We start from the raw sequence: 55877 nt of genomic DNA, 5'->3' as shown, positions 1-55877 counted from the left end.
GGCACGGCGGCCGCGCGGAACCTGGCCACCACGACCAAGTCCGTGCCGCAGATGCAGGAGATCAGCTCGCGCTGGCTGCTGCGCATGCTGCCCTGGGTCGATGTGCAGGGCGGTACGTACCGGGTCAACCGGCGACTGACGTACGCCGTGGGTGATGGCCGGATGACGTTCGTGAAGACCGGCGACCGCGTCGAGATCGTCCCCGCGGAGCTGGGCGAGCTTCCGGCGCTGCGGTCCTACGAGGACGAGGAGGTGCTGGCCGAGCTGGCCGTCCGCTGCCGGCAGCGGGAGATCGGGGCCGGTCAGGTCATCGCCTCCTTCGGCAGCCCGGCCGACGAGGTGTACCTGCTGGCGCACGGCAGGGTGGAGCGGGTCGGCACCGGCCCCTACGGCGAGGACGAGTCCCTCGGAGTCCTCGCCGACGGCGCCTACTTCGGCGAACAGGCGCTGCTGGGCGAGGACGCCATCTGGGAGTACACCGCCCGCACCCTCACCGCCTGCACCGTGCTCGTGCTGCCGCGCGAAGCCGTGGAGCAGGTCGCCGAGCGGTCGGACACCCTGCGCGAACACCTCCGTCGGCGGCTCACGGACCCGGGCCGGCGCACCAACAAATACGGGGAGAAGGAGATCGACCTCGCGGCCGGTCACAGCGGGGAGCCGGACATCCCGCACACCTTCGTCGACTACGAGGCTAGGCCGCGCGAGTACGAACTCAGCGTCGCCCAGACCGTGCTGCGCATCCACACCCGCGTGGCCGACCTCTACAACCAGCCCATGAACCAGACGGAGCAGCAGCTCCGGCTGACCGTCGAGGCGCTGAAGGAGCGCCAGGAGCACGAACTGGTCAACAACCGGGACTTCGGCCTGCTCCACAACTGCGAGTACGACCAGCGGATCCAGCCGCACAACGGCGTGCCGGGCCCCGACGACATGGACGAACTGCTCAGCCGGCGGCGCGGGACCAGGCTGCTGCTCGCCCACCCGCGCGCGATCGCCGCGTTCGGCCGTGAGCTCAACAAACGGGGACTCGTCCCCGAGACCATCGACATGGGCGGCAACCGCATCCCCACCTGGCGGGGGGTACCGATCTTCCCGTGCAACAAGATCCCGGTGACCGAGGCCCGGACGACCTCCATCATCGCCCTGCGCACCGGCGAGGAGGACCAGGGCGTCATCGGGCTGCGGGCCGCCGGCATCCCCGACGAGATCGAGCCGAGTCTGTCCGTGCGGTTCATGGGCATCAACGAACAGGCCATCATCAAGTACCTGGTCACGGCCTACTACTCGGCCGCGGTGCTGGTGCCGGACGCGCTCGGCGTCCTGGAGAACGTCGAGATCGGCCGTTGGCGATGACCTGCCGCCGGCTCCCGCCCCGCACGCCGTGTCCCCGCCCGTCCGGGCGGGTACACCTCGGAGGTACGCGCCCGACGGGTGCGGAAGCGCCATCCTTCCGCTCCTCCACCGAGCCGGTCCCAGGGGGAAGCCGATGACGGAGTCCATCACGGAACCGAAGACGGGACTCACGGCGGAGAGCACGACCGAGATGCCGGCCGTCCCGGAGCAGCGGCCCGGTGAAGGGCACGAGGCGACGATCCTGCTGGAGCGGGCACGGGCCGTGGTCGACCCGGTGCTGCGGGCCGCCATCGGCTCGCTGCCCGGCCCGATGCGCCGCGTCGCGCTCTACCACTTCGGCTGGGAGCAGGCGGACGGCACCCCGGCCGGGGGCGGCTCGGGCAAGGCGATCCGCCCCGCCCTGGTGCTCGCCGCGGCCTCCGCCCTGGGCGGGCCCGTGGCCCGGGCGGCCGCCGTACGGGCGGCGGCCGCCGTGGAACTGGTCCACAACTTCACGCTGCTGCACGACGACGTGATGGACCGGGACGCCACCCGCCGCCACCGGCCCACCGCCTGGACGGTGTTCGGGGACGCCGACGCGATCCTCGCCGGGGACGCCCTCCAGGCACTCGCCCTGCGGCTGCTCGCCGAGGACCCCCACCGGGCGGCCTCGGCGGCGGCGGCCCGGCTCGCGGACTGCGTGGTCGAGCTGTGCGCGGGGCAGCACGCGGACACGGCCATGGAGCAGCGGGGCCCCGACGAGGTCACCCTCGCCGAGACGCTCGCCATGGCCGAGGCCAAGACCGGTGCGCTGCTCGGCTGCGCCTGCGCGATCGGGGCGCTGTACGCGGACGCCGGGGACGCGGACGTGGCCGCACTGGACGCGTTCGGCCGGGAGGCCGGACTGGCCTTCCAGCTCATCGACGACGTGATCGGCATATGGGGTGACCCGCGCCGCACCGGCAAGCCGGCCGGCGCGGATCTGGCCGCCCGCAAGAAGTCCCTGCCGGTGGTCGCCGCGCTCACCTCCGGCACCCCGGAGGCCGTGGAACTCGCCGCCGTGTACGCGGCCCCGCATCACGAGAAGGACGACCTGGAGGAGATCGCCCTGGCCGTGGAACGGGCGGGCGGCCGGGACTGGGCGCAGGCCCAGGCGGCCGACCGGATGGCCCGGGCGATGCAGGAAGTGGCCCGCGCGGTGCCCGACCCGGAGGCGGCGGGCGGGCTGCTGGCCCTGGCCGAGTTCGTGACACGGCGCACCACCTGACGGCCGGCCGTCTCCCCGGCCCCGGAGCCACCGGGTGCCGTGCGGCTCCTGACCCCGCACGGCACCGGGGCTCCGGCCCGGCGGGTCCCGCACTTCCCCACGATGTGCGGGGCCCGCCCACCTCGACCCAGCGCTCCCATTAGGCTCAACTTCCGTACGCACGAAGCCGGTTGGGATGAAGGGGCGGACATGGGCGTGGCGATCCGGACGGCTGGGGACGGGGACCGGGAACTGATCGTCCGGCTTCTGGACGAGGCGTTCCAGGACGACCCGGTCAGTGGCTGGGTCTTCCCCGGCGACGAGTACCGCCGTGCGACGCACCACAGGCTCATGGCCGCCTTCACCGACGCCGTGCTCGCCGAGGGGCGTGTCGACCTCACCGAGGACGGCTCGGCGTGCGCCCTCTGGATGTCCGTACCGGCGGACGGCCCCGGGCACGGCGAGGAGCGACCGGACGACGACGGTTTCGCACAGATGCGCCGGGCCGTCGACCCGGACAACGAGCGCGTGGAGCTGATCGGCCGGCTCACCGCGGACATCCACCCCTCGGGGCGGGCCCACGAGTACCTGTGGATGATCGGCGTGGCACCCGGCCGCCAGGGCGAGGGGCTCGGCACCGCGCTGATCGGCTCCGTCCTCGACCGCTGCGACCGGGAGGGGCTGGCGGCGTACCTGGAGGCGAGCAGCGAGCGCAGCGCCCGGCTGTACCGGCGCCTCGGCTTCGAGGTGTCCGGTGAGCCCCTGGCCCTTCCGGCCGGACCGCACATGTGGCCCATGTGGCGCGAGCCCCGCACGACCGGCTGACGGACCGGCCGGGAGCGATGGGCCGCACGGCCGGCCGGCGGGCCCGGGCCCCGAAAGGGACGTTCGGCCCTGGCCGCCGCCGTGCGCGCGGACTTCACTGGCTCGCGGACAGCGCCCGCCGGCCGTCCCGAGGGATCCGGCGGGTGTCGGACGACGAGGCCGGCGGGGACGGGATGAGGACAACGGCGGGCGACGAGGGCACGACGGGCGGGAACATCGCGGTGGTGGGGCACGCCGACCTGACCCCGCAGACGCTCCTGCTGGTGGAGACCGCGCTGCGGACCCGGCTGGCGCGGCGGCCCGCCCCGGCCGTGGCCATGGTGCGCACCGGCGCGGGAACACCACTGGCGTCCGGCCGGGCCGCGCGGGCGTCGGGATGCCCGCTGGCCGTGGTGATCCCCACGCGTATCGGGGTGCCCGCCATGCCGCCCCGGCGGGACCGGATGGCGGCCGGTGAGCTGCTGACCCTCGCCGACGAGGTGCGCCTGCTGACCTACGACCCGGTGGACCGCGACTCCTGCATCGGCGCGGACGAACGGCTCGTCGCCTCCAGCGGCCTCCTCCTGGCCGTCTGGGACGGTTCCCCGTCCAACGGCCGCGACGCCACCGCCCACCTGGTGACCTACGCCCGCGCCCGAGGCGTCCCCGTGGAGGTCGTGTGGCCCGAGGGGGCCACCCGGGAAGCGCTGCCGGCTCTCCGCGCGGAGCGCTGACGGCCGAACAGGGACCATCGGCCCCTGCCCAAAGGCCCTGGCAGGGACCCTTCGACCCATGTGGAGCCCCCTCCCCGCCGCCGATCATGGGCGCGCGAAACAGCTTGGGGAGGAAGACGTCCGGTGGACGAGATGCACATGGAGAAGGTCAGAGCGGTGGAGGACGCGCGGCCCCGTCCGGTACCGCCGTCCGGAGGGACCGTCGCAGCGGCGCCCGCGGCGCGCCGGGCCGCGTGGGTGGACTGGCTGACCACCACCGACCACAAGAAGATCGGCACGCTGTACCTGGTCAGCGCGTTCGTGTTCTTCGTCGTCGGCGGCGTGATGGCGCTGATGATGCGCGCGGAGCTCGCCCGGCCGGGCCTGCAGATCATGTCGAACGAGCAGTTCAACCAGGCGTTCACGATGCACGGCTCGATCATGCTGCTGATGTTCGCGATGCCGCTGTTCACGGGCTTCGCGAACTGGATCATGCCGCTGCAGATCGGCGCGCCCGACGTGGCGTTCCCGCGGCTGAACATGCTGGCCTTCTGGCTGTTCCTGTTCGGCTCCTCGATCGCCGCCGCCGGTTTCCTCACCCCGGGAGGAGCCGCCGACTTCGGCTGGTTCCTGTACGCCCCGCTGTCGAACGAGGTCTACTCGCCCGGCATCGGCGCCGACCTGTGGATCATGGGCGTGGCCCTGTCCGGGTTCGGCTCGATCCTGGGCGCGGTCAACTTCATCACCACGATCGTCTGCATGCGCGCGCCCGGCATGACGATGTTCCGCATGCCGATCTTCACCTGGAACGTGCTGCTGACGGCGCTGCTCGTGCTGATCGTGTTCCCGGTGCTGGCGGCGGCGCTGTTCGCGCTGGAGTGCGACCGCAAGTTCGGCAGCCACATCTTCGACTCGGCCAACGGCGGGGCGTTGTTGTGGCAGCACCTGTTCTGGTTCTTCGGCCATCCCGAGGTGTACATCCTGGCGCTGCCGTTCTTCGGCATCGTCTCCGAGGTCGTCCCGGTCTTCTCCCGCAAGCCGATGTTCGGCTACATGGGCCTGATCGGCGCGACCATCGCGATCGCCGGCCTCTCGGTGACGGTGTGGGCGCACCACATGTACGTCACCGGCGGTGTGCTGCTGCCGTTCTTCTCCTTCATGACCTTCCTGATCGCGGTCCCGACGGGCGTGAAGTTCTTCAACTGGATCGGCACCATGTGGAAGGGGTCCCTGAGTTTCGAGACCCCGATGCTGTGGACGACCGGCTTCCTGATCACCTTCGTCTTCGGTGGTCTGACCGGTGTCATCCTGGCCTCGCCGCCGCTGGACTTCCACGTCTCCGACAGCTACTTCGTGGTGGCGCACTTCCACTACACCGTCTTCGGCACGGTCGTGTACGCGATGTTCGCCGGCTTCCACTTCTGGTGGCCGAAGTTCACCGGCAAGATGCTCGACGAACGCCTCGGCAAGATCACCTTCTGGACCCTCACGGCCGGTTTCCACCTGACCTTCCTGGTCCAGCACTGGCTGGGCGTCGAGGGCATGCCCCGCCGCTACGCCGACTACCTCGCCGCCGACGGCTTCACCGCCCTGAACACCCTGTCCTCCATCGGGTCGTTCCTGCTGGGCCTGGCGGTCCTGCCGTTCTTCTACAACGTCTGGAAGACGGCCAAGTACGGCGAGCCGGTCGGCGTCGACGACCCGTGGGGCTACGGCCGCTCCCTGGAGTGGGCGACCGCCTGCCCGCCCCCGCGGCACAACTTCCTCACCCTGCCGAGGATCCGCAGCGAGTCCCCGGCGTTCGACCTGCACCACCCCGAGATCGCCGCGACCGAGACGGCGGGGTGAGCCGTGCCGCAGCCCGTTCTGTCCCTGGGGTGCGCGGCGGTGACGGCCGCCGGCTGCGTCTGGTACCTGCCGGCCCTCGCCGACCTGCGGGCCGGAGCCGACCGGCCGCTGTCCCGCCGTACGGCGGCGATCGCCTGTCTGACCGGCTGGGGCACCCTCGGGGCGGTCGCCCTGGTGCTGCTCGTGGCCACGGAGTGGTGGATACCGGTGGCCGTGGGCGGTCCGGCCGCCGCCGCCCTGCGCGTCCGTGCCGCCGTGCGGCGCGCCGGTGAGCAGCGGGAAGCGGCCCGGCAGTGGGCGCAGCTGCCGCACGTCCCGCCGTCCGCCGACGCCCACCACTCCCGCGGAGCGGTCGCCGCCGTGACCCTCGCCGGGCCGGTCGTGGGAGCGGCGGCCGTGGCCGCACTGGCGTCGGCTCCGGTGCCCGGAGCGGCCGTCGTCGTCCCCGCCGCGATCGTCATGGTCCCCGCGGTGGCCGTGGGCCTGGTCCTCGCGATCGCCGTGCGGCACACCCGCCCGGGCCGCGGACGGCACCCGGGATAGCCGCGTCGAGGAGACCGGACCGGACGACGACAAGCGGAATGCCCGTCCCCACTTGTCCCCGATGGGCTTCTTTCCCTTGCACCACTACAACTGAAGTACTACAACTGGAGTTGTTCAAGCGAGGGCAGTCCACCGGAAGAGGACGCGTTGCGAAAGCTCACGTACTACATCGCCTGCTCCATCGACGGCTTCATCGGGGACCCGGAGGGCGACGCGTCGGCGATGTTCGCCTTCGTCGACGAGGAGTTCTCCGCATTCCTCGCGGCGGAGTACCCCGAGACCGTTCCGACCCACGGCCGCCGGCAGATGAACATCGACCACCTGCCGAACAAGCGGTTCGACACCATCGTCCAGGGCCGGGCCAGCTACGACCTGGCCCTGCGGGAGGGCATCACCAGTCCCTACGCCCATCTGCGCGAATACGTCGCCTCCCGCACGCTGGGGGAGTCGCCCGACCCCAACGTCGAGATCATCGCGGACGACCTGGTCGGCCGGGTGCGCGCGTTGAAGGCGGAGGACAGCGCGTACGACATCTACCTGTGCGGCGGGGCCGGGATCGCCGGTGAACTGGCCGACGAGATCGACGAGCTGGTCATCAAGACGTACCCCATCGTGCAGGGCTCCGGGATGCCGATGTTCGCCTCCGGCTTCTCGATCACGCACTTCGCGCTGGAGTCGGTGCGCTCGTTCGGCAACGGTGCGCTGGTGCGGACGTACAGCAGGAAGCGCTGAACCGGCTCCGGGCCTACCCTGGGGGCATGGACAGCGAACAGCCCGTCTGTCCCGCCTGCGGACAGCCGGTGGAGACGGTGGTCCGGCGCCACAAGACACTGGGCGCGTGGGTCCCGGTGTGGGCGCACGGGCCGTGCCGCAACCCGGAATGCCGGGAATTCCACGGGGCCGCAGAGGCAGGACGAACCGAACGACCCGGTGCCGCCGAGCCGGGACCGGCCCGGAAGGACACCGTGAGCCAGGCCCCCACCGAGCGCTAGCGCGGTGGCACGGGGCGGCGGGGCGCGGCCGCCGCCCGCCCCGTCACCACCGACCGGTCCGGCCGGTCCCGGAGGCGGGCCGACCGGCGAAGGCGTACGTCCGGCGGACGCTCACCGCCGGGGACGTTCCATGAAGCGCAGCATGTTCCCCGCCGGGTCACGGAACGCGCAGTCCCGCACCCCGTACGGCTGGTCCACCGGCTCCTGGAGCACGTCCGCACCGGCGGCGCGGACTCGCGCGAAGAGGGTGTCGCAGTCGGTGGTGGTGAAGTTGACCCCGCGCAGCATGCCCTTGGCCAACAGCTCGGCCATCGCCTGCTTGTCGGCGGGGGAGGCGTCCGGGTCCGCGGCGGGCGGCTCCAGCACGATCTCCACGTCCGGCTGCTCCGGCGAGGCGACGGTCACCCAGCGCATCCCCTCGAACTCCACGTCGTTGCGTACCTCGAGACCCAGCACGTCGCGGTAGAAGGCCAGCGCCTTGTCGTGGTCGTCGACGGCGAGGAAGCACTGGGCGAGTCTCACGTCCGATCCGGTGTTCATGCCCCCACGTTAGAAGGTTCCGCCCGGATCGACCCGCGTCCGGCCCCGGACCGGCCGGGTGTACCTCCGGGCCACGCACGGCGGAATGACCGCGCTCTCCTCGTGCGACCGGGCACGGTACGCGCTCGGTGTCTCCCCGACCAGCTCGGTGAACCGGGAGCTGAACGAACCGAGCGAGGTGCAGCCGACCGCGAGACACACCTCCGTCACCGTGAGGTCGCCCCGCCGCAGCAACGCCTTGGCGCGCTCGATGCGCCGGGTCATGAGGTAGGCGTACGGCGTCTGCCCGTACGCCGCGCGGAAGCTGCGCTGGAAGTGACCGGGCGACATCAGCGCGGTCCGCGCCAGCTCCGTGACGTCGAGCGGCTCGGCGTACTCCCGGTCCATCCGGTCCCGGGCCCGCCGCAGCCGCACCAGATCCTCCAGCTCCATCCGCCCAGCATCCCACGCCCCACGGGACCGCGGCGGCCGTCCCGAAGACGCCGAAGGGCCCCGCCGCACGGAGCGGCGGGGCCCTTCGCGACCTCCATGACCCGCGATGGTGCACCGATCGCCGTCACGGAGGAGGAGGCCGGGTCAGGCCTTCTTGGTCTCCCAGAAGATCTTGTCGATCTGGGCGATGTAGTCCAGGGCCTTCTGGCCGGTCGCCGGGTCCGTCGACGCCTTGGCGGCCGAAAGGGCCTTCAGGGTGTCGTTGACCAGCTGGTGCAGCTCCGGGTACTTCTCGAAGTGCGGGGGCTTGAAGTAGTCGCTCCACAGCACGGAGACGTGGTGCTTCGCCAGCTCGGCGCGCTGCTCCTTGATGACCGTGGCACGGGCCTGGAAGTGCGGGTCGTCGTTGCCGGCCATCTTCTCCTGGACGGCCTTCACGGACTCCGCCTCGATGCGGGCCTGGGCCGGGTCGTACACACCGCAGGGCAGGTCGCAGTGGGCGCTGACCTTGACCTTGGGGGCAAACAGGCGGGAAAGCATGAAGCGCTTCCTTCCTCGTGATCGTCTTCTCACACTGGACATTACTCCGTGGCGGACGGCTTTTCGCGGGTGCCCCCGCGGGCTTAGGACAAAAGTCCGGGGTGAGACTGGGACTGGTGGAGGAAGAACCGGGGAGGTGCCGGGTGATGCCGGAGCCGTCGCAGGACGCCGAACGGGCGAGGGCGCCGCTGCCCTTCGGGGTGGCCGAGGTGACCGGGCCGTCCATGGTGCCCACGCTGCACCACGGGGACCGGCTCCTGGTGCACTACGGCGCCCGGGTCAAACGCGGGGACGTGATCGTGCTCCGGCATCCGTTCCAGCAGGACCTGCTGGTCGTCAAGCGGGCCGCCGAGCGGCGCGACGGCGGCTGGTGGGTGCTCGGGGACAACGCCTACGCCGGCGGGGACAGCACCGACTACGGCGTCGTCCCCGACGAGCTGGTGCTCGGCCGGGTCCGTTTCCGTTACCGGCCGCGCGGCTCCGGGCGGCGTTCGCCGCTGGCCGTGGTGGGCTGGGCGCTGTCGTCGGCCCGGCCCGTGCTCTCCGGCCGGTCGGCCTCCAGGCGTTTGCGGGCGCGGTAGGCGGCCACGTTGGCGCGGGTGGCGCAGCGGTCGGAGCAGTAGCGCCGGGAACGGTTGGTCGAGGTGTCCAGGTAGGCGTTGCGGCAGGGCGACGCCTCGCACAGGCCGAGGCGGTCCACGCCGTACTCGGTGAGGTGGAAGGCCAGGCCCATCGCGGCGATGGCGGCGTAGCCGGCGGTGGCGTTGGACGGGTGGTCGGCCAGGTGCATGTGCCACAGCGGGCGGCCGTCGTCGTCGCGGAAGTCGTGGCCGGAGATCTGCGGGCTGACCGGGAACTCCAGCAGCAGTGAGTTCAGCAGGTCGACGGCGAGGGTCTCGTCGCCGCCGTCCGCCGCCTCGAAGACCGAGCGGAGCCTGGCCCGGACCGAGCGGAACCGCGTCACATCGGCGTCGGTGGTGCGCCGGGCGGCCGACTGGTTGGCGCCGAACAGATCGCGGACGGCCTCGACCGAGGTCAGCGTGTCCTTCCCCCGGGCCGGCTCCTCGGTGTTGACGAGGCGCACGGCGTAATCCGAGTAATAGGCCAGTTCCACTTGTAGTCCTTACGCAGGGGATCTATCGTCATGAGCGCGGTCTTGTAACAGACGATTCCGCATCCAGGGTATTACGGGACGTACGTGAGGGAGGCGCTCGATGACGGACGCGGACACCACCACGGCCGCCGCCGACTGGCGGGCCTGGCAGGAGAGCTGGGACCGGCAGCAGGAGTGGTACATGCCGGACCGGGAGGAACGCTTCCGGGTCATGCTCGACATGGTGGAGGCCCTCGTCGGCACCTCGCCGCGCGTGCTCGACCTCGCCTGCGGCACGGGCAGCATCACCGCCCGGCTGTTCGACCGGTTCCCGGACGCCACCAGCACCGGCGTCGACCTGGACCCGGCGCTGCTCGCCATCGCGGAGGGCACGTTCGAGGGGGACGAGCGGGTCTCCTTCGTGACGGCCGACCTCAAGGACCCGGCGTGGCCGGCGAAGCTGCCGCACGACTCCTACGACGCGGTGCTGACCGCGACGGCCCTCCACTGGCTGCACCGGGGACCCCTCGCGGACCTCTACGGGCACATCGCGGGGCTCGTCCGCGACGGCGGTGTCTTCATGAACGCGGACCACATGATCGACGACACGACTCCCCGGATCAACGCGGCCGAGCGCGCCCTGCGCCACGCCCGTATGGATCAGGCCAAGCGGGACGGCGCCCTCGACTGGGCCCAGTGGTGGCGGCTCGCCGCCGAGGACCCGGTCCTCGCCGGACCGACGGCCCGCCGGTTCGAGATCTACGGCGAGCACGCCGACGGCGACATGCCGTCGGCCGCCTGGCACGCACGCGTGCTGCGCGAGAAGGGGTTCGGGGAGGCGCGGCCGGTGTGGTGCTCGCCCTCGGACACCCTGCTGCTGGCGCTGAAGTAGCCGGAGGGGAACGCGAAGGGGCGGTACGGACCGGCCGTACCGCCCCTTCGCGTGTTCGCTCAGAGCACCTTGGACAGGAACGCCTTCGTGCGCTCGTGCTGCGGGTCGGTCAGGACGTCGCGCGGGTTGCCCGACTCGACCACCACGCCGCCGTCCATGAAGACCAGGCTGTCGCCCACCTCGCGGGCGAAGCCCATCTCGTGGGTGACGACGACCATCGTCATACCGGACTCGGCGAGGTCGCGCATGACGTCGAGGACGTCACCGACCAGCTCCGGGTCGAGCGCCGAGGTCGGCTCGTCGAAGAGCATCAGCTTGGGATCCATGGCGAGCGCGCGGGCGATCGCCACGCGCTGCTGCTGGCCGCCGGAGAGCTGCGAGGGGTAGTTCCCCGCCTTGTCGCCGAGGCCCACGCGCTCCAGGAGCTGCATCGCGCGCTCCCTGGCCTGCCCCTTGCCCACGCCCTTGACCTGGACCGGCGCCTCCATGACGTTCTCGACGGCCGTCATGTGCGGGAACAGGTTGAAGCGCTGGAAGACCATGCCGATGTCCCGGCGCTTCAGGGCCACCTCGCTGTCCTTGAGCTCGTACAGCTTGTCGCCCTTCTGGCGGTAGCCGACCAGCTCGCCGTCGACGTACAGACGTCCGGCGTTGATCTTCTCGAGGTGGTTGATACACCTGAGGAAGGTGGACTTGCCGGAGCCGGAGGGTCCGATGAGGCAGAACACCTCGCCGGACCTGACCTCCAGGTCGATGCCCTTGAGGACCTCGACGGGGCCGAAGGACTTGTGCACGCCCTCGGCCTTGACCATCGCGTTCGTCATGCCGTGACCCCCTTGCGGCTGGAGAAGGACGTCAGGTGGGCACGGACCTTCTGCCACGGGGTGGGCGGCAGCTGGCGGCTCGATCCGCGGGCGTAGTACCGCTCGACGTAGTACTGGCCCACGCTGAGCACGGAGGTGAGGATCAGGTACCAGGCCGCGGCGAGGAACAGCATCTCGACCGTGGCGCCCGAGGTGGTGCCGATGTCCTGGGCGTAGCGCAGGAGCTCGTAGTACTGGACGGCCGCGACGAGCGACGTGGTCTTCAGCATGTTGATGACCTCGTTGCCCGTGGGCGGCACGATCACGCGCATGGCCTGCGGGACGACGATCCGGCGCAGCGTCTTGGAGTGGCTCATGCCGAGCGCGTGGGCGGCCTCGGTCTGGCCCTCGTCGACGGCCAGCAGACCGGCGCGGCAGATCTCCGCCATGTACGCGGCCTCGTTCAGGCCGAGGCCCAGCAGCGCCGTCAGGAACGGCGTCATGAACTGGGACCACTCGTCCTTGTAGATCGGCCCGAGGTTGACGTACTCGAAGACGAAGCCCAGGTTGAACCAGACGAACAGCTGGACCAGGACCGGGGTGCCGCGGAAGAACCAGATGTAGAACCAGGCGATCGACGAGGTCACCGGGTTCTTGGACAGCCGCATCACGGCCAGCAGCAGGCCGCCGACGATGCCGATGAGCATCGAGAGGAAGGTCAGCCACAGCGTCTCGCGGACGCCGGTGAGGATGCGGTCGTTGAAGAAGTAGTCGGGGATCGCGCCCCAGTTGATGTCACCGTTCGCGAAGGCCCAGATGAGCGCGAAGAAGATCGCGAGGGCGAGAACGGCCGAGACGTAACGGCCGTAGTGCCGGACCGGAACGGCCTTGACGGCCTCCGGGCCGGCCGGCGGGGTGCCCGCCGGCCCGTCCGTCTTGTTGATGTCAGCAGTCACGGGTGTTGCCTTTCAGCGCCGCCGGTGCGGTCACTTGCCGCCGTTGATGGTGGCTTCCTCGACGGCGCCCTCCGTGACGCCCCACTTCTCCAGGACCTTCTGGTACTCGCCGTTCTCGATGATCGCGGCGAGTGCGGCCTTCAGGGCGTCCCGCAGCTCGGTGTCGCCCTTGGCGACCGCGATGCCGTACGGGGCGGCGTCGACCTGCTCGCCGACCAGCTGGAAGTCCTTGCCGCCACCGGAGGTCTTCACGGCGTACGCGGCGACCGGGAAGTCGGAGGAACCGGCGTCGGCGCCGCCCGCGCGCAGGCGGGTCTGGGCCTGCTGGTCGTTGTCGAAGGCCTCGATGGTGATGGTCTTGCCCGCCGGGCACTTCTCCGCCTCGGCCTTGGCCAGGTCGTGCGAGACCGTGCCGCGCTGGACGACCAGCTTCTTGCCGCACAGGTCGGCCCAGGTCCGGATGCCCTGGTCGTCGCCCTTCTTGGTGTAGATCGAGACACCGGCGGTGAAGTAGTCGACGAAGTCGACGCCCTCGCCGACCTTCTTGCCGGTGTCGGAGTCGATGCCCTCCTGACGGGCCTTGGTGTCGGTCATGGCGGACATGGCGATGTCGTACCGGTCCGAGCGCAGGCCGCCGAGCAGCGTGTCGAAGGTGCCGTTCTCGAACTCGAACTTCACGCCGAGCTGCTTGCCCATGGCGTCCGCGAGGTCCGGGTCGATGCCGACCGTCTTGCCGGAACCGTCCTTGAACTCGACCGGGGCGTACGCGATGTCCGAGCCCACCTTGACGACGCCCGCCTTGCGGATGTCGGCCGGGAGCTTGTCGGCGAGGGGCGCGGTGGACGTTTCGGAGGTGCTGCTGTCGTTGCCCTCGTCCGTCTGGTCACCGCAGCCGGTGAGAAGCAGTGCGCCTGCGACCGCGATCGCGCCGACCGCTGCTGTCCGGGACTTCGCGGCGGTGGTACGACGGGTGGTGCTTGCGGTCATGGTGGGTTCCTCCGGCGGATGGGTGGAGATGCCGATGGGTGGGCCACTGCCGACGGGTATCGACAGCGCCGCAGGTCGACGAGAACACACGTCTTCGAGTGTCGCGACCTCGTGCGATTACGGCATCTTGCCATTCGGTCTGAGCCATTCAGGGGACTCGCGATGTCAAAATCGGATAACGGGCGGCACCCGAACCACACCACTCCGGGACATCCGGCCGGACAGTCTGCGGGAATCAGCCATTCCGGCCGGAAGATCTTCGGTCCATCCCAGGATATGGACGCGCCGACCGTGGTTTTTGTCACGATAGTGCGTTTGACGGCTGTTCGTACCGACCTTGTCCTTGTATCAGGTGACAATTCAGGTCGCCGGCATGTGACCTTCGCGTTATGGACTCGTCGCCGACGGCGTCCGTCCGGTAAGAAGGTTCTTTACACCCCTCATCCGGGGCTCAGGGCGCGTGTGCGGCGCGCCCGTCGTGTTCGGCCCGTACGCATCAACCCTCCGGGCCTTGCGCGGTCCCGCCCACCCCTCACCAGGAGTGGCAACCCTCAAACCATGAACACTTAAGGGGTAAAACCAAGTGGCAGCGGAGATTGTCAATCCTCGCAGCGACAGCGAAAGCCGGAACGGCCATACGGGGCAGGACGACGGGGCCGAGCCCCTCGATTCCTTCGACCCGGCGTTCGCGCTGCACCGCGGCGGCAAGATGGCCGTGCAGGCCACCGTGCCGATCCGCGACAAGGACGACCTGTCCCTGGCGTACACGCCCGGCGTCGCGAAGGTGTGCAGCGCGATCGCCGAGCAGCCGGAGCTCGTCCACGACTACACGTGGAAGTCGCAGGTCGTCGCCGTCGTGACGGACGGCACGGCCGTGCTGGGGCTCGGCGACATCGGGCCCGAGGCCTCCCTCCCGGTGATGGAGGGCAAGGCCATCCTCTTCAAGCAGTTCGGCGGCGTGGACGCGGTCCCGATCGCCCTGGACTGCACCGACGTGGACGAGATCGTCGAGACCGTGGTCCGGCTCGCCCCGTCCTTCGGCGGGGTGAACCTGGAGGACATCTCCGCACCCCGCTGCTTCGAGATCGAGAAGCGGCTGCAGGAGCGGCTGGACATCCCGGTCTTCCACGACGACCAGCACGGCACGGCGGTCGTGACGCTGGCGGCGCTGCGGAACGCCGCGCGGCTGAGCGGACGGGCCCTCGGTGATCTGCGCGCCGTGATCTCGGGCGCGGGCGCCGCGGGTGTCGCGATCGCCAGGATGCTGATCGAGGCCGGCATCGGCGATGTCGCCGTGGCCGACCGCAAGGGCGTCGTGTCGCGGGACCGCGGGGACCTCACCCCGGTCAAGGCGGAGCTGGCGTCGTTCACCAACAAGGCCGGCCTCTCCGGGTCGCTGGAGTCGGCGCTGGCCGGGGCCGACGTCTTCATCGGCGTCTCCGGCGGCACGGTGCCGGAGACGGCGGTGGCGTCGATGGCCGAGGGCGCGTTCGTCTTCGCCATGGCCAACCCCGACCCGGAGGTGCACCCGGAGGTCGCGCACAAGTACGCGGCGGTCGTGGCCACCGGACGGTCGGACTTCCCGAACCAGATCAACAACGTGCTGGCGTTCCCCGGGATCTTCGCGGGGGCGCTGCAGGTGCGGGCCTCCCGGATCACCGAGGGGATGAAGCTGGCGGCGGCCGAGGCGCTGGCCTCGGTGGTCGGTGACGACCTCGCCGCCGACTACGTCATCCCGTCCCCGTTCGACGAGCGGGTCGCCCCCGCGGTGACGGCGGCGGTGGCCGCGGCCGCCCGGGCGGAGGGTGTCGCCCGCCGCTGACGCGCGGATCGCCGATCGGCCCCGTCCCCCGGTGGGCGGGGCCGATTTCTCTCGCCGGGAGCCCGGGCCGCGCGGGTGGCGGGTTCCGCCGGGTGGCAAGAGGGTGTGTCTCACAGCGGGGCCCGGTTCCTTCGGCGGGGCGGGGAACCTATCGTCGAGGTCATGTTCGCCGTCTACGCCGCCCGAATCGACCGCGACCAGCCGCTCGCGGGTCTGGAGCTGGGAGAGCGTCCCGCTCCCGAGCCCCGGCCAGGCTGGAGCACCGTCACGGTCAAGGCCGCCTCCCTCAACCACCACGACCTCTGGTCCCTGCGGGGCGTGGGCCTCGCGGAGGACAAGCTGCCGATGATCCTCGGCTGCGACGCCGCCGGCGTCGACGAGGACGGCAACGAGGTCGTCCTGCACTCCGTGATCGGCCAGAGCGGGCACGGGGTCGGCCCCGACGAGCCCCGGTCCATCCTGACCGAGCGCTACCAGGGCACGTTCGCCGAGCGGGTCGCCGTGCCCACGTGGAACGTCCTGCCCAAGCCGAAGGAGCTCTCCTTCGAGGAGGCCGCCTGTCTGCCGACCGCCTGGCTGACCGCGTACCGGATGCTGTTCACCAACGCCGGGGTGCGGCCCGGGGACTCCGTACTGGTGCAGGGGGCCGGGGGTGGTGTCGCCACCGCCGCGATCGTGCTCGGCAGGGCCGCGGGGCTGCGGGTCTTCGCCACCAGCCGGGACGAGGCCAAGCGGAAGCGGGCGCTGGAGCTCGGGGCCGTGGAGGCCGTGGAACCGGGGGCGCGGCTGCCGCAGCGGGTCGACGCGGTGATCGAGACCGTGGGGGCGGCCACCTGGTCCCACTCGGTGAAGTCGCTGCGCCCCGGCGGCACGCTGGTGATCTCCGGCGCCACCAGTGGTGACCGGCCCTCGCACGCCGAGCTGACCCGGATCTTCTTCCTGGAACTCAAGGTCGTCGGGTCGACCATGGGCACCAAGGACGAGCTGGAGGATCTGCTCTCCTTCTGCGCCGCCACCGGCGTACGGCCCGTCATCGACGAGGCGCTGCCCATGGACCGGGCGCGGGAGGGCTTCGAACGGATGGAGTCCGGCGGGCAGTTCGGCAAGATCGTGCTCACGAATCCCTGAAGGGCGAAGCCCGCCCCCGACGGCCGGTCCGGGTCTCCGGGCCGGCCGTCGGCATGTCAACCAGGGTTGACGCCGAAGGGGTGTCAATGTAAGTTGACATCATGACTGAGGCAACCGACCTCGCCGAGCGTGCGGGCGACCGTGACCCACGGGTCGGCCTGCGGGCCGTCGCCGCCCTGCGCCGGCTGCTGGAGCAACTGGAGACCGTGCAGGTGCGCAACGCGCGCCATCAGGGCTGGTCGTGGCAGGAGATCGCCACCGAACTCGGGGTCAGCAGGCAGGCCGTGCACAAGAAGTACGGGAGGCATTGATGTTCGAGCGGTTCACGAAGGACGCCCGCGACGTGGTGAAGGGGGCGGTCGGGCACGCGGGGGAGACGGGGGCCGAGCGGGTCGGTGCCGAGCATCTGCTGCTGGCCCTGCTCGACCGGGAAGGGAGCCGGGCCTCGTTCGCGCTGGCCGCCCTCGGTGCCGGTGGGCGACGGGAGTCGGTGCGGGCGGCGCTGGGGGAGGCCCGGCGGCGGGCCGGGCTGACCCAGGCCGAGACCGACGCCCTCGCCGGGCTCGGCATCGACGTGTCGGAGATCGTGGCGCGGGTGGAGGAGGTGCACGGGGCCGGGGCGATGTCCGGCGACCGGAAGGCCGGGGGCCGGCGGTCGGGACACCTGCCCTTCGACCGCGCGGCCAAGGACGTCCTCACGGGCGCCCTGCGCGCCGCCACCGCCCTGCGCGACCGCCGTATCGGCGACGAGCACCTCCTGCTCGCCCTGACCGCCCGCCCCGGCGTCCCCGCCGAGGTCCTCGCCGACCACGGCGTGACGTACGCATCCGTGACCCGGGTCCTCCACGGGGCCGGCGAAGCCAAGGCGGGCTGAGGTCGGCGCAGGGCCGCCCGGGCTGGGCTGCCCTGCGCCGGCCCGGCCGGGCCGGGATCGCCGGGTCCGGTGGGCTCAGGGGGCTCCGGTTCGGTTCGGGTGGGCCGGGTCGGTCTTGTGAGGACGGTGTGGCCGTGTCGGGCCTGTGCGTCCCGCCGGGCCGGGTTTCGCCGGGGCGGGCGGGCTCAGGGAGTTCCGGTTCGGTTCGGGTGGGCCGGGTCGGTCTCGTGAGGACGGTGTGGCCGTGTCGGGCCTGTGCGTCCCGCCGGGCCGGGATTGCGTCGGGCCGGGTGACCCGGAGGCCTTCGGCCCGGTTCGGGTGGGCCCGGCCAGGAGGTCTACCGCTTCGGTGTGCGCAGTATCGCCCCGATGTGGGCCGCCGCCGTGGACAGATGGCGGCGGGCGTCGCGGAGCTGGTCCGCGGTGACCCCGTGGTCGCGGGCCGCGTCACGGATGTCGTCCCGGAAGCGGTCCAGCAGGCGGTCCAGGTCACGGGCCGGGTCGCCGGTGGAGTCCGAGGCGTCCTCGTGCGCCCAGGCAGGGGTGTAGTCGGCGGGGAAGTCCTCGGGAGTCCGGGAGTACGACGGCTCGGAGGCCTTCCCCGAGGCCCCCGCGCCGGCGCGGCCGAAGGCGAAGTCCTTGCCGAACTCGCCCATCTCCTTGGCCAGTTCGCTGAGGCCCTCACGCAGCCCCGTCGGCCAGTCGCCCCGGGCGAAGTGGTCCTGCACCTGTTCCTGGACCTGACGTGCGATGCGCTGCACCTCCTCCTGCGCCCTGTCCTGGGCCTCCTTGGCCTGGCGGCGGGCGCGCTGAGCCTCCTCGCGGGAGCGTCGGCTCTCGTCCTTGGCGCGGCGGGCCTGTTCCTTCCACTCCTGCTTGGCGCGGCGCATCTCCTCCTTGGCGGCATGCCAGGCGTCCTTGGTGCCGAAGGCCCCGAAGTCGCCGAAAGCACCTTCCTCGTCGGGGGCCGCCCCGCCGGTACGGCTCTGGCGGGCCCTTCCCGCCGCGGCCCGCATCTCGCGGCGCAGATCGCCCGCCGCGCCGCTGACGTCGGCCCGGATCTCGGCGGCCAGTTCGGCGACCGACTCCCGGATCTCCAGTTCCAGATCGGCCAGCTCGCCACTGCGGTCGGCCAGCTCCGCGCGGCCGGCGTCCGTGATGGAGTACACCTTGCGGCCGCCCTCGGTGGTGTGGGTGACCAGGCCCTCCGCCTCCAGCTTGGCCAGGCGGGGGTAGACCGTGCCCGCCGACGGGGCGTACAGCCCCTGGAAGCGCTCCTCGAGGAGGCGGATCACCTCGTAGCCGTGACGCGGGGCCTCGTCCAGCAGCTTCAGCAGGTAGAGGCGGAGGCGTCCGTGGGCGAAGACGGGAGGCATGTCAGAGCACCTTCTTGTCGGTCGTACCCGCATTGTCCCCCGAGCCGTCCCGCGGGTCCGGCTCGTCCTCCCCGGCCGGGCGGCGCAGCAGGGCGATGGAGCCGGAGACGGTGGTGGCGCGCAGTCTGCCGCTGCCCGCGCCCAGACGGCCGGTGAGCTTGTGGGCGCCCCACTGGCCCTGCACCCGGAGGTCGTCGAAGGCGTTGGATATGGCGCCGCTCGCGGTGTTGGCCTCCACCTCGGCGTCCGCCGGATGGGGCAGCCGGATGGCGATCTCGCCCGAGACGCTGGTCAGATCGACGTCGGTGGGGCCGGCGGGGTCGAGGTCCGCGATCAGCGATCCGCTGACCGTGTCCGCCCGCACGGAGGGGCCGGAGCCCTCGACGACGGTGAGGTCGCCGGAGACGGAGGCGAAGCGGAGGTCGCCGGTGACGGACTGGGCCTCCACGCTTCCGGAGACGGTCTCCGCGCGGACCGGGCCGGACAGGGCGACCAGGGTGGTGTCGCCGGCGACACCCTTCACCGCGGCGGGGCCCCGGATGCCGGAGACCACGGCGCCGGCGCCGACCACGCCCACCTCGACCCGGGTCTGCGCCGGAACGGCCAGGGAGACCACCGCGCTGCGGCGCCGGCCCTTGCGGTCCAGCCACTTGAGGAAGCCCTTCCAGGGGAGGTCGTCGTAGGCCACCGTGAGGGTGCCGTCCTTCTGGGTGACCAGCAGGGGTGGGCCCTCGACCTCGGAGACCTGGAGGTGGGCGGGGCCCTCGTCGGTGCCCACGATGTTCACGGTGCCGTTGACGATGCGTACGCGCAGGTCGCTCACGGGGGTGTCGAAGGTGAGCTTCGTGGGTTCCGCGACGGACCATTCGGGCATGGGGGGACCTCCTGGGAACGAAGCGGTCGACGATGACGCGGCATATCGCGTCTTACGTGATTCACGATATATCGCGGCAGGGGAAAGTCAAGGCGCTCGTTCTGGTGATCGGTCTTTTGCGGAGGGGGTGAAGTGACCTGGCGCATCGGCGCTGAGCGGGGGCGGGTTCGCATGGCCCGGCGTTTGCGGGATGCTCTGCGCTGGTGTGGGCCGGAGGTGTTCACGCAGCCCGGCGCTTGCGGGGTGCCCTCGCGCCCACCCGTGCCGCCCTGGGGGTACCTCCCAGGCCTTTTGAGGCACTGGGGGAGGCACGACTGCCCGCGGATCGCGGGGGTGCGGTAGCGACTGGCGCGGCGGGCGGGTGTGTGGTGGGGGCGGGAATGCCGCCCCCCCGTGGGGTGCTACTCGTCGTCCTCGTCGTCCAGGCGGGCCAGCCAGGTGGCCAGGCGTTCCACCGGGACCTCGAAGTCGGGGTTGAGGTCGACGAACGTGCGCAGCTGCTCGGCCAGCCACTCGAAGGTGACCTCCTCCTCCCCGCGCCGCTTCTCCAGTTCCTCGATGCCACGGTCCGTGAAGTACATGAGGACAAGGATATGGGCAGGAAAACGGGCGGGCCGCACTCCCGTGAGAGGGGTGCGGCCCGCCCGCGTACGGCCTCCGGTTACGCCTCGAAGACCTCGCGCACCAGCTGCTCCTGCTCGGCCTGGTGGCGCTTCGCGGAGCCGACCGCCGGGGACGAGCCGTGCGGCCGCGAGATGCGGCGCAGACGCTCGTCGTGCGGGAGGTCGGCACCGACCGCCAGGTCGAGGTGGTCGATCAGGTTGAGCGCGATGAACGGCCAGGCACCCTGGTTCGCCGGCTCCTCCTGGGCCCACAGGTACTTCTCGGCGTTCGGGTACTTCTTGATCTCCGCCTGGAGCTCCGCACCCGGCAGCGGGTACAGGCGCTCGATGCGGATGATCGCCGTGTCCGTGGTACCGCGCTTCTGCCGCTCGGCCTCGAGGTCGTAGTAGACCTTGCCGGCGGTGAAGACGACCTTCTTCACCGCGGCCGGGTCGACCGAGGCGTCGCCGATGACCGGGCGGAACTGGCCCGCGGTGAACTCCTCCGCCTTCGAGGCCGCGGCCTTCAGGCGCAGCATCGACTTCGGCGTGAAGACGACCAGCGGCTTGTGGTGCGGGTTGTGCACCTGCCACCGCAGGAGGTGGAAGTAGTTCGACGGCGACGTCGGCATCGCGACCGTCATGTTGTTCTGGGCGCAGAGCTGCAGGAACCGCTCCGGGCGGGCCGAGGAGTGGTCCGGGCCCTGGCCCTCGTAGCCGTGCGGGAGGAGCAGGACCACACCGGAGGTCTGGTTCCACTTCTGCTCCGCCGACGAGATGAACTCGTCCACGACCGTCTGCGCGCCGTTGACGAAGTCGCCGAACTGCGCCTCCCACAGCACGAGCGCGTCGGGGCGGGCCAGCGAGTAGCCGTACTCGAAGCCCATCGCCGCGTACTCGGACAGCAGGGAGTTGTAGACGTTCAGCCGCGCCTGGTCCTCGGAGAGGTACTGCAGCGGCGTGTACTCCTCGCCCGTGCTGCGGTCGATGATGACCGCGTGGCGCTGGCCGAAGGTGCCGCGCTGGGAGTCCTGGCCCGCGAGGCGCACCGGGACGCCCTCCAGGAGGAGGGAGCCGAAGGCGAGGGTCTCGCCCATGCCCCAGTCGATCGTGCCGTCCTCGACCATCGCCGCCCGGCGCTGCAGCTGAGGCAGCAGACGCGGGTGGACGGTGATGTGGTCGGGGATGTTGACCTGGGACTCGGCGATCCGCTTGACGGTCTCCGTGGTCACCGCGGTGTTCACGGCGACCGGGAACTCGGCCTGCGGCTCGGACGGCAGCGCGGCGGACGGCTGCGAGGTGGCCTCGCGGACCTCGGTGAAGACCTTCTCCAGCTGGCCCTGGTAGTCCTGCAGCGCCTGCTCGGCCTCTTCCAGGGTGATGTCGCCGCGACCGATGAGGGACTCGGTGTACAGCTTGCGCACCGAGCGCTTCTTGTCGATCAGGTCGTACATCAGCGGCTGGGTGAAGGCCGGGTTGTCCGACTCGTTGTGACCGCGGCGGCGGTAGCAGATGAGGTCGATCACCACGTCCTTGTTGAACGCCTGGCGGAACTCGAAGGCGAGCCGCGCGACGCGGACCACGGCCTCCGGGTCGTCGCCGTTCACGTGGAAGATCGGGGCCTCGATCATGCGGGCCACGTCCGTGGCGTACATGGAGGAGCGCGAGGACTCGGGGGCCGCGGTGAAGCCGACCTGGTTGTTGATGACGACGTGGACCGTGCCGCCGGTGCGGTAGCCGCGCAGCTGCGACATGTTCAGGGTCTCGGCCACCACGCCCTGGCCCGCGAAGGCCGCGTCGCCGTGGATCGCCACCGGCAGGACGGTGAAGTCCGTGCCGCCCTTGCCGATGATGTCCTGCTTGGCGCGGGCGACGCCCTCCAGGACCGGGTCCACCGCCTCCAGGTGCGAGGGGTTGGCGACCAGGGAGACCTTGATCTGCTCGCCGTCCAGGCCGGTGAAGGTGCCCTCGGCGCCCAGGTGGTACTTCACGTCGCCGGAGCCGTGCATCGACTTCGGGTCGAGGTTGCCCTCGAACTCGCGGAAGATCTGCGCGTACGACTTGCCGACGATGTTGGCCAGCACGTTCAGCCGGCCGCGGTGGGCCATGCCGATGACGACCTCGTCCAGGCGGGACTCGGCGGCCGAGTCCAGCACCGCGTCCAGCAGCGGGATGACGGACTCGCCGCCCTCCAGGGAGAAGCGCTTCTGGCCGACGTACTTCGTCTGCAGGAAGGTCTCGAACGCCTCCGCGGCGTTCAGCCGGCGCAGGATGCGCAGCTGCTCCTCGCGCTCCGGCTTGGTGTGCGAGCGCTCGATGCGGTCCTGGATCCACTTGCGCTGCTTGGGGTCCTGGATGTGCATGAACTCGACGCCGGTGGTGCGGCAGTACGAGTCGCGCAGCACGCCGAGGATGTCGCGCAGCTTCATCAGGGACTTGCCGGCGAAGCCGCCGACGGCGAACTCGCGCTCCAGGTCCCACAGGGTGAGGCCGTGCTCGACGATGTCCAGGTCGGGGTGCTTGCGCTGGCGGTACTCCAGCGGGTCGGTGTCGGCCATGACGTGGCCGCGGACCCGGTAGGAGTGGATCAGCTCGAAGACGCGGGCGGCCTTGGTGACGTCGTCGTCGTGGGAGGCGTCGATGTCCTTGAGCCAGCGGACCGGCTCGTAGGGGATGCGCAGCGCCTCGAAGATCTCGTCGTAGAAGTTCTTCTCGCCGAGCAGGAGGTTGGCGACCGCGCGCAGGAACTCGCCGGAGGCGGCGCCCTGGATCACCCGGTGGTCGTAGGTCGACGTGAGCGTCATGACCTTGGAGATGCCGAGCTTGTTCAGGGTGTCCTGGGAGGTGCCCTGGAACTCCGCCGGGTAGTCCATGGAGCCGACGCCCATGATCACCGACTGGCCGGGCATCAGGCGCGGCACGGAGTGGACGGTGCCGAGGCCGCCGGGGTTGGTCAGGGAGACCGTGACACCGGTGAAGTCGTCCATCGTCAGCTTGTTGTCGCGGGCGCGACGGACGATGTCCTCGTAGGCCTGCCAGAACTCGAAGAAGTTCAGCGTCTCGGCCTTCTTGATGGCCGCGACGACCAGCTGGCGGTCGCCGTTGGGCTTCACCAGGTCGATGGCCAGACCGAGGTTGACGTGCTCCGGCTTCACCAGGGTCGGCTTGCCGTCCACCCGGGCGAACGAGTGGTTCATCGCCGGCATGGCCTTGATGGCCTGCACCATCGCGTAGCCGATGAGGTGCGTGAAGGAGATCTTCCCGCCGCGGGCCCGCTTGAGGTGGTTGTTGATGACGATGCGGTTGTCGAACAGCAGCTTCACCGGGACCGCGCGCACGGACGTGGCCGTGGGCAGCTCGAGGGAGGCGTCCATGTTCTTCGCCACGGCGGCGGACGGGCCGCGCAGGGTGACCTGCTCGGGGCCGGCCTTCGCCTCGGTGGCGGGCTCGGCCTTGGGCGCCGCGGCGGCCGGCTTGGCTGCGGGCGCGGCGGCCTGCGCCGGGGCGGGAGCCTTCGCCGGGGCGGCGGGCGCCTCGGCGGCCGGCTGAGCGGCGGCGGGCTGCGCGGCCGCGGGAGCGGGCGCGGCAGGCCGGGCCGGAGGGGCCGGGGTGGTGGTTCCCGCGGCCCCCGCGGCCGCGGTACCCGCCGGAGCCGAGGCCGCAGGCGCGCCCGGCTTGTAGTCGGCGAAGAAGTCCCACCAGGCTCGGTCCACCGAGTTCGGGTCCTGGAGGTACTGCTGGTAGATCTCGTCGACGAGCCATTCGTTGGCACCGAAGGCCGCAGCGGGGTTCTTACCCGCTTGGTCGGTGTCGGTCGAGATGCTCGAGTTACTGGGGGACTGTGGCGACACGGCGTCAACCGCCCTCTTCCGCTTCGCAAGATGATGGACAGCGGAAATAAAGGCTACGCCCCCGAGAGCGAGAAGGTCAGGCCGGGCCCGTTCATCGTCGCGTAAGTCACATTGCAGCGTGTGTTTCGGCGTGGGAAATGGCGGGAAACAACCGTGGTTTCGATTCTTCGGGCCGTATCAGGGATCGCCAGGCCGGGCCCCGGCGCGCAGTTCGCGCGGGCCTGCGCCTGCTCACACGTGTCCGCCAGCGCGAACACGGGTGGATCGTGCGGCTCCGCTTCGAACTTTACGTCAACTTGGTGCGGATGACGCTCCCGGAAGAGTGATGAGAATCCGACAGCCCCGCTCGGATTCGGCCACTCCGATCCGGCCGCCGTGCAGATCGACGGCCCAACGGGCGATCGCCAGGCCGAGACCGGTGCCGCCGTCGCTGCCCGGACCGTGCGGCCGGTTGACGTTGCCCCGGTTGAAGCGCTCGAAGACGCGGTGCCACTCGGTGCGCGGGATGCCGGGCCCCTCGTCCAGCACCTCCAGCTCCAGCGACTCCGGCCGGTCCCCGCGCCGCGCCCGGACCGTCACCCGGCCGTGCGGCGGGCTGTGCTTGACCGCGTTGTCGATGAGGTTGGCGACGACCTGGTGGATGCGCTCGGGGTCGGCGTGCGCGACGAGCTCCGGCGGTGACACGTCGAGGTGCAGATGGACGTCCGTACGGGTGTGGCTGCCCGATCCGGAGGCCATGCCCGCGCGGGCCGAGGCGACCATGTTGGCCTCCTTCAGCACGCCGGACAGGTACGGCCACACCTCGAACCGCCGTTTCTTCAGCGGCACCACGCCGTTGTCCAGGCGGGACAGGTCGAGGAGCGTCTCCACGAGGCGTCCCAGCCGCTCGGTCTGCTTCAGGGCCGTGCGCATCGTCTCGGGATCGGCCTGCGTGACGCCGTCGACGATGTTCTCCAGCACCGCGCGCAGGCCCGCGATGGGGGTGCGCAGCTCGTGCGAGACGTTGGCGACCAGCTCCTTGCGCTGGCGGTCCTGGGCCTCCAGCTCGTCGGCCATGACGTTGATCATCTGGGCCAGGTCGCCCAGCTCGTCCCGGCGGTTCTCCCGCACCCGGCGGGTGTAGTCGCCGTGCGAGATGGAACGGGCCACGGCGTTCATGTCGTCCAGCGGCGCGGTGAGCGAGTGCGCCACGAACTGCGTGATGAGCAGCGTCGCGATCATCGAGAAGATCGTGATGAAGCGCAGCTCCGTCTTGGTGTGCACGGCGATCACCGACAGCCCCGTGGTGATCAGGACCGAGACGACGACCAGCGCACCCAGCTTGGTCTGGATCGAGAACGGGCGTACACCGCCCCAGGGCTGCGAAGCCCGGGGGCCTCTGCGTCCGGCCGGACCGTCGCTCATGGCGTCGGCGTCTCCAGGGCGTAGCCCACGCCGTGCACGGTGCGGATGCGCTCGGCGCCGATCTTCCGGCGCAGCGCCTTGATGTGGCTGTCGACCGTGCGGGTGCCGGAGGCGTCCGCCCAGTCCCACACCTCGGCCAGCAGCTGCTCGCGGGAGAGCACCGCGCGGGGGGTGTTCGCCAGGCACACCAGGAGGTCGAACTCGGTGGGCGTCAGATGGACGTCCTCGCTGCGCACGCGCACCCTGCGCTGCGCGTGGTCGATCTCCAGTTCGCCCAGGCGCAGGATGCCGCTGCGCGGGGTCGTCGCCGCGAGGGCCGCCCGCTCCATGCGGCGCAGCAGCACGTGCACGCGTGCCGCCAGCTCCCGCATGGAGAAGGGCTTCGTCATGTAGTCGTCGGCGCCGACGCCCAGCCCGACCAGCATGTCGGTCTCGTCGTCGCGCGCGGTGAGCATCAGCACCGGCACCGGCCGCTGGGCCTGCACGCGCCGGCAGACCTCCAGGCCGTCGAAGCCGGGCAGCATGATGTCCAGGATCAGCAGGTCGGGCTGCCAGGCCTCCGCCGTGTCCACCGCGGACGGGCCGTCGCCCGCCGTTTGCACCAGGAATCCCTCGGCGCGGAGGCGCGTCGCGATGGCGTCCACGATCGTCGCGTCGTCCTCCACCACCAGGACCCTGCGCTGGGCGCCGAGGGTGGTCGTGGCCGTGCCGTTGTGGGAGGTGTGTGTCTGCTCCATCGCCCGCCCCTGAAGTGTGCTTTTCCGGAATCAGTGGGGTGATCCCTCGTCCGCGCAGCATTGCGCTCGACGCTTGGATGATCCGCGCCAGGGCAGCAGCGTACGGGGAGTTACCGCGAGTTTGCTATCCGGGGCGGACGCCGAGATGCACGACGTCCGGAACGCCCCGGGCAACGGGGATCTCTTCGGTACGCACCTGCTGGAATCCGGCATTACGCAAGGTTCCCTCGAATTCCGGGGACGGTTTCGCCGACCACACGGCGAGTACCCCGCCCGGCCTCAACACCCTTGCGCAGGCGGCCAGTCCGGCCGGTGAGTAGAGCCCGTCGTTGTCCTCGGTGACGGTCCAGTCGGGCCCGTTGTCGATGTCCAGGCAGAGCGCGTCGAACGTGTCCGACGTCTCATTGACGTAACGGACGAGGTCCCTCTCGACGATCTCCGTGCGCGGGTCGGCGAGGGCCCGCGAGGAGAGCCCGGCCAGCGGTCCCCCGCGGTGCCATCCGATGATGGCCGGCTCGCGTTCCACCACGGTGATCCGTCCCCAGCGGGGCTGCCCGGCGGCGTGTGCGAGTGAGAAGCCGACCCCGAGGCCGCCGATCAGGACGTGCGGGTCCGCCGTGCGCGCGTCGAGGGCGGCCAGGGCGGCGTCGACGAGCCGCCGCTCCGAACGGCCGTCGGAGGTGTCCATCAGGAAGCAGCCGTTGGCGATGATCTGCAGCAGGTCACCGTGCCTGCGCAGCACGACCTCGCCGTACGGGCCCTCGCGGCGGTCCAGGACTTCGGGGGCATCGGGAATGTCGTACGGGGTGGACATGCGTTCATCCTGGCAGCTCCCTTCTCGCGGCGGCCGCGCTCTTCCGCGCCCCGGAGGATGATCGCTGAGAGCGAACGCGGCTCCGGGAACATTCGGCGGCTCACGAGCATTGAGTCGGCATAGCTCAACTTGACTGCCGAAGGGGAGATCATGGCTGCTGAGTCCACACCGCTCGCCCTGCCTGTGCTGCCGCTCGACGACGAGGTCGTGCTGCCCGGGATGGTGGTTCCGCTGGACCTGAGCGATTCCGAGGTGCGCGCCGCGGTGGAGGCCGCCCAGGCCGCCGCCCGGGCCGAGCCGGGGAAGCCCAGGGTGCTGCTGGTGCCGCGCGTCGACGGGACCTACGCCGGTACCGGCGTGCTGGGCACGGTCGAGCAGGTCGGCAGGCTGGCCGACGGCGATCCGGGCGCCCTGATCCGCGGCCGGGGCCGCGTACGGATCGGCGCCGGGACCACCGGGCCGGGCGCGGCGCTGTGGGTGGAGGGCACCCGCATCGACGAGAGCGTGCCGGAGCCGCTGCCGGGGCACGTGACCGAACTGGTCAAGGAGTACAAGGCGCTCGCCACCGCCTGGCTGCGCAAGCGCGGCGCCTGGCAGGTCGTCGACCGGGTCCAGGCCATCGACGACGTCTCCGCGCTCGCCGACAACTCCGGCTACTCGCCGTTCCTCACCACCGAACAGAAGGTCGCCCTGCTGGAGACCACCGACCCGGTGGCCCGGCTGAAGCTCGCCACCCAGCAGCTGCGCGACCACCTCGCCGAGCAGGACGTCGCCGAGACCATCGCCAAGGACGTCCAGGAGGGCGTCGACAAGCAGCAGCGCGAGTTCCTGCTGCGCCGCCAGCTCGAAGCCGTCCGCAAGGAACTGCGGGAACTCAACGGCGAGCAGGAGGGCGAGGAGTCCGACGACTACCGGGCCCGCGTCGAGGCCGCCGACCTGCCGGAGAAGGTCCGCGAGGCCGCGCTCAAGGAGGTCGACAAGCTGGAGCGCTCCTCCGACCAGTCGCCCGAGGGATCCTGGATCCGCACCTGGCTCGACACGGTCCTGGAGATGCCGTGGAACGAGCGCACCGAGGACGCCTACGACATCCAGGGCGCCCGGGCGGTCCTGGACGCCGAGCACGCGGGCCTGGCGGACGTGAAGGAGCGGATCACCGAGTACCTGGCGGTGCGCAAGCGGCGCAGCGACCGGGGCCTGGGCGTCGTCGGCGGACGGCGCGGCGGCGCCGTACTGGCCCTGGTGGGCCCGCCCGGCGTCGGCAAGACGTCGCTCGGCGAGTCCGTCGCCCACGCGATGGGCCGGAAGTTCGTCCGCGTCGCCCTCGGCGGCGTCCGCGACGAGGCCGAGATCCGCGGCCACCGCCGTACGTACGTCGGCGCGCTGCCCGGCCGGATCGTGCGGGCCGTCAAGGAGGCCGGGTCGATGAACCCGGTGGTGCTCCTCGACGAGATCGACAAGGTGGGGTCGGACTTCCGGGGCGACCCGGCCGCCGCGCTCCTCGAGGTCCTCGACCCGGCGCAGAACCACACCTTCCGGGACCACTACCTGGAGGTCGAACTGGATCTGTCCGACGTCGTGTTCCTCGCGACGGCCAACGTCCTGGAAGCCATCCCGGAGGCCCTGCTCGACCGCATGGAGCTGGTCCGCCTCGACGGCTACACCGAGGACGAGAAGATCGTCATCGCCCGCGACCACCTGCTCCCGCGCCAGCTGGAGCGCGCCGGTCTCGACCGGGACGAGGTCACGATCGACGAGGGCGCGCTGCGCAGGCTGGCCGGCGAGTACACGCGCGAGGCGGGCGTGCGCACCCTGGAGCGGTCCATCGCGCGACTGCTGCGCAAGGTCGCGGCCCAGCACGAACTGGGCGAGCGGGAACTGCCCTTCACCATCACCGACGGCGACCTGCGCGACCTGATCGGCCGGCCGCACCACGTGCCCGAGTCCGCCCAGGACCCGGCCGAGCGCCGCACCGCCGTCCCCGGTGTCGCCACCGGGCTCGCGGTGACCGGGGCCGGCGGGGACGTCCTCTACGTGGAGGCGTCCCTGGCCGACCCGGAGACGGGCGCGGCGGGGCTGACCCTGACCGGCCAGCTGGGTGACGTGATGAAGGAGTCCGCGCAGATCGCGCTGAGCTTCCTGCGCAGTCACGGGGCCGAGCTGGAGCTGCCGGTGGGCGATCTGAAGGACCGGGGCGTGCACATCCACTTCCCGGCGGGCGCGGTGCCCAAGGACGGCCCGAGCGCGGGCGTCACGATGACCACCGCCCTGGCCTCGCTGCTCTCCGGCCGGCTGGTCCGCACCGACGTGGCGATGACCGGTGAGGTCTCGCTGACCGGGCGGGTGCTGCCGATCGGCGGGGTGAAGCAGAAGCTGCTCGCCGCGCACCGCGCGGGGATCACCACCGTCGTCATCCCCAAGCGCAACGAGCCCGACCTGGACGACGTCCCGGCGGAGGTGCTGGACAAGCTCGACGTCCACGCCGTCACCGACGTCCGCCAGGTCCTGGAGCTGGCGCTGTCGCCCGCGACGAACGGCGCGGCGCCGGAGGTTCCGGTCGCGGCGTGACGGACGCGGCCGGACGAGGGAAGGCCCGGGTCCCCTGAGGGAGGCCCGGGCCTTCGCCGTGCCCGGCGCGGATCAGCCCAGCGCGAAGGCCCGCACCCGGTCGAGGGCGCCGTTGAAGAGGTCGTGGTCCCCGACGGTCGGCCCGGTCGAGGTGTACTGCCACATCGTGTACGTGTCCCAGCCGGCGGGCAGTTCGCCCACCGTGGAGGCGTACCGGGCGATCCACAGCGGAGTGGTGGCGGCGAAGCCGGCGTAGTCGCCGGTGCACTGCTTCCACCAGCTGGTGGCCGTGTAGAGGACGGCGTCCCGGCCGGTGCGGTACCGGTACTGGTCCAGGAAGTCGCGGATCCAGCTCACCATCGCGCCCTGCGACTTGCCGTAGCAGGCGTCGCCGTACGGGTTCCACTCGATGTCGAGCACGCCCGGCAGGGTCCGTCCGTCCGCGGACCAGTCGCCGCCGTGGTCGACGAAGTAGTCGGCCTGGGCGGCGCCGCTCGCCGTGTCGGGCGTGCCGAAGTGGTAGGCGCCGCGGATCATGCCGACGTCGTAGGAGCCGTCGTACTGCTGGGAGTGGTACGGGTTGGTGTAGTACGTGCCCTCCGTGGCCTTGGCGTAGGCCCAGCGGACGCCGCTGTTCCACAGGGTCGTCCAGGCGACGTCGCCCTGGTGGCTGGAGACGTCCACGCCCTCCGTCCGGGTGGTGCGGACGGAGGGGAGTCCGCCGCGGCCGTCGTGGGCGAGCACCCCCATGCCCATGTGGGCGGAACCGCGCGGAGGGGCGCTGGGGGAGGACTCGGCCGAGACGGCCGTGCGGGGGAGGGAGAGCACCGCGAGCAGGACCGCGCCGGCGGTCGCGAGCGCGCGTATGCGGGGGAGGCCGGATCTGTGCACAGGCATGACGCATCTCCGAAAGGTCGGTGTGGGGCGAACCCGGAATGTGACTCATGTCCCATGTGGTGGGCATGCCACGCAATCGCCTGGTCGAGGAAACTGCGCACGTGGACCGGGGCAGGGGCGGGGCGTCCGCGCGCTGCCGTTGGTCCACGCCTGCGAAATACTGGTGGAGCCGGGGCGGCGTCGCCACTTGGCGGGGAACTCCCGGGACCGGAAAACCGAAGCAGGGGCAGACGTGCACGAAGACGGACACGGCGGCGAAGAACGCGCCGCCTCCCCGGCGCCCGCGTCGGGTGTCGACCAGCCCGGATTCCTCGCGCTGGAACGCGAGTTGACGGTGCTGCTGCGGCGCGCCCGGGCCAGCCAGGGGGAGATGGCCCGCGCGGTCCATCCCGACCTGGAGCCGTCCGCGTACGGGCTGCTGGTCCGTCTGGATGAGTACGGCCGGCAGCGGGCCACCGAGCTCGCCGCCTACATCGGCGTCGGCAAGGCGACGATGTCGCGCCAGCTGCGCGCACTGGAGGAGCTCGGCCTCGTCGCCCGCGAGCCGGACCCCGCCGACGGCCGCGCCTGGCTGATCGCCCTCACGCGGGAGGGGCACGAACGGGTCCGCAGGGTCCGCGAGGCCCGCCGCGCACGCTACGCCGGCCGGCTCGCCGACTGGGACCCCGCCGAGGTGACGGAACTCGCCCGGCTGCTGAACCAGCTGAACCGGGGCATGGAGAAGTGACCCCGTACGGGCTACCCCTCACGGGGTGACAGCTCGGCGTACACCACCGTCGCGTCGTCGTGCGTCTTGCCGCGGCGCGGCGCCGCCCGGTCCGCGTCCGCCCGTTCCAGGGTCCGTACCCGGTCCACCAGGGACCGGGCGCCCTCCTCGCGGACCAGGGTGAGGCAGTCCGCCCAGTCGCCCTCGTGGAACCTCTCCACCCAGCGCGCCGCACCGTCCGTCAGGGCGGCCAGGGCGCGCACCGCGTCGCGCGGCAGCGAACCGGTGACCGCGCGGGAGGCCACCGAGGGATCCGCCGCCGCGGTGAAGAAGCCGCCCTCCTTGTTGCGCAGCGTGGTGTCCACCAGGGCGGCGGTGGCCAGGGCCGAGCGGGGCAGCCGGTCCAGCCGGTCGTCCAGCAGCGGGGTGACCGTGCCGTCGGGGGACTCGACGAGCAGGGCCGAGTCGGACAGCACCAGGTAGTCCACCGAGGCCGGTGACCAGCGGGCCAGCACCACCGTCGCCTGCGGCGTACGGGGGTGAGAAAGGTCACAGGTCGCCGCGTGACCCCGGGCGGTACGCGCGAGGGCCCGGGACAGCAGCTCGGCCAGCGGAACATCCGGGAGGGAAACGGTCAGTTCGGTCAGCGCCCCGCCCAGCCGCGCGGTGAACCAGGGCACGGAATGCAGACAGCCGCCGCCGTCGCCCGGCGGGGTGACCCCGTCCAGCACCACGAGCGAACCGCCCTGTCCGGAGGCCGGAAGTCCGACGCTCGCGAAGTCCTCGTTGGGGCGCCCGGGATCGCCGGGCTCCGAAACCAGCTCCGTACGCATCCCGCCAGTCTGCACGAGCCCTTCACAGGGGCCGGGAAAGACCTTGGCCGAGCGGCGGATACCCGCAGTCGCGCAGGTCAGACGCCTGATTTGGGAGGGAATGCAGCGCTCCGGGAAGACGTGGCGGCGAATATTGCCACCGCCCGCCGCAGACGTCCAACCGGCGTACCGCGCGGGGCCGCTGCGCGACGTAACGGAACTTGCCCCTCAACTCACCTCCGGGGTTCACTCCTTCGAGTGGCGGGTCAGGTGATGCGCATCCACTGTCCACGGTCACTGGGAGGGTCGGGGAGCGATGGGGGCGCCTCGCTGTCCGAGCGCGGTCAAGAGCTCGGGGTGAACGCCCGCACCCGTTGACGGAGCGTCACCCGGACCCACGGGTACACGAGTCAGGAATGCGAGCACCGGTGCAGAAGTCGCGGCCTCGTCGCACAGGCAAGCAGACAACCCCCACGGGGGAGGCAAAGCAGACGACCGCCGTAGGCAGGGGCCGCCCCACTCACGTACGCAACCGGCTCATCGTCGCCGTGGCCGTGGTGGCCGCCGCGATCGCCGCGGCCGGGGCGCCCTCCGTGCTCGCGGCCTCCGGGCAGCTCAAGGACGCGCAGGACCTGGTGACGCTCGCCGAGCAGACCCAGGACGCCCTCACCCTGGCGCACTCCCTCGCCGACGAGCGCGACGAGGTCGTCCCCTACATCGCGGCCGGCCGCCCCAAGTCCGAGGCGCCCTCCGAGGAGCACAGCGCCCGCGTCGACCGGCAGGTCGAGGAACTGCGCGCCGACACGGACATCCCGCAGGAGCTGCACGACGGCCTCGACGCCGTCGCCGCCGTGCGCAGAGCGGCGCTCACGGGCAAGAGCAGTGCTCTCGAAGCGCATCAGGCGTACTCCACCGCCATCACGGAACTGCACCGGCTCGCCGAACAGCTGGCGGAGCTGACCCCGCCCCGCGCCGGTTCGGGCGCCTACGCGCTCACCGAGCTGGACTCCGCCGTCCAGCAGGCCGCCGCCACCCGCGGACTGCTGCTCGCCGCGCTGAACGTGCCGAGCGCCACCCGGACCGTGATCGACCCGGTCACCGGCCTGCCGTCCACCACCACCGGTTCCTCGGACGCCGACACCGAGCGGCGCGACGAGCTGACCGCCGCCGCGCTCCAGGCCCGGCTGCGCTCCGACGCGGCCCTCGCCGACTTCCGCGAGACCGCGCCCGGGGACGCCCGCGCCTCCTACGACTCCACGGTCACCGGCCCCGAGGTCGAGACCGCCGAGAAGTACCTGGCGCGCCTCACCGACGAGCCGACGCTCTCCGACGAGGACCTCGGCACCAGCGCCGAGAAGCTCCGGGCCGCGCTCACCGCGCGGATCGAGACGATGCGCGGGGTCGAGTCCGCCCTCTTCGACAAGCGCACCAAGGACCTCGCCCAGCTGCGCGACGACGACGTCACCGCGCTGGAGATCCGGATCGCGGTCCTCGGCGCCCTGATGCTGCTCACGATCGGCATCGCCACGGCGATGGCCCGCACCCTGACGCGTCCGCTGTCGGTGCTGCGCCGGGGCTCCGCCCGCCTCGCCGAGGCGGAGGACCCCACCGGTCAGGAGCCGGTCGCCTTCACCGGCCGCAACGACGAGTTCGCGCAGGTCGTCCGCTCCGTCAACGCCCTCCACGCGCACGCCGTCGCCCTCGCCGAGCGGATCGCCACCCTGGAGGCCGACCGCAAGCACCTCGTGGGACAGCGGCAGAAGATGGCCGACGCCCGCGAGGAGCTGCGCACCGAGCTCGCCGAGTCCGCCGCGCACCTGGAGCGGCTGCGCGCCGGCATCGGCGGTACGTTCGTCAACCTCGCCCTGCGCACCCTCGGACTGGTCGAGCGTCAGCTCGGCGTCATCGAGGGGCTGGAGGAGCGCGAGGACGACCCGGACCGGCTGGCCACCCTGTTCAAGCTCGACCACTTCGCCACGGTCATGCGCCGGCACAGCGAGAACCTCCTCGTCCTCGCCGGCACCGAGCACGTGCAGCACACGGCGGGTCCGGTCCCGCTGGTGGACGTCGTACGGGCCGCGGTCAGCGAGATCGAGCGGTACGAGCGGGTCCGTATCGCCGCGCTGCCGCCGCACGCGCACATCGCCGGGTTCGCCGCGGACGACCTGTCCCACCTGCTGGCCGAGCTCATGGAGAACGCCACCTCGTTCTCCCCGCCCGACCTGCCCGTCGAGGTCTCCGGCTGGCTGCTGGAGAACGGCGAGGTCATGCTCTCCGTCCAGGACGAGGGCATCGGCATGACCGGGGAGCGGCTGGAGCGGCTCAACTCCCGGCTGTCCGACTTCGACCCGGAGACCACCTACGACGCGGAGGCCGAGGACGGTCTCGGCCTCGGCCTGTACGTCGTGGCCCGGCTCGCCCACCGGCACGGGGTGCGGGTCCGGCTGCGCGAGCAGAAGCAGGGCGGCATCGCCGCGGTCGTCGTCCTCCCCGACCCCCTCCTGGCGTCCGCCGCCCCCGGCGCGGTCCCCGCCTCCGTCGCCGGCGGCACCGTCACGTACTCCCTCCCGGGTGCCGACGCCGAGGCCAACTCCAACGTCCTCCAGGGCCGTACGGAGTCGGACGATCCGCTGGTCGCCCTGGCGGAGAAGGCGGTACGCCACCAGGACTCGCCCGGCGCGGAGACGCCGGCACCGGGTGACGCGGACGAGTCCTCGCCGGCCCTCGCGGAGGAGTCCGCGCCGGGCGGTGCGGAGAAGTCCGCGCCGGGCGGTGCGGACGAGCCCGCGCGGGAGCGTGCGGAGGGATCCGCGGGAAGCCCCGCCGGGCGGTCCGAGAAGGTCCGCCCCGAGGACGCCGGTGAGTCGGCGGCGAGCGGTGCCGACGAGTCGGCGGAGGAGTCCGCACCGGGCCGTGGGGACGAGCCCGCGCGGGAGCGCGCGGCGGGGCCGACGGGAGGCTCCGCCGGGCAACCCGAGGAGACCCGTGCCGGCGACGCCGTGCCGGGCGGTGCCGACGAGCCGGCGGAGGAGTCCGCGCCGGACCGCGGCGACGACGCCGCGCCGGACCGTGCGGGGCGCGAGGGCACGGAAGGCGCCGACGCGCCGGCCGAGCGGCCCGCCGAAATCACGATGGAGCTGCTGATCCCGGCGCAGCCGGAGACGGCCGACGAGCCGGAAGCCGCCCGGGACCAGAGGACCGGCACCGACCTTCCCGGACGCACGGCCGTTCCCGGCGCCCGGGGAGCGGGGACCGGCGACACCGCCGGAGCGGCGGCCGAAGCCGGGTCCGCGGCCTCCGCCGGGGCCGTCGGCCGGGCGGAGGGCGAGAGCGTCCGTCCGGGCGCGGGTCACGCGGGCGGGAACGACGCCCCGTCCGGGACCGCCGCGCCGCAGCCGTTCGGCGCGGGCGCGGGCGACGCCGTCCGCCCGGGCGCCGGTCACGCGGCCGGAGACGAGGAGCCCCCCTCCGGTGCCGCGAGCCGGTCGGCCGGCGAGGACGCGGAGGACGCGGAGGGCGTCGCCCGCCCGGCCGCGGTCCACGGGGACGCACCCGCAGCGGACGCCGGGTCCGAGAGCCGGCCTGCGGCCGGCCCCGGGGACAGCCCCGCGGCCGACGCCGGGAACCCGGAAGGGCTTCCCCGGCGGCCGGGCGCCGCGTCCGGGGGCGGCGCCGACGCGGAGCACGCGCGCGTCGCCGACGGGGACGGGGACGGGGACGAGGGCGACGAGCCGGTCACGGCCAAGGGGCTGCCCAAGCGCACACCGAGGATCACCGCGCCCGCCGCGGCCCCGCGCCCGCACGCCGGGGCCGTGGACGCCGAGGCCCTGCGCCGCCGGCTCGGCGGTTTCCGCCGGGGGGCGGACGCCGGGCGCCGGGACGTCGAGGCGGAACTCGCCGAACGGACCGGTGGCCACCGGGCACCGTCCGGTCAGGCCGCCACATCCGAAGAGACCACGGGGGGCACAGTCGAGGAGGCAAGCAGTTGACCGCGACCGGTACTGTCGGACTGAGCAGTGAGGCCCGCAACCTGCACTGGCTGTTGAACAACCTCGTCGAGGAGGTGCCCGGCATCCTCTCCGTCGCGGTGGTCTCCTCCGACGGTCTGCTCCTGCTCTCCTCCGACGACTCCCGCCACGACGAGGCCCGCGACGCGCGGAGCGCGAAGCGCACCGGCCCCCGCGGCTCCGCCGCCGACCTGGCCACCGTCGTCTCCGGCATCGGCAGCCTCACCGTCGGCGCCTCGAAGCTGATGGACTACGGTCCGGTCAAGCACACGATGGTGGCGATGGACGAGGGCAGCCTGTTCGTGATGTCCATCAGCGACGGCTCCCTGCTCGGCGTGCACGGCTCCGCGGACTGCGACATGAGCGTGGTGGCGTACCACATGGCCCTGTTCGTCGGCCGCGCCGGCCACGTCCTGACCCCGGAACTCCGCAGCGAGCTGCGCCAATCCCTGGAGAGCGAGTCCACCGGGGGGTCCCGGTGAGCAAGCCCAGGAAACAGCTCCCGGTCCGCGGCGGCGACCGCAAGGTCGCCCGGGTCCGGCCCTACTCGCTCACCGGCGGCCGCACCCGCTTCGGCCACGTCCTGCTCGTCGAGACGTTCGTCGGCGCCACCGCCGCGCTCGAAGCCGCCGAGGAGCGCAAGGAGCTCACGAACGGGGGCCTCACCTCCCGGGTCATGCCGGAGATGCGGGCCATCGTCGAACTGTGCCGCCGCATGCGAACGGTGGCCGAGATCGCCGCGCTGCTGAAGATGCCGCTCGGCGTGGTCCGCGTCCTCCTGAGCGACCTCGCGGACCAGGGAAAGATCCGTGTCTACGGAACGGGAACCGGCCACGGCACGGGCCGCCCGGACCGCGTACTGCTGGAAAGGGTGCTGAGTGGACTCCGTCGTCTCTGATGCCGCTCGCGGCGTCTCCCCGCTCGTCGAGGACGACGAGCCCCTGCTGCCCTGGCAGACGGACCGCACCCGCGCGCCGATCGCCACGAAGATAGTGGTGGCGGGCGGCTTCGGCGTCGGCAAGACCACGCTCGTCACCACCGTCTCGGAGGTCACGCCCCTGCAGACCGAGGCGCTGATGACCGAGGCGAGCGAGGAGCACGACGACCTCACCGCCACGCCGGGCAAGCTGACCACCACCGTGGCCATGGACTTCGGCCGCATCACGCTCGACGACGACCTCGTGCTCTACGTCTTCGGCACCCCCGGGCAGCAGCGGTTCTGGTTCATGTGGGACGACCTGGTGCGCGGCGCGATCGGCGCCGTCGTACTGGCCGACACCCGCCGCCTGAAGGACTGCTGGCCGGCCCTGGACTACTTCGAGAGCTGCGGACTGCCGTACGTCGTCGCGGTCAACCACTTCGACGGAAGTGAGCGGTTCGACGCCGAGGACGTGCGAGAGGCATTGACGATCCCCGCGCACATACCTGTAATGATCATGGATGCGCGCCGCCGGATCTCGGTCATCGAGACCCTCTTGTCCCTCGTGGGCCACGCGCTCGACGAAACCCCCGAGTAGCCCTCTTAGGAGCGTCCCCGTATGCGGAAGATACTCGTCGTCGGAGCCGGCCAGTCCGGTCTCCAGCTGGCCCTCGGCCTCCAGTCGCACGGGTACGAGGTCACCCTGATGTCCAACCGGACCGCGGACGAGATCCGTACCGGACGGGTGATGTCGACGCAGTGCATGTTCCACACCGCGCTGCAGCACGAGCGGGACCTCCAGCTGAACTTCTGGGAGTCCCAGGCCCCGAAGATCGAAGGACTCGGCGTCTCGGTCGCCGCCCCCGGCTCCTTCGACCCGGGCCCCTCGCAGCGCGCGATCGACTGGCTGGGCAGGCTCGACGGGTTCGCGCAGTCGGTGGACCAGCGCGTGAAGATGGCCGGCTGGATGGAGACCTTCGCCCAGCGCGGCGGCCAGCTGGTCATCCACGGCGCGGCGGTCGGCGACCTCGACTACTTCTCCCGCGCGTACGACCTCGTGCTCGTCTCGGCGGGCAAGGGCGAACTCGTGCAGATGTTCGCCCGCGACCCGGAGCGGTCCCCGTACAGCGAGCCGCAGCGCGCCCTCGCGGTGGCCTACGTCCACGGCCTCGGCCCGCGTCCGGAGCACCCGGACACGGAGGCGGTCCGCTGCAACCTGGTCCCCGGTGTCGGCGAGATGTTCGTCATGCCGACGTTCACCACCTCGGGCCGCGCCGACATCCTGTTCTGGGAGGGCATACCCGGCGGCCCGCTGGACGCCTTCAAGGACGTCAAGGACCCGGCGGAACACCTCTCCCTGACCCTGGAACTCATGGAGAGGTTCCTTCCCTGGGAGTACGCGCGGGCCACCAAGGTCGAACTGACCGACGCCGGCGGCACCCTCGCCGGCCGCTACGCCCCCACCGTCCGCAACCCGATCGGCCGGCTGCCCTCCGGCGGCCTCGTCCTCGGCGTGGCCGACGTGGTCGTCGCCAACGACCCGATCACCGGCCAGGGCTCCAACTCGGCGTCCAAGTGCGCCGCCTCCTACCTCGCCTCGATCCTGGAGCACGGGGAGAAGGAGTTCGACGGGACCTGGATGCAGGCGACCTTCGACCGCTACTGGGAGACGGCGCGGCACGTCACCAAGTGGACCAACACCATGCTCGCCCCGCCGCCGGAGCACGTCCTGAACCTGCTCGGCGCGGCCGGGGAGCTCCAGCCGGTCGCGGACCGCTTCGCCAACGGCTTCAACGACCCGGCCGACTTCGAGAACTTCTTCTACGACCCGAAGAAGACCGAGGGCTACCTGATGGAGGTCTCGGGCGCGTCCGGCGCCTGACCGCGGGCGTACCCCTCGTCGGACCCCTCCGTCGCCCCCTCGGGGAGCTCCGGCGGCACGTACCGCCGTACGGGCTCCCCGGCCGGGTCGGGGCGCACGGCGCCCAGCACCGGGTTGGCCGCGATCGGGGAGACCTTGATCCGCGCTCCGGGGCGGGGCGCCTGCACCACCATCCCATCGCCGAGGTACAGGGCGACGTGGGTGGCCTCCGGGAAGTACACGACGAGGTCCCCCGGGCGCAGCTCCGCCAGCGGCACCCGTTCCAGCCGCGCCCACTGCTCCTGGCTGGTCCGGGGGATCGGCGTCCCGGCGGCGCCCCACGCCTCGGACGTCAGCCCCGAGCAGTCGTACGCGGCGGGCCCCTCCGCACCCCACTCGTACGGCTTCCCGAGCTGCGCCACGGCGTGGCGCACGGCCCGTTCGCCCGCCGCCGAGGGAGGGGTGCCGCCGCTGCCCAGCGCGCCGGAGGCCACCAGTTCCTCCTGCGCCTCGGCCACCGTGTCCCGCTCCAGCTCGGCCAGCGCGGCGAGCTGTCCGGGGGTGAGCGAGGCGAGGAGCTCCTCGACCGCGCGGAGCCGTCCGAGGACCTCGTCCCGCTCCCTCCCGCGCCGCTCGGTGAGGGCGAGCCGGGCGTCGAGGGCCTTGCGCGCCCGGCGGGCCAGCGCCTCGGCCTCCCGCGCGTCGCCGGTCAGCCGGCCCACCGTCCGGGCCCGCTCCCGCGCCAGTCGCCCGATCACGTGCCCCTGGTCGAGCGCGCGCTGCGGATCGCGCGCGAGCAGCAGCCGTACGTAGGGGGAGAGACCGGTGACGCTCTGGTACTGCCGGCGGGCCAGTTGCCCGGCGGCGCCCCGGCTGTCCCGCAGGGAGCGCCGGACGCGGGCGAGGGCGCGCTCCAGCCGCTCGGCCTCGGCGCGCTGCCTCTTCAGCCGTTCCTCGGTGGCGTTGTAGGTCTCGGTGGCCTTCCCGGCCTCCCGGTAACGGGTCTGAAGCTCCGTCAGCAGCTCGGCGACGGAACGCCCGCCGGTGCCGCCGCCCGGTTCCGGAACGGCCGCCGCGGGCACGGGCGCGAGGACGGCCCCGGCCGCCAGCGCCGCCGTGCACACCAGACGCAGAAGCTTTCCTGACACACCATCACCTCCGGCGCGGGGCGGCTCGTCCGCTCCGCACCGCGAGCATCGGGCGGCTGTGCGCGGTCCGCTCGCCGAGTGTGCGCGGTTCGGCGCAACCCGGTCACCCGTCGGCGTCGTCCGGCTTGCCCCGCGGCGTGGCGTCCGGATCGGGCGCGGCCTTCGACCACGGCCACCTCCGGCGGTCGCCGGCCCGCCCCGTGGGGTCGTACAGGTACTTCCACCCCCGGGTCAGCCCGGTCCGCGCGCTCCGCGCCCGGGGCACCCGCCGGTAGACCAGCACGGTGGGCGGGCCGCCGTCCGGGACCGGGACGGGGATGCGGTACGTCTTCGGCGGGTGCCCGGTGATGCCCAGCAGCACGGGCAGGACGCGCCCGTCCATGGGCCCGCCCTCGAACGGGGTGTCTTCGCTCTTCACGCCCCCAGTGTCGGCGACGCGCGGACCGTCAGAGGTCCGCGGCCAGCGCCCGCACCAGCGCCTCGGTCTGCGCGTCGCGCCGCGCGGTCACCGTCAGCACCGCCACGAACTGCTCCACGAGCCAGTCCCGCAGTTCGTCCAGGGGCGGCTGCTTGTCCTCGTCGAGCCAGATCAGCGAGGCCGCCTCCACGGCGGTGATCCACATCCGGATCGTCATCCGCAGCCGGGGCCCGGGCCCGGCTACCCCGAGGTGGCTGAGGATGTGCTCGGCGGCGGCCCGCCGCACGCCGTCCACGATGGCGGTCGTACGGGAGGTCTCCACCACGCTCCCGCCCTGGAGCAGCGCGCTGAACCCGGTGCCGTGCTGGTCGACGAAGGCGAGGTAGCGGTCGAGGGCCCGGGACAGCCGGGGCAGCAGCGGGCCCTCGTGCGGCTCGTCGAAGCAGTGCCGCAGCTCGTCGGCGGCGGACATCAGGGCGGCCTCGTACAGCTGCTGCTTGCCGCCCGGGAAGTACCGGTACACCAGGGGGCGTGACACGCCGGCCGCCTCCGCCACGTCGTCCAGGGAGACGTCCTTGGGGGCGCGGTGGGCGAAGAGGGAGAGCGCGGCCTCGAGCAGCTGGCTGCGGCGTTCCTCGACACTGAGCCGCCGGTAGGCGGGGGTGGGGGCCTGCGGGGTCATGCCCGCAGGGTAACCGTCCGCCCCGCGCGCCCGCCCGGCCGCCGGGGCCTTCCGGCCGGTCCCGCCCGCCGGGCCTTCCGGCTGCCCCGTGCCTGCTCGGCCGCCGGGGCCTTCCGGCCGGTCCCGTGCGGCCGCCGGTACCGTCCGGGCCGTGCCCGGCCGGCCCCGGCGGCCGGTGAGCTCGCGTGTTCGGGTGCCGCGTCCGCACGGCCGGGCCCGAAGGGGCCGCACGGGCGGTCCGTGCGGGCCCGGCGGCACCCGGCGGTCCGCTGCCGGGGCCAACCCACGGCACCCGGCCGTCCGGAGCGGGGCCGTTTCTCAGTCGAAGCAGTCGAGGATGTCCCTCAGGTGCGGTTCGATGGGCTCGCCCGCGTCGTCCTCGTCCCAGAACAGTTCCACCAGCGCTCCGAGCGGGTAGACACCGCCGTCCCCGTCGACCCGTCCGCTCAGGGAAGGGGTGTCCTGCTGCCCCCGGGTGCCTTCGAACAGGGCGGGAGCCGGGCCTTCGGGCGCCAGGTGACGGGGATCGAACATCCAGGAAGCGGTGCGAGTGCGCCGTACGGTCTCTCCCACGTACCAGACGGCCCCCTGGACGAGGCTGCCGGTCTTGGCCGCTCTGACCTCCACGTCCGCACTGAACCTCGCACGCATGAGCGTTTCGAGGGTGTCGAGGGACTCCTCGCTGAAGTCCCAGCTCTGCGGGCAGCCGGTCTCCTCGCGCCAGGCGTCGAAGAGCCCCGCGCGGTCGCGGAGCCAGGCCTCGAGCTGTTGCGCGGGCTGCGGTGTCGCTTCGTTTGCGGAGGACATGCCCCCACTCTAGGCACCGGGCGCGGCGGACGCCCCCGGGCCTGACCCGGCGGGGGAGGACTTGTCGACACTCTCATATCCCCTTCGAAATAGGGGGGTTGAGGTTCTAGGGTGGCGCCCGCGACGCTGTTGTCACGGGGGCACCGCGCGTCGTGAATCCCCCGCACCCCTCAACCGCCCCCACCGACCGAGGGAAAGATGCAGGAGTGAGTCACGCGACAGCACCACCCCGAAACCGGCGGCGCCGTATATGGGCGCGTCTGACCGTGGCTGCCGCGGCGGCCTGCGCGGTCACCTTGACCGGCCTTCCCGGCCTTCCCGTCACCGACGCGTCCGCCCAGATCACCGGCGGCAAGCGCTGCGACAAGAAGTGGCTGGGCAAGGAGATCGACGGCAACGGGCAGATCCCCGGCGGCTCCAGCCAGTTCTCCGAGATCCCCGCCGGCGCGGAGACCGCCTACGACTACGCCAACCCCAACGCCGCCTACGACGACCTCAAGGCCCCCACCGACGCCCAGAAGCAGAAGGCGGGGGACACCGACGCGGACGTCAAGAAGTGGGAGGCGGCGTTCAAGAAGTCCGGCGACCCCGCCGACAAGGCGATGGCCATCTACGCCCGCTACAACCGGCAGCTCTCCGGCTCCAGGCCCACCACGGACTGGGAGACCTGGCGCGATGTGAAGTACATCGGCAACCAGGTCGTCAACGCCCGCGGCAGCAAGTTCGAGGCGAAGGTCGTCAAGGACTTCAACCTGGTCGGCCCCGACTGGCTGTGCCAGGTCAAGGTCCGCGTCAAGGACCCCGCCACCGGCAAGTGGGTCGTACGCGACTTCGACGCCTACAACAAGGCCACCAAGGAGTTCGCCGAGTTCAAGTCCACGGGTGAGCACCGGCCCGACCAGCACAGGGCCGAACGCGTCATCCTGCGCGACCCCAAGTACCGCGACCACCGGCTGACGTACGTCACCGGCATGAAAACCGAGGACCCCACCAAGGAGGCCACCAGGACCCTCGACGAGGAGCTGAAGAAGGAACGCGGCACCAGCCGGACCCAGGTGCGCGTGCGTGAGCACCGTTCCATCGGGCAGGCCCGGATCGGCAAGCCGAACGTCTACACCAAGTACGACCCGATCCTGAACCCGGACCCGGACAAGGGCGGCCGGGGCCCGATCAACTCCGCCGCCCGCGCCTCCGGGCCGACGCCGAACGACGCCCGCCGCCTCCAGGAGGCCGCGAGGGAGGCGGGCACCCGAGGGGCGTTCCCCGGCGGACGCGGGCCGGGCGGCGTGGACTTCTCCACCCTGGAGCTCCAGTACGTGGGCAACCTCGCCAAGGGCAAGGGCATCGACTACAGCTTCAAGGCCGACTACATGCCCAACCCGGACGAGGAGCCGGGCTACGGCGGGCAGGCGAAGCTCCAGATGTCCTCGGACGCGGTGTTCACCTGGCTCGCCCTGTCCCCGGACCGCATGTGGGTGAACCTCAACCCCGACCAGCCCGACAAGATCATGGACGAGGCGTTCGGCGAGACCGACGCCGGCCGCGTCCTGCTGGAAGCGGACATGGAGATGAAGCGGGACTGGTCCCGTGCCCTGAACCCGAAGGAGTCCCCGGGCCGGGAGTTCATGGCCGCGGTCCCGAAGGTCGACGGCGTTCCGTGCTGGGGTCCGGGCCGCAACTGGATCGTCCCGGACCGCGCCCAGGTCCGCGAGCAGGACGGCGGCATCTACATCCTCGACGCGCCGCTGAAGGTCGACCACGCGCCGATGGACTTCACCACCCCGGTGCCCGGCGAACGCTGCGACAAGAAGCTGACCGAGGCGGAGAAGGAACAAGGCGTCCGCCTGATGAAGCAGTGGATCATCCCCGCGGTCCAGGAGAAGGTCAACAACGACCCCAAGTACGCCGACCTGCGCCGCGTCTACAAGGCCCGCGTGGCAGCGGAGTGGATCCGCCAGCAGGACGCCGAGCGGCCCACCGACTTCCGGAAGATCATCAACAGCAACGACCTCGACCGGTGGCCGCTGCGGGCCCCCAACGAGGACTGGGACAAGCGCACGGTGTGGGAGGAGATGCGCAAGTCCTTCACCGAGGGCGAGTACACGTACGAGTGGCCCTCCGGCGGCACCGTCTACACCTTCACCGTGGGGGGCGTGGACTTCTCCAAGGCGGAGAAGCGCAACATCACCCGGGCCCGCTTCGACCTTCAGCACCCGCAGCGGGACGAGACCACCAAGACCTCGGTCCGCGACGAGACCGCCTACCGGGACACCACCACCTCGTTCATGGGCGGCAACAGCGCCGGCGACCTCGGGAGCGATCCGGGACCGGCCCCGGATCCGACCGGCCCGCCGACCGGGCAGCCCACCACTCCGGCGCCGGACCCGACCGACCCACCGACCGGGCAGCCCACGACCCCGGCGCCGGACCCGACCACCTCCACCCCGGCCCCCGGCAACGCCCACAGGCCGCAGGGCCCGGACGGAGGCCTCGCCGACACCGGCTCCGACACCCCCGTCGGGCTGATCAGTGCCGTCGCCGCGGCCCTGGTCGCGGTGGGCGGCGCCCTCGCCTGGTGGATGCGACGGCGCAGGACGGCCGCCGGCTGACCCGCCGCACCGGACACGACGACGCCCGCCCGGTCGGAGGACCGGGCGGGCGTCGTCACTTCGCCCGGCGTACGCCCGGCCGGCAAGTGGACCACTTGCCGGCAGACCGCGACCGTTCCCACCGGTGACCGCCGTACCGGTGTTCCCCGAGGACGTCGGTGTGCGGCTGTGCCGCGTGGCGGTGAGCCGTTCGGGGGTGCGGCGGCCCGGTGCGGGCGCCCGCCTACGCGAGCAGCCCCGACGACCGCCAGAGCTTCCGTCCGGCCCCGCGCAGCACGCCGATGTCGTCCAGGAAGTCCGTCAGCTTCCTCGCCCCCTGCTGCATCACGTCCCGCCGGTGGGCGCTGGCCCTGACCTGGGCGACGGCCGCACGCCTGTCCAGGCCGACGTTCGTGTACACCTCGGGGTTCACGAAGGCCACGGAGAAGACCCGGGCGAACTCCCCGGAGGTGATCCGGGTGAACTCCTGCGACCACTTCGGCGCGGTCACCATCTGGCGCCGCAGCTCCTCGCGGGCGTAGCGCACGTGCCGCGCCTCCTCGACGACGTGGATCCGCGTGACGCCCCGGATCAGCGGCTGGACCCGCTCGTCCGGGAAGGTCAGCCGCTGCATCCAGTCCAGGACCTCCTCGCCGAGCAGGGTCGCGGTGAAGGAGCCGGGGGTGGTGGAGACCGTCTTGAACAGGCGGCCGAGGTTCTGGTGGACGCGGCTCACCGGGTACCAGGGGGTGCCGCCGCGGGTGATCAGCCGGGCGAACATCCTGGAGTGCCGGCACTCGTCCTCGATCTCGGTGAGCGCGTAGCGCACGTGCGCGCTCGTGGCGGCCTTGTCGTAGACGTGCCGGACCAGCAGCTGCATCAGGATCAGCTCGAACCAGATGCCCAGCGAGGCGAGCGCCGCCGCCTCGTGCCGGGAGAGCAGGATGCGCTGCTCCTCGCTCATCCGCCGCCACATCGGGGTGCCGTACAGCGACACCAGCTCCGGCGGCCAGAACCACTTGCCCTCCTCGAAGGGCGCCTCCCAGTCCAGCTCCTCGTCCGGGTCGAAGGAGTGCCTGGCGGAGGCGTCGAGCAGCCGCTGGGCCACCTGCTCCCGGTCCTTGAGCAGCCCGAGCGCGTCCCGCGGACCATCGAGCGTGTCGGTTTCCGGCAGGATCGTCATGACGGTTCCACCTCGGTGCGTCTCGGGTTACCGGCGGGTCACCCACTTATGAGACTGCCTGTCAGCAAGCTCGTCAATCCCTCGCGCGGGAGTTGTCGACGTCCGGTCCACCCGGTGGGCGCGTCAACGGCGCGCACCCCGGGTCACCTCATGGGGCGCCGGTCCGGCGTTCGCCCTGGGTACGCTGACGGTGCCGGTCAGGCTGCAGCACATGGGAGCCGGCGCTAGTCGAGCGGGCCCCGCCTACGGGTTCAGCACCGCCCGCATCACCGCCCGCGCGATCGGCGCCGCCGTCCCGCCGCCGCTGATCTCCCGCCGGTTCGCCGCCGCGTCCTCGACCACCACCGCGACCGCCACCTTCGCCTCCAGGTCCGCACCGCCCTGCGCCCAGGAGATGAACCAGGCGTACGGCGTACCGGAGTTGCCCAGCCCGTGCTGGGCGGTGCCGGTCTTGCCGCCCACGACGGCACCGGGGATCGCGGCCTTCGTGCCGGTGCCGTCCTCCACCACGCCCCGCATCAGCTCCCGCATCCGCATCGCCGTCGCCGGGTGCATGGCCCGCCGCACCGGACGCGGACCCGCCGCCGACACCGTGCCGCCGCCCGCCCGCGTGGTCCGCTCCACCAGGTACGGCTCCCGCACCTGCCCGCCGTTCGCGACGGCCGCCGCGACCATCGCCATCTGCAGGGGCGTCGCCCGGGTGTTGTACTGCCCGATCGACGACAGCGCGAGCTGCGCCCGGTCCACCGTGGTGTCGAAGGTGCTGCGCGCCACCCGGAACGGAATGTGCACGTCCGAGTCGTTGAAACCGAAGTTCTCGGCCGCCGCCCGCATCCTCGCCACCCCCGTGGTCACCCCCAGCCTGGCGAACACCGTGTTGCAGGACCAGACGAACGCCTCCCGCACCGAGGCGTCCGCGCAGCCCCTGGAGCCGTTGGTCAGCCGGGTCCTCGTCCCCGGCAGGGTGTACGGGTCGGGGGAGTCGGTCGGCTCGTCCAGGTCCCCGATCACGCCCGCGTCCAGCGCCGCCGCCGCGGTGACCACCTTGAACGTCGACCCCGGCGGATACGTCCGCTGCACCGCCCGGTTCAGCATCGGCCGGTCCGGGTCGGCGTTCAGCCGCGCCCAGGCCTCCCGCGCCGCCGCGCCGTTCCCGGACAGCAGCGCGGGGTCGTACGACGGGACCGACACCAGCGCCAGGATCCGGCCGGTCGACGGCTCCACCGCCGCCACCGCGCCCTTCCGCGAGCGCAGCCCCTCGTACGCCGCCCGCTGCGCCGCCGGATCGATCGTCGTCACCACGTGGCCGCCCGCGTTGCGGGAGCGCGTGAACTCGTTCCACAGCGGCAGCGGCGCGAGCGCCGGGGCGGCCCCGGACAGCAGCCCGTCCTCCGTGTGCTCCAGCAGCGTCGTCCCGTACGCCTGCGAGGCGAAGCCGGTCACCGGGGCGTACAGCGGCCCGTCGCGGTAGGTCCGTTCGTAGCGCAGGTGCTCCCCGGTGTCCCGTGAGCCGGTGACCGGCCGCCCGTCGACCAGGATGTCGCCGCGCGGCTGCTGGTAGCGGGCGATGGCGTCCCGGCGGTCGGCCGGGTTGTCGTCGTAGGCGCCGGCCCGCAGGACCTGGACGCGGGCGGCGTTCACCAGCAGCGCCACCAGCAGCAGGGCGCAGAAGAGCGCGGCGTGCCGGATGTGCCGGGTCACCGGAGCGCACCCCCGCCGCCGTGCCGGACGCCCCGGTCCACCGGGCGGCACTCTCCGTCGTCCTGCCGGACGTCCCGGTCCACCGGGCGGCACTCCCCGTCGTCCTGCCGGACGCCCCGGTCCACCGGGCGGCACCCCCCGTCGTCCTGCCGCCGCGCGGAGTCGCTCAGCCGGACCAGCAGCGCCACGATCGCCCAGTTGGTCACCACCGACGAGCCGCCCTGCGCCAGGAACGGCATCGCCATCCCGGTCAGCGGGATCAGCCCGGTCACCCCGCCCGCGATCACGAACACCTGGAGCGCCACGAGCGAGGCGAGGCCCACCGCGAGCAGTTGTCCGAAGGGGTCGCGCAGGGTCAGCCCCGCCCGGTAGCCGCGCTCCACCAGCAGCCCGTAGAGCAGGAAGATCGCGGACAGCCCGGCCAGGCCCAGCTCCTCGCCGGCCGTCGCCAGGATGAAGTCGGACTTGACCGCGAAGCCGATGAGCACCGAGTGCCCGAGCCCGAGCCCGGTGCCGAGCGTCCCGCCCTCCGCGAAGGCGAACAGGGACTGGGCGAGCTGGTTCGGGCCCTCGCCCGCCTCGATGGAGGCGAACGGATGCAGCCAGGTCTCGATCCTGTGGTGCACGTGCGGCTCCAGCCGGCCCACCGCCACCGCCCCCAGCGAGGCCAGCAGCAACCCCACCGCGATCCAGCCCGTGCGGCCGGTGGCGACGTACAGCAGGACCACGAACAGACCGAAGAAGAGCAGCGAGGTGCCGAGGTCCCGCTCCAGCACCAGCACGCCCACACTGACCAGCCAGACGGCGACGATCGGGCCGAGCACCCGCCCGGTGGGCAGCCGCAGCCGGCGGAAGCGGCGGCCGGCGTAGGTGAGGGCGCCCCGGTTCGCGGCGAGGTACGCGGCGAAGAAGACCGCCAGCAGCACCTTCGCGAACTCTCCGGGCTGGATGGAGAACCCGGCGACCCGGATCCAGATCCGGGCCCCGTTCACCGCCGGGAAGAGGATCGGGACCGTCAGCAGGACCAGCGCGGTGGTGACACAGACGTAGGTGTAGTCCTGGAGCACCCGGTGGTCGCGCAGCACCAGGACGACCATGGTGAACAGCGCCACGCCCAGCGTCGACCAGACCAGCTGGGTCGGGGCCGCCGGATCGCCCGGCGTCTCCAGGTCGAGCCGGTAGATCAGCACCAGGCCGACGCCGTTGAGCAGCACCCCGATGGGCAGCAGCACCGGGTCGGCGTGCGGGGCGCGCCGGCGCACCGCCAGATGGGCGGCCAGCGCGAGCACACCGAGCCCGGCGCCGTAACCGGCGGCGCCGGGCGGGACGGTGCCGTTCCTGGCGAGGCCGACGGCGCAGTAGCCGTACACCGACAGCAGGACGGCCAGGACGATCAGGGCGAGTTCGACGCCGCGGCGCCGGGGGAGGTCCGGGACGGTGGGCGTGGGCGGATCGGCCGTCGCCAGGGTGATACCGGCCTTGCTCATGTCCGGAACTTACCCAAAGAGGGGGCTTCGCGTGCTTTGCTCATCAGCACCAGCGTGGCGCGGGTCCGATGTTGTCGATGTGGGCGGCCGGGCCCCACGCCCAGGTGCCGTCCGTGAGGAGGTACCAGAGCGGGTTGCCGTCCACCTTGTCGCCCGGGACCTTGCAGAAGATCGAGACGACGTCGCCCCTGTGGGCGTACCGGATGATCTGCGAACCCCGGTTCGGGGCGCTGCGCAGGGCCAGGGACGGCGCCGTGACGACACCCTTGTACTGGCCCTGGTTGCCGTGGTTGCCGCCGGCCGGGTTGACGAAGCCGCCGTTGCCGGCCTGCTGGTTTCCGTTGTTGCCCGGCTGGTTTCCGTTGCCGCCCTGCTGGCCGGCGTTGCCCTGTTGGTTTCCGTTGCCGCCCTGCTGGTTGGCGTTGCCGTTTCCGTTGCCGCCCTGCTGGTTGCCGTTTCCGTTCTGCTGGTTGCCGCCGCCCTGCTGGCCGGCGTTTCCGTTTCCGTTCTGCTGGTAGTTGCCACCCTGCTGGTTGGCGTTTCCGTTACCGCCCTGCTGGTAGCCGCCGCCTTGCTGGTTGCCGTTTCCGTTGCCGCCTTGCTGGTTTCCGTTGCCGTTCTGCTGGTTGCCGCCGCCCTGCTGGCCGACGTTTCCGTTGCCGCCCTGCTGGTAGCCGCCGCCTTGCTGGTAGCCGTTACCGCCCTGCTGGTAGCCGCCGTTCTGCTGGTTGCCGTTGCCGTTGCCGTTGCCGTTGCCGCCCTGCTGGCTCCAGTTCCCCTGGACGCCGCCCTGGTTCGGGTCGTCGGCGGCTACGGCGGGGGCGACGGCGGCCGCGGCCATGAGGGCCCCGGCGGCGAGAGCTATGGGCAGACGGCGGGTGAGCGGGGGGCGCAGGGACATGACAGTACCTCCACATGCGGATGAACGGGTCGAAGGAGACTTATCGCCACACTAGGAGCGCCCCTGCGCACCCGCCCGCCCTGCTGCGCCATCGGGACGGCGCCATCCGCCCCGCCTACTCCGTCAGCTCCTCCAGCAGCCGTGCCGTGGGCAGCCCGGCGCGGAGGTAGTCGACGAACAGGTCGTTGTGCAGGGCCCAGGACGAGCGGCGGGAGCGGATCAGCCGGATCGCCGCCTCGGCGGTCCTGCCCTGCCGCACCAGCGCGTGCGCGACCACCAGGCCCGAGCGGTTGTACCCGTGGTAACAGCGCACGAGGACCGTACGGCCGCCGTCCAGCGCCTCGCACGCCGCCTCGGCCAGCCGGATCACGCCCGCGAGCTGCGTCCCGTCCAGCGGCCCGTCGGGGATCGGCCACACCTGGTGCTCGACCCCGGGATCCGGCCCGTGCCCGGGCAGCCGCAGCAGCGTCTGCACAAGATCGAACTGCCGGTTCACCACGGCGAACTCCAGCCGGCCGGAAAGACCCCGGAACTCGTGCCCGCCCATCCACAGGCCGGGCACGATCTCGTTCCACGGACTGTCCGGAGCCGGTACGTCGGGTTGCTTCCCGCGGGTACGCAACGGCGCCTCCCCACCCTCACCGCCCAACTCCTCTCAAGGTAACCGGCTTCTTGCCCTGGAGCACCCCGCCTGTTCCCATGGACGTGGGGTGAGAGTGCATGGACGGACTGCGCGTCATACCGACCTGGCGGCACGGCCGGGAAAGGCTCTACGTCTGCCTCCCCGACGGCAGGAACCTCGCCTGGTACGACCGTGAGGCGGCCAGGGTGAACCTGCTCGGCGAGGAGCACGAGGAGGACGTGCTCACCGCACTGGGCCCCTTCCTCACCGGCCCGGTCTCGGTCGGCCCGCCCCCGGTCCCCACCCCCGCCGAGCTGGCACGTCTCACCCTGCACCCCGACGACGACCTCGCGCCGAACCGCCCCGGCGAGGCCCTGCTGATCGACCTCGACCGCGACCCCGGCCCGCCCCGCCGTCTCCGCCCCGACCCGCGTCGCAGGGCGCTCACCGCGGAGCAGGCGGTGGGCGAGGCCCTGGACCGCATGGACGGCGCCGGCTGGCACACCCTGCACTCGATTCCGCTGCCCGGCGGCGACCGCGTCCACCACCTGCTGATCGGCCCCGGCGGTCTGTACGCCGTCCACGCCCTGTACGCCCACAGGCAGCGGGTGACGATCGCCGACCCCCTGGTCGGCCTGGGCCGCCATGAACCGCGCCCCCTGCTGCGCCGGGTCCGGGCCGACGCCGACCGCGCCTCCCACGCCCTGACCGCCGAGGTCCGTCCGGTGCTCGTCCTGGTCGGCGCGTCGGCCGTGACGGTCCCGGCCCCGCCCCGCGAGGTGCGCGTCCTGACGGACGCCGACCTGGAGAACCTGACCCGCACGGGCGGAGTCCTGAAACCGGCCGACATCGAGGCCCTGCACGCGATGGCCCGGGACCGGAACACCTGGGCCCGGCTGTGACCGGCCGGGGCGACGGGGACGGCTTCCCGTGAGCGTCACGAAGCGATCGGACCCGGCCCCGCGGGCGTCACGGGACGCACTGGTGCGCACCGGGGTGAGCTGAGGGCGCGGACTCCGGGCAGCCCGGTGCGCCACCTCCCCCGGACGGCCGAGCGTGAGCCGTCACCCCCGTCTCGGTGACGAGCATCATAGGATGGAAATCTCGCGCAAAATGTGACAAATGCCCCGACTGTGACCGGTGGGCGACCGGAAAGGTGCCGCACATGAGATCCATCTGGAACGGCGTGATCTCGTTCGGCCTGGTCAGAGTCCCGATCAAGCTCGTGAACGCCACCGAGAGCCACGCGGTCCCCTTTCGTGAGATCCACACGGAGGACGGCGGCCGGATCCGCCACCGCAAGTTCTGCGAGCTGGAGGACCGCGAGGTCACCGCTCAGGAGATCAGCAGGGGCTACGAGGAGGCGGACGGCACGATCATCCCGATCACCGACGAGGACCTGGCCCACCTGCCGATCCCCACCGCCAGGACGATCGAGATCGTCACCTTCGTACCCGAGGAGCGGATCGATCCGCTCCAGCTGGGCGCCGCGTACTACCTGGCGGCGGGCAGGGCGCCGGCCGCCAGACCGTACACGCTCCTGCGGGAGACCCTGAAGCGCGGCAACCGGGTGGCCATCGTGAAGTTCGCGCTGCGGGGCAGGGAGCGCCTGGGCATGCTCCGCGTGGTCGGCGAGGCGATCGCCCTGCACGGTCTGCTCTGGCCGGACGAGGTCCGCGGTCCCGAGGGGATCGCCCCCGACGCGGACGTCACCCTCCACGACAAGGAGCTGAGCCTCGCGGACGCCCTGAGGGACGCCCTCGGCGAGGTCGGCCTGGAGGGCCTGCGCGACGAGTACCGCGAGGCGGTGGAGGAGGTCGTCGCCGCCAAGATCTCCGGCGAGGCCCTGCCCGAGGCGCCCGAACCGGAGCGCGGCGTCGAGGTCCTGGACCTGACGACGGCCCTGGAACGGAGCGTCCGCGCGGTCCGCGGTGAGCCGGAGGGGGCCGGGACCGAACGGCTGCCGCGGCGCAGGACGACCCGCTCGTCCCCCAAGGGGACCGACGGCGGGAAGTCCACGTCGACGGCGGAGAAGAAGACGGCGTCCTCCGCGCGGAAGCCGGCGCCGAAGACGGACCGGGCCGAGAAGAGGGCGACAGCGAAGGAGACGGCCAAGAGCGCGGCCGGGAGGACGTCCCCGAAGAAGACCCCGGAGAAGAAGGCGGCCTCCCGCAAACACTCGGCCTGACCCGCCGCGAAGGCCGCCCGCACGACGGCGCCACGAGGCGGCGTACGGGACGGCCCGCGGGGGACGAGACGGAACAGCCCCGGCACCGGCCGCCCGTCCGCGTCGACGCAGCGGGACCGGACGCACCGTCGTACAGGGAAGCCGACGTCCTTCCGCGGAATCCGCCACCACCGCGCGCACGCCCGCACCGGCGTGCGCCGCGCCGACTCCCCGGCACCTCCGGCGTCTTCGGCGTCTTCGGCGAGCAGCCGCGCGGAGAGGGGAGCGCGCCACGTCCGTGACGGCGGGCCGATGGATCCCGGCACCCGTGTTCGACGTCTTCCTCCAGGGTTGTGCTTCGATGTGCGCGACCTGCGGAACCTGTACGCATGGCGGGGACGGCCGGGTTGCACGGGACATCCGAGACACCGGTGGAGGGCATGACCGAGGAAGAGTTCGACGCTTTCTACGCGGCCGCGTTCCCCCGCCTGACCGGGCAGTTGTACGCCTTCACCGGGGACCTCGGCGAGGCCCAGGACGTGGTGCAGGAGGCGTTCGTACGGGCCTGGGACCGGCGTCGGAAGCTGCTCGCCGACGAGGCGCCCGAGGCATGGGTGCGCACCGTCGCCATGCGCCTCGCGGTGAGCCGCTGGCGCCGGGCGAGACGCTGGCTGGAACTGGTGCGGCACACCCCGCCGCAGGAGACGACCCCCGGTCCGGGCCCCGACCGCACCGCCCTGGTCACGGCACTGCGCGAACTGCCGGAACACCAGCGCATGGCGATCGTCCTGCATCACCTGTGCGACCTCAGTGTCGAACAGGTAGCCTCCGAGACCGGCGCGCCCGTGGGCACGGTCAAGGCCAGGCTGTCCCGCGGACGGGCGGCACTGGCCAGACACCTGGCGGTGGACGAGGCCGAGGAGCCGGCCTGGAGGGAGGACGGCCGTGTCGGATGAACTCGCCGATGCCCTGCGCGAGTTGGCCGCACAGCACGAGACCCCGCCACGCGTCGGCGCCGCGGAGGTCCGCGACCGCGCCGGGCGCCGCTCCCGCCGCCGCAGGGCGACCGCCGTACTCGGCACGGCGGCCACGGCGGCCTGTGTGCTGACGGCCGTCGCGTTCGCCCTGCGCACCGGGGAACCCGGCCGGGACGACCGGACCCCGGCCGCGGCGTCGGACGCCCTCACCCCCACCCCGGCCCCGGGCACGGCGACCCTGGCCCCCGCCCCCACCGGCGTCCTGGACCTGGGCCGTCACACCCTCACGGTCGGCGGGCGCGTCATGCGCGTCGACGCGCACTCCCTGCGCCGGTTCCCGCCCGGCAGCCGGCTGACGGTGGTCGCCAAGGCCGACACCGAGCTGCTGCGGCTCGGGAGCCGCACCGGCTCCGGCACCGAGATCAAGGTCCCGTACCTGGTGGAGTTGCGCACCTCGGACCGGCGACCGGTCTACGCGGGCGCCCTCGCCTTCGACGCCAAGGCGCTCGCCGCCCTCTCCGCCGGGACGCGCTGGCTGGGCATGAGCCCCGCGGACGCGAAGTGGTTCCACACCCGGGCGCGGGCGGGCGACCGCATCGAGATCACGTCGGCGGTCACCCCGGGTACGGCGGGCACGGCGGGTACGGCGGGCACGGCGGGGACGGCCACCGCGCCGACGGTGGCGGAGACGGCGGCGACCCCGGGGACCGCGGACCGCACCGGCACACCGGGAACCGCGGACCGCGTCGGGACCCCGCGGACCGCAAACCGCGCCGCGACCCCGGGAGCCGGGGGAGACACGGGAGACACGGGAGACACGGGAGACTGACCTCCGCCCACCGGCCCCCTCCTCACCCACCACCGGCCTCCCTCTCCTCACCCACCTGGGATTTCCCCCTCCGGCGACCCATCCACGGCCCCCGCAGAATCGGATTACGCCCAGAGACGTCCCGACCGCGGAGGGCCCCACGTGAAAGAAGCAGTCCATATCGGCAGAAACCCTTCGTGGGAGCCGGATCTCCAGGAACTGGTGGGTCGCGTCGCCCTCGGCGACGAGGAGGCGTTCGCCTCGGTCTACGACCGGGTGGTGAGCCCGGTCCTCGGAGTCGTCCGCTCCGTACTGCGGGATCAGGCCCAGTCCGAGGAGGTGGCCCAGGAGGTCCTGGTCGAGGTGTGGCGCACGTCCCCCGCGTACCGCCCCGACCGCGGCACCGCCATCAACTGGATCCTCACCCTGGCCCACCGCCGCGCCGTGGACCGGGTGCGGTCCGTCCAGGCCGCGGCGGCCCGCGACCACAAGGCCGCCTCCCTGGCCCGGATGCCCGAGTACGACGAGGTCGTCGAACAGGTCGAGGCCCGCATCGAGCGCGAGCAGGTGCGCCGCTGCCTGCGCACCCTCACCGAGATCCAGCACCAGGCCGTCACCCTGGCCTACTACCGCGGCCTGACCTACCGCCAGGTGGCGGAGGCGCTGACGCTTCCGCTGGGCACGGTCAAGACCCGGCTGCGCGACGGCCTCATCCGGCTCCGCGACTGCCTGGGGGTGACCGCGTGACCACCGCCGACCTGCACCGGATGACCGGCGCCTACGCCCTGCACGCCCTGCCCGACGACGAACGCGAGAGCTTCGAACGCCACCTCGCCGACTGCGAGCCGTGCGCCCAGGAGACCGCCGAACTCGCCGCCACCGCCGCCCGCCTGGGCCTCGCCCTCTCCGCGCCGCCCCGTCCCGCGATGCGGGACCAGGTGCTGCGCCGCATCACCACCGTCCGGCAGCAGCCGCCCGGCCCGCCGGCCGCTCCCCGCCCGGGCCGTACGGCCATGCGGGCGCACCGGCTGTCCCGCTGGGCGCTGGCCGCCTGTCTGGCGGCGGCCGCCGCGTTCGGCGGCACGGCCGTCTGGCAGTACGAACGCGCCGAGGACGCCCGCGAACAGGCCCGCCGCGCCGAACGGGGCACGGAGGAGATCGCCGCCGTACTGGCCGCCCCGGACGCCACGACCCGGGCGGCCGCCCTGGGCGACGGCGCCACCGGCACCGTCGTCGTCTCCCGGGACCGGGACCGGGCGGTGTTCGTCGCCTCCGGGATGGCGAGCCCGTCCGGCGGCAAGGTCTACCAGCTCTGGTTCGACGACGGCGGCACCATGCGGTCCGCGGGCCTGATGGACCCCGGCCGCGCCGACCAGGCGGTCCTGATGAAGGGCGCCGTCGACGGCGCGTCCGCCCTG

Annotated in this window: 53 protein-coding genes (2 of these 53 only partly in view); 28 read left to right on the top strand and 25 right to left on the bottom strand. The window is 72.3% G+C overall.

Annotated features, from left to right (window positions below; translation table 11 throughout):
- The 8 genes from ACFY3N_RS00820 to ACFY3N_RS00785 all read left to right on the top strand — a co-directional run.
- Positions 1-1353, top strand: partial view of a family 2B encapsulin nanocompartment shell protein gene (locus tag ACFY3N_RS00820; RefSeq protein ID WP_390814500.1) — the 3' portion only. 54 nt of this gene lie to the left of the window's left edge; the window shows 1353 of its 1407 coding nt (coding positions 55-1407); its start codon lies off the left edge, out of view; the stop codon is at positions 1351-1353.
- Between the two features lie 190 nt (positions 1354-1543).
- A complete protein-coding gene (locus ACFY3N_RS00815; RefSeq protein ID WP_390815015.1) occupies positions 1544-2599 on the top strand; it encodes a family 2 encapsulin nanocompartment cargo protein polyprenyl transferase in 1056 nt (351 codons plus the stop codon).
- A 189-nt stretch (positions 2600-2788) separates the two neighbouring features.
- Positions 2789-3403: a GNAT family N-acetyltransferase gene (locus ACFY3N_RS00810; protein WP_390814499.1), complete on the top strand. Its 615-nt coding sequence runs from the start codon at positions 2789-2791 to the stop codon at positions 3401-3403.
- Between the two features lie 173 nt (positions 3404-3576).
- On the top strand, positions 3577-4116 hold the full coding sequence (locus ACFY3N_RS00805; RefSeq protein WP_390815014.1) for a hypothetical protein: 540 nt from the start codon (positions 3577-3579) through the stop codon (positions 4114-4116).
- 132 nt (positions 4117-4248) lie between these two features.
- The gene (gene ctaD / locus ACFY3N_RS00800; RefSeq protein WP_390815013.1) at positions 4249-5943 is read left to right on the top strand and encodes a cytochrome c oxidase subunit I; all 1695 of its coding nucleotides are present in this window, start codon (positions 4249-4251) and stop codon (positions 5941-5943) included.
- Between the two features lie 3 nt (positions 5944-5946).
- Positions 5947-6486, top strand: coding sequence for a hypothetical protein (locus ACFY3N_RS00795; protein WP_390814498.1), 540 nt, complete (start codon positions 5947-5949; stop codon positions 6484-6486).
- 147 nt (positions 6487-6633) lie between these two features.
- Positions 6634-7218 carry a dihydrofolate reductase family protein gene (locus ACFY3N_RS00790; protein WP_390814497.1) on the top strand — a complete coding sequence of 195 codons (585 nt, stop codon included), beginning with the start codon at positions 6634-6636 and terminating at the stop codon, positions 7216-7218.
- 26 nt (positions 7219-7244) lie between these two features.
- Positions 7245-7478, top strand: coding sequence for a hypothetical protein (locus ACFY3N_RS00785; RefSeq protein ID WP_390814496.1), 234 nt, complete (start codon positions 7245-7247; stop codon positions 7476-7478).
- Between the two features lie 111 nt (positions 7479-7589).
- Here ACFY3N_RS00785 and ACFY3N_RS00780 read toward each other — a convergent pair whose 3' ends face one another.
- The 3 genes from ACFY3N_RS00780 to sodN all read right to left on the bottom strand — a co-directional run bounded on the left by ACFY3N_RS00780 (position 7590) and on the right by sodN (position 8990).
- Positions 7590-8018 carry a VOC family protein gene (locus tag ACFY3N_RS00780; RefSeq protein ID WP_390814495.1) on the bottom strand — a complete coding sequence of 143 codons (429 nt, stop codon included), beginning with the start codon at positions 8016-8018 and terminating at the stop codon, positions 7590-7592.
- Between the two features lie 9 nt (positions 8019-8027).
- Entirely contained in the window at positions 8028-8450 is a 423-nt protein-coding gene (locus tag ACFY3N_RS00775; RefSeq protein ID WP_390814494.1) for a helix-turn-helix transcriptional regulator, read from the bottom strand.
- A gap of 144 nt (positions 8451-8594) precedes the next feature.
- Positions 8595-8990: a superoxide dismutase, Ni gene (gene sodN / locus ACFY3N_RS00770; protein ID WP_004983535.1), complete on the bottom strand. Its 396-nt coding sequence runs from the start codon at positions 8988-8990 to the stop codon at positions 8595-8597.
- A gap of 146 nt (positions 8991-9136) precedes the next feature.
- Between sodN and sodX the strand changes: the two genes are divergently transcribed.
- Positions 9137-9571, top strand: coding sequence for a nickel-type superoxide dismutase maturation protease (gene sodX, locus ACFY3N_RS00765; RefSeq protein WP_390814493.1), 435 nt, complete (start codon positions 9137-9139; stop codon positions 9569-9571).
- Here the strand turns inward: sodX and ACFY3N_RS00760 are convergent.
- Positions 9454-10104 carry a CGNR zinc finger domain-containing protein gene (locus tag ACFY3N_RS00760; protein ID WP_390814492.1) on the bottom strand — a complete coding sequence of 217 codons (651 nt, stop codon included), beginning with the start codon at positions 10102-10104 and terminating at the stop codon, positions 9454-9456. The genes sodX and ACFY3N_RS00760 overlap by 118 nt on opposite strands.
- A gap of 100 nt (positions 10105-10204) precedes the next feature.
- On the opposite strand from ACFY3N_RS00760, the gene ACFY3N_RS00755 reads away from it, so the two are divergent.
- Complete coding sequence (locus ACFY3N_RS00755; RefSeq protein WP_390814491.1) at positions 10205-10975, top strand: class I SAM-dependent methyltransferase; 771 nt, start codon at positions 10205-10207, stop codon at positions 10973-10975.
- Between the two features lie 59 nt (positions 10976-11034).
- Here the strand turns inward: ACFY3N_RS00755 and ACFY3N_RS00750 are convergent, their stop codons facing one another.
- The 3 genes from ACFY3N_RS00750 to ACFY3N_RS00740 are packed head-to-tail and all read right to left on the bottom strand — an operon-like array spanning position 11035 to position 13721.
- Positions 11035-11799, bottom strand: a complete 765-nt coding sequence (locus ACFY3N_RS00750; RefSeq protein ID WP_390814490.1) for an amino acid ABC transporter ATP-binding protein — start codon at positions 11797-11799, stop codon at positions 11035-11037.
- On the bottom strand, positions 11796-12734 hold the full coding sequence (locus ACFY3N_RS00745; RefSeq protein ID WP_390814489.1) for an amino acid ABC transporter permease: 939 nt from the start codon (positions 12732-12734) through the stop codon (positions 11796-11798). The genes ACFY3N_RS00750 and ACFY3N_RS00745 overlap by 4 nt, the downstream gene beginning before the upstream one ends.
- 30 nt (positions 12735-12764) lie before the next feature.
- Entirely contained in the window at positions 12765-13721 is a 957-nt protein-coding gene (locus tag ACFY3N_RS00740; RefSeq protein WP_390814488.1) for an ABC transporter substrate-binding protein, read from the bottom strand.
- Between the two features lie 583 nt (positions 13722-14304).
- Between ACFY3N_RS00740 and ACFY3N_RS00735 the strand changes: the two genes are divergently transcribed.
- The 4 genes from ACFY3N_RS00735 (at position 14305) to ACFY3N_RS00720 (ending at position 17545) form a co-directional block, all read left to right on the top strand.
- Entirely contained in the window at positions 14305-15543 is a 1239-nt protein-coding gene (locus ACFY3N_RS00735) for an NADP-dependent malic enzyme (protein ID WP_390814487.1), read from the top strand.
- Between the two features lie 162 nt (positions 15544-15705).
- Positions 15706-16671 (top strand): zinc-binding dehydrogenase, encoded by a 966-nt coding sequence (locus tag ACFY3N_RS00730; RefSeq protein WP_390814486.1) that lies wholly within the window; start codon positions 15706-15708, stop codon positions 16669-16671.
- 101 nt (positions 16672-16772) lie between these two features.
- Positions 16773-16982, top strand: coding sequence for an HTH domain-containing protein (locus ACFY3N_RS00725; RefSeq protein WP_030219802.1), 210 nt, complete (start codon positions 16773-16775; stop codon positions 16980-16982).
- Positions 16982-17545 carry a Clp protease N-terminal domain-containing protein gene (locus tag ACFY3N_RS00720; protein WP_390814485.1) on the top strand — a complete coding sequence of 188 codons (564 nt, stop codon included), beginning with the start codon at positions 16982-16984 and terminating at the stop codon, positions 17543-17545. The genes ACFY3N_RS00725 and ACFY3N_RS00720 overlap by 1 nt, the downstream gene beginning before the upstream one ends.
- Positions 17546-17883: 338 nt before the next feature.
- On the opposite strand, the gene ACFY3N_RS00715 is transcribed toward ACFY3N_RS00720, so the two are convergent.
- The 7 genes from ACFY3N_RS00715 to ACFY3N_RS00685 form a co-directional block, all read right to left on the bottom strand.
- The gene (locus ACFY3N_RS00715; RefSeq protein ID WP_390814484.1) at positions 17884-18921 is read right to left on the bottom strand and encodes a helix-turn-helix transcriptional regulator; all 1038 of its coding nucleotides are present in this window, start codon (positions 18919-18921) and stop codon (positions 17884-17886) included.
- A gap of 1 nt (position 18922) precedes the next feature.
- The gene (locus tag ACFY3N_RS00710; protein ID WP_390814483.1) at positions 18923-19795 is read right to left on the bottom strand and encodes a DUF4097 domain-containing protein; all 873 of its coding nucleotides are present in this window, start codon (positions 19793-19795) and stop codon (positions 18923-18925) included.
- Positions 19796-20196: 401 nt separating this feature from the next.
- The gene (locus ACFY3N_RS00705) at positions 20197-20376 is read right to left on the bottom strand and encodes a DUF6104 family protein (protein ID WP_003992906.1); all 180 of its coding nucleotides are present in this window, start codon (positions 20374-20376) and stop codon (positions 20197-20199) included.
- Positions 20377-20456: 80 nt separating this feature from the next.
- Positions 20457-24248 (bottom strand): multifunctional oxoglutarate decarboxylase/oxoglutarate dehydrogenase thiamine pyrophosphate-binding subunit/dihydrolipoyllysine-residue succinyltransferase subunit, encoded by a 3792-nt coding sequence (locus ACFY3N_RS00700; RefSeq protein ID WP_390814482.1) that lies wholly within the window; start codon positions 24246-24248, stop codon positions 20457-20459.
- 291 nt (positions 24249-24539) lie between these two features.
- Positions 24540-25652, bottom strand: a complete 1113-nt coding sequence (locus ACFY3N_RS00695) for an ATP-binding protein (RefSeq protein WP_390814481.1) — start codon at positions 25650-25652, stop codon at positions 24540-24542.
- Positions 25649-26389: a response regulator transcription factor gene (locus ACFY3N_RS00690; RefSeq protein ID WP_390814480.1), complete on the bottom strand. Its 741-nt coding sequence runs from the start codon at positions 26387-26389 to the stop codon at positions 25649-25651. The genes ACFY3N_RS00695 and ACFY3N_RS00690 overlap by 4 nt, the downstream gene beginning before the upstream one ends.
- Before the next feature lie 124 nt (positions 26390-26513).
- Positions 26514-27203 carry a spermidine synthase gene (locus ACFY3N_RS00685; RefSeq protein WP_390814479.1) on the bottom strand — a complete coding sequence of 230 codons (690 nt, stop codon included), beginning with the start codon at positions 27201-27203 and terminating at the stop codon, positions 26514-26516.
- A 150-nt stretch (positions 27204-27353) separates the two neighbouring features.
- On the opposite strand from ACFY3N_RS00685, the gene lon reads away from it, so the two are divergent.
- On the top strand, positions 27354-29768 hold the full coding sequence (lon, locus tag ACFY3N_RS00680; RefSeq protein ID WP_390814478.1) for an endopeptidase La: 2415 nt from the start codon (positions 27354-27356) through the stop codon (positions 29766-29768).
- Between the two features lie 72 nt (positions 29769-29840).
- Here the strand turns inward: lon and ACFY3N_RS00675 are convergent, their stop codons facing one another.
- Positions 29841-30665, bottom strand: coding sequence for a lysozyme (locus ACFY3N_RS00675; protein ID WP_390814477.1), 825 nt, complete (start codon positions 30663-30665; stop codon positions 29841-29843).
- 232 nt (positions 30666-30897) lie between these two features.
- Between ACFY3N_RS00675 and ACFY3N_RS00670 the strand changes: the two genes are divergently transcribed.
- The gene (locus tag ACFY3N_RS00670; RefSeq protein WP_390814476.1) at positions 30898-31392 is read left to right on the top strand and encodes a MarR family winged helix-turn-helix transcriptional regulator; all 495 of its coding nucleotides are present in this window, start codon (positions 30898-30900) and stop codon (positions 31390-31392) included.
- 11 nt (positions 31393-31403) lie between these two features.
- On the opposite strand, the gene ACFY3N_RS00665 is transcribed toward ACFY3N_RS00670, so the two are convergent.
- Complete coding sequence (locus ACFY3N_RS00665) at positions 31404-32204, bottom strand: protein phosphatase 2C domain-containing protein (RefSeq protein ID WP_390814475.1); 801 nt, start codon at positions 32202-32204, stop codon at positions 31404-31406.
- A 407-nt stretch (positions 32205-32611) separates the two neighbouring features.
- On the opposite strand from ACFY3N_RS00665, the gene ACFY3N_RS00660 reads away from it, so the two are divergent.
- From ACFY3N_RS00660 to ACFY3N_RS00640, 5 genes are read left to right on the top strand one after another with little or no spacing between them, the layout of a single operon-like run.
- Positions 32612-36172, top strand: coding sequence for a nitrate- and nitrite sensing domain-containing protein (locus ACFY3N_RS00660; RefSeq protein WP_390814474.1), 3561 nt, complete (start codon positions 32612-32614; stop codon positions 36170-36172).
- Positions 36169-36672 (top strand): roadblock/LC7 domain-containing protein, encoded by a 504-nt coding sequence (locus ACFY3N_RS00655; protein ID WP_390814473.1) that lies wholly within the window; start codon positions 36169-36171, stop codon positions 36670-36672. Before ACFY3N_RS00660 ends, ACFY3N_RS00655 begins: the two co-directional genes overlap by 4 nt.
- Positions 36669-37088: a DUF742 domain-containing protein gene (locus ACFY3N_RS00650; protein WP_390814472.1), complete on the top strand. Its 420-nt coding sequence runs from the start codon at positions 36669-36671 to the stop codon at positions 37086-37088. Before ACFY3N_RS00655 ends, ACFY3N_RS00650 begins: the two co-directional genes overlap by 4 nt.
- On the top strand, positions 37069-37707 hold the full coding sequence (locus ACFY3N_RS00645) for an ATP/GTP-binding protein (RefSeq protein WP_390814471.1): 639 nt from the start codon (positions 37069-37071) through the stop codon (positions 37705-37707). Before ACFY3N_RS00650 ends, ACFY3N_RS00645 begins: the two co-directional genes overlap by 20 nt.
- A gap of 21 nt (positions 37708-37728) precedes the next feature.
- Positions 37729-38991: a styrene monooxygenase/indole monooxygenase family protein gene (locus ACFY3N_RS00640; RefSeq protein WP_390814470.1), complete on the top strand. Its 1263-nt coding sequence runs from the start codon at positions 37729-37731 to the stop codon at positions 38989-38991.
- Here ACFY3N_RS00640 and ACFY3N_RS00635 read toward each other — a convergent pair.
- The 4 genes from ACFY3N_RS00635 to ACFY3N_RS00620 form a co-directional block, all read right to left on the bottom strand.
- On the bottom strand, positions 38955-40118 hold the full coding sequence (locus ACFY3N_RS00635; RefSeq protein WP_390814469.1) for an NlpC/P60 family protein: 1164 nt from the start codon (positions 40116-40118) through the stop codon (positions 38955-38957). The genes ACFY3N_RS00640 and ACFY3N_RS00635 overlap by 37 nt on opposite strands.
- A gap of 103 nt (positions 40119-40221) precedes the next feature.
- Positions 40222-40536 (bottom strand): hypothetical protein, encoded by a 315-nt coding sequence (locus tag ACFY3N_RS00630; RefSeq protein ID WP_390814468.1) that lies wholly within the window; start codon positions 40534-40536, stop codon positions 40222-40224.
- A gap of 28 nt (positions 40537-40564) precedes the next feature.
- On the bottom strand, positions 40565-41218 hold the full coding sequence (locus ACFY3N_RS00625; protein WP_390814467.1) for a TetR/AcrR family transcriptional regulator: 654 nt from the start codon (positions 41216-41218) through the stop codon (positions 40565-40567).
- 318 nt (positions 41219-41536) lie between these two features.
- Positions 41537-42025, bottom strand: a complete 489-nt coding sequence (locus tag ACFY3N_RS00620; protein ID WP_390814466.1) for a hypothetical protein — start codon at positions 42023-42025, stop codon at positions 41537-41539.
- Positions 42026-42291: 266 nt separating this feature from the next.
- On the opposite strand from ACFY3N_RS00620, the gene ACFY3N_RS00615 reads away from it, so the two are divergent.
- Positions 42292-44634: a hypothetical protein gene (locus ACFY3N_RS00615; protein WP_390814465.1), complete on the top strand. Its 2343-nt coding sequence runs from the start codon at positions 42292-42294 to the stop codon at positions 44632-44634.
- 223 nt (positions 44635-44857) lie between these two features.
- On the opposite strand, the gene ACFY3N_RS00610 is transcribed toward ACFY3N_RS00615, so the two are convergent.
- The 5 genes from ACFY3N_RS00610 to ACFY3N_RS00590 all read right to left on the bottom strand — a co-directional run bounded on the left by ACFY3N_RS00610 (position 44858) and on the right by ACFY3N_RS00590 (position 50507).
- A complete protein-coding gene (locus ACFY3N_RS00610) occupies positions 44858-45796 on the bottom strand; it encodes a diiron oxygenase (RefSeq protein WP_390814464.1) in 939 nt (312 codons plus the stop codon).
- Between the two features lie 243 nt (positions 45797-46039).
- Positions 46040-47497, bottom strand: coding sequence for a penicillin-binding transpeptidase domain-containing protein (locus ACFY3N_RS00605; protein ID WP_390814463.1), 1458 nt, complete (start codon positions 47495-47497; stop codon positions 46040-46042).
- Positions 47494-48984: an FtsW/RodA/SpoVE family cell cycle protein gene (locus ACFY3N_RS00600; protein ID WP_390814462.1), complete on the bottom strand. Its 1491-nt coding sequence runs from the start codon at positions 48982-48984 to the stop codon at positions 47494-47496. The genes ACFY3N_RS00605 and ACFY3N_RS00600 overlap by 4 nt, the downstream gene beginning before the upstream one ends.
- A gap of 43 nt (positions 48985-49027) precedes the next feature.
- A complete protein-coding gene (locus tag ACFY3N_RS00595; protein ID WP_390814461.1) occupies positions 49028-49885 on the bottom strand; it encodes an SH3 domain-containing protein in 858 nt (285 codons plus the stop codon).
- A gap of 115 nt (positions 49886-50000) precedes the next feature.
- Positions 50001-50507 (bottom strand): protein phosphatase, encoded by a 507-nt coding sequence (locus ACFY3N_RS00590; protein ID WP_390814460.1) that lies wholly within the window; start codon positions 50505-50507, stop codon positions 50001-50003.
- A 98-nt stretch (positions 50508-50605) separates the two neighbouring features.
- Between ACFY3N_RS00590 and ACFY3N_RS00585 the strand changes: the two genes are divergently transcribed.
- The 6 genes from ACFY3N_RS00585 to ACFY3N_RS00560 all read left to right on the top strand — a co-directional run.
- Complete coding sequence (locus ACFY3N_RS00585; RefSeq protein WP_390814459.1) at positions 50606-51409, top strand: nuclease-related domain-containing protein; 804 nt, start codon at positions 50606-50608, stop codon at positions 51407-51409.
- Positions 51410-51672: 263 nt separating this feature from the next.
- Complete coding sequence (locus ACFY3N_RS00580; protein ID WP_390814458.1) at positions 51673-52695, top strand: Ku protein; 1023 nt, start codon at positions 51673-51675, stop codon at positions 52693-52695.
- A 419-nt stretch (positions 52696-53114) separates the two neighbouring features.
- A complete protein-coding gene (locus tag ACFY3N_RS00575) occupies positions 53115-53630 on the top strand; it encodes a SigE family RNA polymerase sigma factor (RefSeq protein WP_390814457.1) in 516 nt (171 codons plus the stop codon).
- Positions 53620-54480: a hypothetical protein gene (locus tag ACFY3N_RS00570; protein WP_390814456.1), complete on the top strand. Its 861-nt coding sequence runs from the start codon at positions 53620-53622 to the stop codon at positions 54478-54480. Before ACFY3N_RS00575 ends, ACFY3N_RS00570 begins: the two co-directional genes overlap by 11 nt.
- 141 nt (positions 54481-54621) lie before the next feature.
- Positions 54622-55206 carry a sigma-70 family RNA polymerase sigma factor gene (locus ACFY3N_RS00565; RefSeq protein ID WP_390814455.1) on the top strand — a complete coding sequence of 195 codons (585 nt, stop codon included), beginning with the start codon at positions 54622-54624 and terminating at the stop codon, positions 55204-55206.
- Positions 55203-55877: the 5' portion of an anti-sigma factor domain-containing protein gene (locus ACFY3N_RS00560; RefSeq protein ID WP_390814454.1), read on the top strand. The gene runs 78 nt beyond the window's last position; the window shows 675 of its 753 coding nt (coding positions 1-675); it begins with the start codon at positions 55203-55205; its stop codon lies off the right edge, out of view. The genes ACFY3N_RS00565 and ACFY3N_RS00560 overlap by 4 nt, the downstream gene beginning before the upstream one ends.

Source organism: Streptomyces sp. NPDC000348, assembly GCF_042898795.1.
In the GTDB taxonomy this organism is placed as follows: Bacteria; Actinomycetota; Actinomycetes; order Streptomycetales; family Streptomycetaceae; genus Streptomyces.
Note: the sequence above shows the minus strand (reverse complement) of the source record. Positions and strands in the feature narration are given on the sequence as shown.

Excerpts from the sequence above, each read along its gene's own strand:
- ACFY3N_RS00815 (WP_390815015.1), top strand. The coding sequence starts at position 1,544 with ATGCCGGCCGTCCCGGAGCAGCGGCCCGGTGAAGGGCACGAGGCGACG.
- ACFY3N_RS00810 (WP_390814499.1), top strand. The coding sequence starts at position 2,789 with ATGGGCGTGGCGATCCGGACGGCTGGGGACGGGGACCGGGAACTGATC.
- ACFY3N_RS00805 (WP_390815014.1), top strand. The coding sequence starts at position 3,577 with ATGAGGACAACGGCGGGCGACGAGGGCACGACGGGCGGGAACATCGCG.
- ctaD (WP_390815013.1), top strand. The coding sequence starts at position 4,249 with ATGCACATGGAGAAGGTCAGAGCGGTGGAGGACGCGCGGCCCCGTCCG.
- ACFY3N_RS00785 (WP_390814496.1), top strand. The coding sequence starts at position 7,245 with ATGGACAGCGAACAGCCCGTCTGTCCCGCCTGCGGACAGCCGGTGGAG.
- ACFY3N_RS00780 (WP_390814495.1), bottom strand. The coding sequence starts at position 8,018 with ATGAACACCGGATCGGACGTGAGACTCGCCCAGTGCTTCCTCGCCGTC.
- ACFY3N_RS00775 (WP_390814494.1), bottom strand. The coding sequence starts at position 8,450 with ATGGAGCTGGAGGATCTGGTGCGGCTGCGGCGGGCCCGGGACCGGATG.
- sodN (WP_004983535.1), bottom strand. The coding sequence starts at position 8,990 with ATGCTTTCCCGCCTGTTTGCCCCCAAGGTCAAGGTCAGCGCCCACTGC.
- sodX (WP_390814493.1), top strand. The coding sequence starts at position 9,137 with ATGCCGGAGCCGTCGCAGGACGCCGAACGGGCGAGGGCGCCGCTGCCC.
- ACFY3N_RS00755 (WP_390814491.1), top strand. The coding sequence starts at position 10,205 with ATGACGGACGCGGACACCACCACGGCCGCCGCCGACTGGCGGGCCTGG.
- ACFY3N_RS00750 (WP_390814490.1), bottom strand. The coding sequence starts at position 11,799 with ATGACGAACGCGATGGTCAAGGCCGAGGGCGTGCACAAGTCCTTCGGC.
- ACFY3N_RS00740 (WP_390814488.1), bottom strand. The coding sequence starts at position 13,721 with ATGACCGCAAGCACCACCCGTCGTACCACCGCCGCGAAGTCCCGGACA.
- ACFY3N_RS00730 (WP_390814486.1), top strand. The coding sequence starts at position 15,706 with ATGTTCGCCGTCTACGCCGCCCGAATCGACCGCGACCAGCCGCTCGCG.
- ACFY3N_RS00725 (WP_030219802.1), top strand. The coding sequence starts at position 16,773 with ATGACTGAGGCAACCGACCTCGCCGAGCGTGCGGGCGACCGTGACCCA.
- ACFY3N_RS00720 (WP_390814485.1), top strand. The coding sequence starts at position 16,982 with ATGTTCGAGCGGTTCACGAAGGACGCCCGCGACGTGGTGAAGGGGGCG.
- ACFY3N_RS00715 (WP_390814484.1), bottom strand. The coding sequence starts at position 18,921 with ATGCCTCCCGTCTTCGCCCACGGACGCCTCCGCCTCTACCTGCTGAAG.
- ACFY3N_RS00710 (WP_390814483.1), bottom strand. The coding sequence starts at position 19,795 with ATGCCCGAATGGTCCGTCGCGGAACCCACGAAGCTCACCTTCGACACC.
- ACFY3N_RS00705 (WP_003992906.1), bottom strand. The coding sequence starts at position 20,376 with ATGTACTTCACGGACCGTGGCATCGAGGAACTGGAGAAGCGGCGCGGG.
- ACFY3N_RS00695 (WP_390814481.1), bottom strand. The coding sequence starts at position 25,652 with ATGAGCGACGGTCCGGCCGGACGCAGAGGCCCCCGGGCTTCGCAGCCC.
- ACFY3N_RS00690 (WP_390814480.1), bottom strand. The coding sequence starts at position 26,389 with ATGGAGCAGACACACACCTCCCACAACGGCACGGCCACGACCACCCTC.
- ACFY3N_RS00685 (WP_390814479.1), bottom strand. The coding sequence starts at position 27,203 with ATGTCCACCCCGTACGACATTCCCGATGCCCCCGAAGTCCTGGACCGC.
- lon (WP_390814478.1), top strand. The coding sequence starts at position 27,354 with ATGGCTGCTGAGTCCACACCGCTCGCCCTGCCTGTGCTGCCGCTCGAC.
- ACFY3N_RS00675 (WP_390814477.1), bottom strand. The coding sequence starts at position 30,665 with ATGCCTGTGCACAGATCCGGCCTCCCCCGCATACGCGCGCTCGCGACC.
- ACFY3N_RS00665 (WP_390814475.1), bottom strand. The coding sequence starts at position 32,204 with ATGCGTACGGAGCTGGTTTCGGAGCCCGGCGATCCCGGGCGCCCCAAC.
- ACFY3N_RS00640 (WP_390814470.1), top strand. The coding sequence starts at position 37,729 with ATGCGGAAGATACTCGTCGTCGGAGCCGGCCAGTCCGGTCTCCAGCTG.
- ACFY3N_RS00625 (WP_390814467.1), bottom strand. The coding sequence starts at position 41,218 with ATGACCCCGCAGGCCCCCACCCCCGCCTACCGGCGGCTCAGTGTCGAG.
- ACFY3N_RS00620 (WP_390814466.1), bottom strand. The coding sequence starts at position 42,025 with ATGTCCTCCGCAAACGAAGCGACACCGCAGCCCGCGCAACAGCTCGAG.
- ACFY3N_RS00610 (WP_390814464.1), bottom strand. The coding sequence starts at position 45,796 with ATGACGATCCTGCCGGAAACCGACACGCTCGATGGTCCGCGGGACGCG.
- ACFY3N_RS00600 (WP_390814462.1), bottom strand. The coding sequence starts at position 48,984 with ATGAGCAAGGCCGGTATCACCCTGGCGACGGCCGATCCGCCCACGCCC.
- ACFY3N_RS00595 (WP_390814461.1), bottom strand. The coding sequence starts at position 49,885 with ATGTCCCTGCGCCCCCCGCTCACCCGCCGTCTGCCCATAGCTCTCGCC.
- ACFY3N_RS00585 (WP_390814459.1), top strand. The coding sequence starts at position 50,606 with ATGGACGGACTGCGCGTCATACCGACCTGGCGGCACGGCCGGGAAAGG.
- ACFY3N_RS00580 (WP_390814458.1), top strand. The coding sequence starts at position 51,673 with ATGAGATCCATCTGGAACGGCGTGATCTCGTTCGGCCTGGTCAGAGTC.
- ACFY3N_RS00575 (WP_390814457.1), top strand. The coding sequence starts at position 53,115 with ATGACCGAGGAAGAGTTCGACGCTTTCTACGCGGCCGCGTTCCCCCGC.